General features: G+C 59.0%; 56 protein-coding genes (2 of these 56 running past the window's edge). 5 read left to right on the top strand and 51 right to left on the bottom strand.

Annotation, left to right across the window (positions count from 1 at the left end):
• A protein-coding gene (locus RIN49_RS11465; protein WP_309120302.1) for a FadR/GntR family transcriptional regulator crosses the window boundary here: on the top strand, positions 1–264 show its final stretch. Its footprint begins 411 nt before the window's first position; 264 of the gene's 675 nt are visible here — the last part of the coding sequence; its start codon lies off the left edge, out of view; its stop codon occupies positions 262–264.
• Here RIN49_RS11465 and RIN49_RS11460 read toward each other — a convergent pair.
• From RIN49_RS11460 to RIN49_RS11320, 29 genes are all read right to left on the bottom strand, one after another.
• Positions 236–1036 (bottom strand): SDR family NAD(P)-dependent oxidoreductase, encoded by an 801-nt coding sequence (locus RIN49_RS11460; RefSeq protein ID WP_309120301.1) that lies wholly within the window; start codon positions 1034–1036, stop codon positions 236–238. The genes RIN49_RS11465 and RIN49_RS11460 overlap by 29 nt on opposite strands.
• A complete protein-coding gene (locus RIN49_RS11455) occupies positions 1002–1523 on the bottom strand; it encodes a NanQ anomerase/TabA/YiaL family protein (RefSeq protein WP_309120300.1) in 522 nt (173 codons plus the stop codon). Before RIN49_RS11455 ends, RIN49_RS11460 begins: the two co-directional genes overlap by 35 nt.
• Positions 1524–1559: 36 nt before the next feature.
• A complete protein-coding gene (locus RIN49_RS11450) occupies positions 1560–2375 on the bottom strand; it encodes a carbohydrate ABC transporter permease (protein WP_309120323.1) in 816 nt (271 codons plus the stop codon).
• A 19-nt stretch (positions 2376–2394) separates the two neighbouring features.
• Positions 2395–3267 (bottom strand): carbohydrate ABC transporter permease, encoded by an 873-nt coding sequence (locus RIN49_RS11445; protein ID WP_309120299.1) that lies wholly within the window; start codon positions 3265–3267, stop codon positions 2395–2397.
• Positions 3268–3341: 74 nt separating this feature from the next.
• On the bottom strand, positions 3342–4697 hold the full coding sequence (locus tag RIN49_RS11440; RefSeq protein ID WP_309120298.1) for an ABC transporter substrate-binding protein: 1356 nt from the start codon (positions 4695–4697) through the stop codon (positions 3342–3344).
• Between the two features lie 304 nt (positions 4698–5001).
• Positions 5002–6075: a Gfo/Idh/MocA family protein gene (locus RIN49_RS11435; RefSeq protein ID WP_309120322.1), complete on the bottom strand. Its 1074-nt coding sequence runs from the start codon at positions 6073–6075 to the stop codon at positions 5002–5004.
• A 42-nt stretch (positions 6076–6117) separates the two neighbouring features.
• Entirely contained in the window at positions 6118–7053 is a 936-nt protein-coding gene (locus tag RIN49_RS11430; protein WP_309120321.1) for an aldo/keto reductase, read from the bottom strand.
• Between the two features lie 47 nt (positions 7054–7100).
• The gene (locus RIN49_RS11425; RefSeq protein WP_309120297.1) at positions 7101–7730 is read right to left on the bottom strand and encodes an SGNH/GDSL hydrolase family protein; all 630 of its coding nucleotides are present in this window, start codon (positions 7728–7730) and stop codon (positions 7101–7103) included.
• A gap of 13 nt (positions 7731–7743) precedes the next feature.
• Positions 7744–9054, bottom strand: coding sequence for an aspartate aminotransferase family protein (locus tag RIN49_RS11420; RefSeq protein ID WP_309120296.1), 1311 nt, complete (start codon positions 9052–9054; stop codon positions 7744–7746).
• Between the two features lie 14 nt (positions 9055–9068).
• Positions 9069–10526, bottom strand: a complete 1458-nt coding sequence (locus RIN49_RS11415; protein WP_309120295.1) for a M81 family metallopeptidase — start codon at positions 10524–10526, stop codon at positions 9069–9071.
• Between the two features lie 26 nt (positions 10527–10552).
• A complete protein-coding gene (locus tag RIN49_RS11410; protein WP_309120294.1) occupies positions 10553–10945 on the bottom strand; it encodes a RidA family protein in 393 nt (130 codons plus the stop codon).
• Positions 10946–11192: 247 nt separating this feature from the next.
• Complete coding sequence (locus RIN49_RS11405; RefSeq protein ID WP_309120293.1) at positions 11193–12644, bottom strand: glycoside hydrolase family 88 protein; 1452 nt, start codon at positions 12642–12644, stop codon at positions 11193–11195.
• 12 nt (positions 12645–12656) lie between these two features.
• On the bottom strand, positions 12657–14966 hold the full coding sequence (locus RIN49_RS11400; RefSeq protein ID WP_309120292.1) for a helix-turn-helix domain-containing protein: 2310 nt from the start codon (positions 14964–14966) through the stop codon (positions 12657–12659).
• A 29-nt stretch (positions 14967–14995) separates the two neighbouring features.
• The gene (locus RIN49_RS11395) at positions 14996–16501 is read right to left on the bottom strand and encodes a type 2 periplasmic-binding domain-containing protein (protein ID WP_309120291.1); all 1506 of its coding nucleotides are present in this window, start codon (positions 16499–16501) and stop codon (positions 14996–14998) included.
• Between the two features lie 42 nt (positions 16502–16543).
• Positions 16544–16936: a Rieske (2Fe-2S) protein gene (locus RIN49_RS11390; protein ID WP_309120290.1), complete on the bottom strand. Its 393-nt coding sequence runs from the start codon at positions 16934–16936 to the stop codon at positions 16544–16546.
• Positions 16937–16956: 20 nt separating this feature from the next.
• Complete coding sequence (locus RIN49_RS11385) at positions 16957–17832, bottom strand: carbohydrate ABC transporter permease (protein WP_309120289.1); 876 nt, start codon at positions 17830–17832, stop codon at positions 16957–16959.
• The gene (locus RIN49_RS11380) at positions 17832–18749 is read right to left on the bottom strand and encodes an ABC transporter permease (RefSeq protein ID WP_309120288.1); all 918 of its coding nucleotides are present in this window, start codon (positions 18747–18749) and stop codon (positions 17832–17834) included. The genes RIN49_RS11385 and RIN49_RS11380 overlap by 1 nt, the downstream gene beginning before the upstream one ends.
• The gene (locus tag RIN49_RS11375) at positions 18750–19862 is read right to left on the bottom strand and encodes an amidohydrolase family protein (protein ID WP_309120287.1); all 1113 of its coding nucleotides are present in this window, start codon (positions 19860–19862) and stop codon (positions 18750–18752) included. It abuts the gene before it with no gap.
• 243 nt (positions 19863–20105) lie between these two features.
• Positions 20106–20798: an N-acetylmannosamine-6-phosphate 2-epimerase gene (locus RIN49_RS11370; protein ID WP_309120286.1), complete on the bottom strand. Its 693-nt coding sequence runs from the start codon at positions 20796–20798 to the stop codon at positions 20106–20108.
• Between the two features lie 14 nt (positions 20799–20812).
• Positions 20813–21733, bottom strand: a complete 921-nt coding sequence (locus RIN49_RS11365) for a dihydrodipicolinate synthase family protein (RefSeq protein ID WP_309120285.1) — start codon at positions 21731–21733, stop codon at positions 20813–20815.
• 3 nt (positions 21734–21736) lie between these two features.
• Positions 21737–22636 carry an ROK family protein gene (locus RIN49_RS11360; RefSeq protein ID WP_309120284.1) on the bottom strand — a complete coding sequence of 300 codons (900 nt, stop codon included), beginning with the start codon at positions 22634–22636 and terminating at the stop codon, positions 21737–21739.
• A gap of 9 nt (positions 22637–22645) precedes the next feature.
• Positions 22646–23494: a carbohydrate ABC transporter permease gene (locus RIN49_RS11355; RefSeq protein WP_309120283.1), complete on the bottom strand. Its 849-nt coding sequence runs from the start codon at positions 23492–23494 to the stop codon at positions 22646–22648.
• Between the two features lie 10 nt (positions 23495–23504).
• A complete protein-coding gene (locus tag RIN49_RS11350; RefSeq protein ID WP_309120282.1) occupies positions 23505–24359 on the bottom strand; it encodes a carbohydrate ABC transporter permease in 855 nt (284 codons plus the stop codon).
• Between the two features lie 109 nt (positions 24360–24468).
• Positions 24469–25887 (bottom strand): ABC transporter substrate-binding protein, encoded by a 1419-nt coding sequence (locus RIN49_RS11345; RefSeq protein WP_309120281.1) that lies wholly within the window; start codon positions 25885–25887, stop codon positions 24469–24471.
• Positions 25888–25926: 39 nt separating this feature from the next.
• On the bottom strand, positions 25927–26409 hold the full coding sequence (locus RIN49_RS11340) for a NanQ anomerase/TabA/YiaL family protein (protein WP_309120280.1): 483 nt from the start codon (positions 26407–26409) through the stop codon (positions 25927–25929).
• Positions 26410–26581: 172 nt separating this feature from the next.
• Positions 26582–27808, bottom strand: a complete 1227-nt coding sequence (locus RIN49_RS11335) for a response regulator transcription factor (RefSeq protein WP_309120279.1) — start codon at positions 27806–27808, stop codon at positions 26582–26584.
• On the bottom strand, positions 27798–29585 hold the full coding sequence (locus tag RIN49_RS11330; RefSeq protein ID WP_309120278.1) for a sensor histidine kinase: 1788 nt from the start codon (positions 29583–29585) through the stop codon (positions 27798–27800). Before RIN49_RS11330 ends, RIN49_RS11335 begins: the two co-directional genes overlap by 11 nt.
• 260 nt (positions 29586–29845) lie before the next feature.
• Complete coding sequence (locus RIN49_RS11325) at positions 29846–29974, bottom strand: hypothetical protein (protein ID WP_309120277.1); 129 nt, start codon at positions 29972–29974, stop codon at positions 29846–29848.
• A gap of 40 nt (positions 29975–30014) precedes the next feature.
• On the bottom strand, positions 30015–30350 hold the full coding sequence (locus RIN49_RS11320; protein WP_309120276.1) for a hypothetical protein: 336 nt from the start codon (positions 30348–30350) through the stop codon (positions 30015–30017).
• 156 nt (positions 30351–30506) lie between these two features.
• Between RIN49_RS11320 and RIN49_RS11315 the strand changes: the two genes are divergently transcribed.
• The gene (locus tag RIN49_RS11315) at positions 30507–31232 is read left to right on the top strand and encodes a class I SAM-dependent methyltransferase (RefSeq protein ID WP_309120275.1); all 726 of its coding nucleotides are present in this window, start codon (positions 30507–30509) and stop codon (positions 31230–31232) included.
• A 448-nt stretch (positions 31233–31680) separates the two neighbouring features.
• Here RIN49_RS11315 and bglB read toward each other — a convergent pair whose 3' ends face one another.
• The 12 genes from bglB to RIN49_RS11255 all read right to left on the bottom strand — a co-directional run bounded on the left by bglB (position 31681) and on the right by RIN49_RS11255 (position 47446).
• Entirely contained in the window at positions 31681–32763 is a 1083-nt protein-coding gene (gene bglB, locus RIN49_RS11310; protein ID WP_309120274.1) for a beta-galactosidase BglB, read from the bottom strand.
• The gene (locus RIN49_RS11305; RefSeq protein ID WP_309120273.1) at positions 32760–34478 is read right to left on the bottom strand and encodes a hypothetical protein; all 1719 of its coding nucleotides are present in this window, start codon (positions 34476–34478) and stop codon (positions 32760–32762) included. The genes bglB and RIN49_RS11305 overlap by 4 nt, the downstream gene beginning before the upstream one ends.
• Entirely contained in the window at positions 34475–36739 is a 2265-nt protein-coding gene (locus tag RIN49_RS11300) for a hypothetical protein (RefSeq protein ID WP_309120272.1), read from the bottom strand. Before RIN49_RS11300 ends, RIN49_RS11305 begins: the two co-directional genes overlap by 4 nt.
• Before the next feature lies 1 nt (position 36740).
• Entirely contained in the window at positions 36741–38402 is a 1662-nt protein-coding gene (locus tag RIN49_RS11295; RefSeq protein ID WP_309120271.1) for an extracellular solute-binding protein, read from the bottom strand.
• Between the two features lie 35 nt (positions 38403–38437).
• A complete protein-coding gene (locus RIN49_RS11290) occupies positions 38438–39313 on the bottom strand; it encodes a carbohydrate ABC transporter permease (protein ID WP_309120270.1) in 876 nt (291 codons plus the stop codon).
• A gap of 13 nt (positions 39314–39326) precedes the next feature.
• On the bottom strand, positions 39327–40283 hold the full coding sequence (locus RIN49_RS11285; RefSeq protein WP_375295235.1) for an ABC transporter permease: 957 nt from the start codon (positions 40281–40283) through the stop codon (positions 39327–39329).
• A gap of 197 nt (positions 40284–40480) precedes the next feature.
• Positions 40481–42715 carry a helix-turn-helix domain-containing protein gene (locus RIN49_RS11280; protein WP_309120269.1) on the bottom strand — a complete coding sequence of 745 codons (2235 nt, stop codon included), beginning with the start codon at positions 42713–42715 and terminating at the stop codon, positions 40481–40483.
• A gap of 176 nt (positions 42716–42891) precedes the next feature.
• Entirely contained in the window at positions 42892–43080 is a 189-nt protein-coding gene (locus RIN49_RS11275; protein ID WP_309120268.1) for a hypothetical protein, read from the bottom strand.
• A gap of 65 nt (positions 43081–43145) precedes the next feature.
• Entirely contained in the window at positions 43146–43775 is a 630-nt protein-coding gene (locus tag RIN49_RS11270) for a phytanoyl-CoA dioxygenase family protein (protein WP_309120267.1), read from the bottom strand.
• Positions 43776–43859: 84 nt separating this feature from the next.
• The gene (locus RIN49_RS11265; RefSeq protein WP_309120266.1) at positions 43860–44663 is read right to left on the bottom strand and encodes a helix-turn-helix domain-containing protein; all 804 of its coding nucleotides are present in this window, start codon (positions 44661–44663) and stop codon (positions 43860–43862) included.
• A 26-nt stretch (positions 44664–44689) separates the two neighbouring features.
• Positions 44690–46162: an ATP-binding protein gene (locus RIN49_RS11260; RefSeq protein ID WP_309120265.1), complete on the bottom strand. Its 1473-nt coding sequence runs from the start codon at positions 46160–46162 to the stop codon at positions 44690–44692.
• A 333-nt stretch (positions 46163–46495) separates the two neighbouring features.
• Positions 46496–47446, bottom strand: coding sequence for a helix-turn-helix transcriptional regulator (locus RIN49_RS11255; RefSeq protein WP_309120264.1), 951 nt, complete (start codon positions 47444–47446; stop codon positions 46496–46498).
• A gap of 152 nt (positions 47447–47598) precedes the next feature.
• Here RIN49_RS11255 and RIN49_RS11250 point away from each other — a divergent pair, with 152 nt between their 5' ends.
• Complete coding sequence (locus RIN49_RS11250; RefSeq protein WP_309120263.1) at positions 47599–48213, top strand: DUF3990 domain-containing protein; 615 nt, start codon at positions 47599–47601, stop codon at positions 48211–48213.
• Positions 48185–48484, top strand: a complete 300-nt coding sequence (locus RIN49_RS11245; RefSeq protein ID WP_309120262.1) for a hypothetical protein — start codon at positions 48185–48187, stop codon at positions 48482–48484. The genes RIN49_RS11250 and RIN49_RS11245 overlap by 29 nt, the downstream gene beginning before the upstream one ends.
• A gap of 60 nt (positions 48485–48544) precedes the next feature.
• On the opposite strand, the gene RIN49_RS11240 is transcribed toward RIN49_RS11245, so the two are convergent.
• The 3 genes from RIN49_RS11240 to RIN49_RS11230 form a co-directional block, all read right to left on the bottom strand.
• Positions 48545–48772, bottom strand: a complete 228-nt coding sequence (locus RIN49_RS11240) for a hypothetical protein (protein WP_309120261.1) — start codon at positions 48770–48772, stop codon at positions 48545–48547.
• 41 nt (positions 48773–48813) lie between these two features.
• On the bottom strand, positions 48814–49485 hold the full coding sequence (locus tag RIN49_RS11235) for an oxidoreductase (RefSeq protein ID WP_309120260.1): 672 nt from the start codon (positions 49483–49485) through the stop codon (positions 48814–48816).
• A gap of 94 nt (positions 49486–49579) precedes the next feature.
• Positions 49580–50596, bottom strand: a complete 1017-nt coding sequence (locus tag RIN49_RS11230) for a Gfo/Idh/MocA family protein (protein WP_309120259.1) — start codon at positions 50594–50596, stop codon at positions 49580–49582.
• Positions 50597–50830: 234 nt separating this feature from the next.
• Here RIN49_RS11230 and RIN49_RS11225 point away from each other — a divergent pair, with 234 nt between their 5' ends.
• Positions 50831–51646, top strand: a complete 816-nt coding sequence (locus RIN49_RS11225; protein WP_309120258.1) for a hypothetical protein — start codon at positions 50831–50833, stop codon at positions 51644–51646.
• On the opposite strand, the gene RIN49_RS11220 is transcribed toward RIN49_RS11225, so the two are convergent.
• The 7 genes from RIN49_RS11220 to RIN49_RS11190 all read right to left on the bottom strand — a co-directional run.
• The gene (locus RIN49_RS11220; protein WP_309120257.1) at positions 51639–52106 is read right to left on the bottom strand and encodes a VOC family protein; all 468 of its coding nucleotides are present in this window, start codon (positions 52104–52106) and stop codon (positions 51639–51641) included. The two genes, RIN49_RS11225 and RIN49_RS11220, sit on opposite strands and share 8 nt — an antisense overlap.
• Positions 52103–52654 carry an NADPH-dependent FMN reductase gene (locus RIN49_RS11215; RefSeq protein ID WP_309120256.1) on the bottom strand — a complete coding sequence of 184 codons (552 nt, stop codon included), beginning with the start codon at positions 52652–52654 and terminating at the stop codon, positions 52103–52105. Before RIN49_RS11215 ends, RIN49_RS11220 begins: the two co-directional genes overlap by 4 nt.
• Positions 52655–52767: 113 nt before the next feature.
• Positions 52768–53484, bottom strand: a complete 717-nt coding sequence (locus tag RIN49_RS11210) for a response regulator (RefSeq protein ID WP_309120255.1) — start codon at positions 53482–53484, stop codon at positions 52768–52770.
• Between the two features lie 2 nt (positions 53485–53486).
• Complete coding sequence (locus RIN49_RS11205; RefSeq protein ID WP_309120254.1) at positions 53487–55136, bottom strand: GAF domain-containing sensor histidine kinase; 1650 nt, start codon at positions 55134–55136, stop codon at positions 53487–53489.
• Positions 55137–55180: 44 nt separating this feature from the next.
• A complete protein-coding gene (locus RIN49_RS11200) occupies positions 55181–55336 on the bottom strand; it encodes a hypothetical protein (RefSeq protein WP_309120253.1) in 156 nt (51 codons plus the stop codon).
• 165 nt (positions 55337–55501) lie between these two features.
• A complete protein-coding gene (locus RIN49_RS11195; protein WP_309120252.1) occupies positions 55502–56902 on the bottom strand; it encodes an extracellular solute-binding protein in 1401 nt (466 codons plus the stop codon).
• 69 nt (positions 56903–56971) lie between these two features.
• Positions 56972–57671, bottom strand: the final stretch of a protein-coding gene (locus RIN49_RS11190; protein ID WP_309120251.1) for a dockerin type I domain-containing protein. It continues 2483 nt past the right edge of the window; 700 of the gene's 3183 nt are visible here — the last part of the coding sequence; its start codon lies beyond the right edge, outside the window — the gene reads right to left on this strand; it ends in the stop codon at positions 56972–56974.

Raw genomic sequence — 57671 nt, 5'->3', positions numbered from 1 at the left:
GCGCTAGATCTGGAAGAGCGTGCAGCTATAGACGCCCGATTCCACTTAGCTGTCATCGGTTCCTTACAAAATCAAACGCTTCTCTATTTAGCAAAACCTTTCGTCCAGCAGCTGTCAGTTCGACTGCTCACGGAAGCCGATATACAAAAAAGCGCAGAGGAGCATACTTCTTACCTGAATGCGATTCGTACCGGTGATATGGCCCTGGCCAAAACAATACTTCAGGAGCACTTGTCTACCAAGAACTCCAACCGCCATCGATAACCAGATTATGGCCGGTTACATATTTGGACGCCCGGGAGGCCAAGTATACAATGGCTCCCTTAATGTCGTCCTCATCGGCCATCCGTCCAAGAGGAGTCCGATCTTGATAGTTACGCAAGAATTCCTCGGACATGATTTCCATATCGCTTCCTACAGGATTGTAACCCCCGGGACTAATACTGTTCACGCGCACGTTATACTTGCCGTAATAATTCGCAAGCCACTTCGTCATGCCGACCATGCCCCATTTCGCATAGGTGTACTCAATGCCGCTTGTCATCCCGCTGTCTCCGTACACCGGAAAATGTGGACCTAGAATTCCCTGTATCGATGCGATATTAATGATGCTTCCCTCGCGTTGCTCCCGCATCGTCTTCACCACCGCTTTCGACAGGAGCATGACGCCCAGGCCATTCACCTGCTGCGCTTTCGACCAACCTTCCGCAGTTGTTTGTTCAATGTCGGCTAATCCTTCGCGAGAAACAGAATTGTTCACAAGAATATCAATGCGGCCAAACCTGGCTACGACATCGGACGTAAAGGCTTCGATGCTCGCCTCGTCCCCTAGATCCAGCGGCATCGCCACCGATTGGCAGCCTTGTTGGATTAACGCTTCAGCCTGCTCCTCGCATTTGCGGACGTTGCGCGATGCAACGACGACAAGAGCCCCCGCTTGCCCCAACGCCTCAGAAATATGAGCGCCGTAAAGCCCCGATCCTCCTGTTACAATCGCAATCTTATGATCCAATCTGAATTGATCCAGCACGCTCATCGTTTTCCACCTGTTTCTCCATGAAACGGTTGTGAATTTTGACTACCACTTTACGGAACATCGACGGATGCTCTAAGCACAAGCAAGTCCGGTGAATTTCTCCTGGTGCGAGCACCATGTACATGCCGGGCAAAAGCTCAATAACGCTTTCATTCGGCACGTTTCTGTAAAGATACGCATCAGCGGTTTCCATGATATCCTCAGCGATCACCGTCTCGTCCGTAGGATAAGCGATGCCTATATGCTCGCTGCCCTCAACCAAATAATGAATGTCGGTATAGCTGCCATGCGATTCTGCCATCGTTTCGTGAATGGGACGTGTAATCCCCTCGGAAACGATCGCGAACATATCGTCGCCGGCGATATCGATACGCCCTTCCTGCAGCCTATGACTATCAACGTTACCCAAGAAGTCCATAGCGGTTCGAAGCGGTTCCGCATACCATTGCCGCTGCCGTTTCCATTGATTCAACTGCCCCAGTATCATACTGTCCCCCTAACCGCTTTCAGGCAAGTTATCTTCTCAGCCCTTCACGCTGCCAACCGTAATCCCTTTAACAAAGTAACGTTGAAACGCGATAAAAATAATAAGGATAGGAACGAATCCAAGCGTAGCAGAAGCCATCTGTGCCCCATAATTGGCGCTAAATTCGCTGATTAACGTAGAGATCCCAACGTTGATCGTCATTTTCCTGCTGTCGCTCAGCATAATCAATTGCCATAAATAATCGTTCCACGCGAATGAAAAAACGAAGATGGCAAGCGCGCCGATCCCCGGTTTCACAACCGGCAGAAATATTCTTGCAAACAATCCGACCTCGCTGCAGCCGTCAATTTTAGCCGCCTCGAGCAATTCATGCGGAATGGTCTGGCTGAATTGCTTCATAAGAAATACCCCGAACGGCAATGCCAATATCGGCAGGATTACACTGGATAGATGGTTGACCAGATCCAGGTCTCTCATCAAGGTAAACATGGGGACCAGACCCAACTGTCTAGGAATCATCATGGTTACAATAACTGCCCCGAATATGATCGTTTGGCCTGTGAATTTATGTTTTGTCAGTGCATATCCCGCCATGGTTGCGATCAGGCAGGCCAATAATGTAGAAATTCCCGCAACGACAACGCTGTTCAATAACCAGTTGTAAATAAAGCTATCCTCTGTCAAACGGACATAATTCGCCAGTGTCGGTTGAAGCGGAAACAGATCCGGAGGGATCTTGATCGTCGTCGATTGATCCTTGAATGAACCCGTTATCATCCAGTAAAGCGGAAACAAGAAGAAGAAGGCACTAGCATATAACAATAAATCGGCGCTCCGTTTAAGCAATTTCATGATCACCGCACGCGCCTCCTTAATACTCGACATCCGTTTTAAATATTTTGAATTGAATAACGGAGAAAATGGAAATGAGTACCGCCAGCACAACCCCCATGGCAGACGCCAGACCCAAATTGCCATACTTAAACGCCGTCTCGTATAGCAAATACATGATTGTCGTCGTCGAATAACTCGGTCCGCCGCCTGTGAGAAGCTGGACGACTACAAACGTCTGGAAGGCGCCGATAGTCGAGGTTACAATGACATACAATGTCGTCGGCTTGAGCAACGGCAGCGTAATACTCCAAAACTTCCTCCATCCGGAAGCCCCGTCAATCGAAGCCGCTTCATAATAATCGGAAGGAATACTTCCCATTGCGGCCAAATATAAGATGATGGGTTGGCCTACACTCCATGTTATAACCACGATGATTACGGCGATCAAGCTTACGCTTGTATCGGATAACCACATAATCGGCTTGATCCCCAACAACGACAGCGAGTAATTCCCAATCCCGCTTACCGGGTTGTAGATCCACAACCACGTTACCGACAAGATGACCTGCGAGGTGACGATCGGCAAATAAAAGCTAGCCCGGAAAAAGGATGCGACGCCCGACGATTTTCCTATAATCAGGCTAGCCGTTATAATGGAGAAGATGATTGTGACCGGCACGACGCCAAGAACCAGCAGGAATGTGTTCAAAATCGATCTGAGAAACACATCGTCCGTCAGCAGACTTGCATAGTTCCCGAACCCGATCCATTCCTTCCTTCCTATCCCGTAATCGAATAAGCTTAAATAGATCGCGTCAAGAAATGGGTATATTTCGAAAGCAAAAAAGACGATCAGAAACGGCGCGATGAAAAACAGTCCCCAAAACTCCCTGTATCCTCTTGAAGCCATACGCATTCCTCAGCTTTCTTGATGAACTAACCGGAGGTTCGAGATTTCCTAACCTCCGGTTTGCCGCCCTTGCCCTACTTTGAATTTTGTTCGATAATACGGTTCGCTTTCGCTACAAACTCATCAAGCGCTTGTTGTGCTGTTTTGCTCTTCATAATGGCGGCTTGAAGTTCCGGGAAGAAGGCGTTTCTTGTTTCCGCATATCCTGGGATCGCCAAACCGATATCGCCCGCGTACTTGGCCAATTGGATCGTCTTCCCTTGAATGGAATCCGGCTCGTAAGTAGCGTTAAGCGATTTGCGCGTAACGATCACGGACGGCACGCTCGCCATCTTTGTCATGCTTTCCTTACTGTTAATGAATTTGACCAATTCCTTGGACCACTTTATCCTTGTTTCATCCTTTGTATTCCATGCCCACGTCCCGTATCCGAAAAGAACGGAGTTCGATGTTGTACCATCCTTCGACGGGAACGGTACGATATCGTATTCGAATGCTTTGGCCGTACCGTCGGCAAAGGCTTTGTCGAAGGCACTGATATTGCCCAAACTTCCGAATGTCATGCCGATCTTTCCTTGCAGGAACATCTCGTTGATTACGGCGCCGGCTTTAAGGCCTACTACTCCAGGAGGCGTGATGCCTTCTTCGTTAATGATGTTGACCAGATATTCCAGACCTTCGACGCCCTCCGGAGAGTTGAGGATTGCTTTCGTCTTGTCGTCCGACCATGTTTTCGCCCCGAACCCCCAGAGGAACATATGATGGCCCTGATCTCCGCCTATATCTCCCGCATAAGTGCCGAATCCATAGATTCCTTGATCGGGGTCGTTCACTGCCTTGGCTGCCTCGACAAATTGGTCGTAAGTCCAAGTTTCCATATTTTGCGGAAGCAGATCTAAGGCATTCTTAGCCGTGAACAATTCTCTGTTTACCAACATGCCGGGAGCGGTAAGGCTATTCGGTAATATGTAGAGCTTATTATCTACAGATAAAGAGTTCAATGGACCCTGGTCGTAATCCTCCTTTTCCACCACATCATCCAAAGGAACCAGCAGGTCTTTCTTGGCGTAGGTCAGCGGCCAACCGATGGAACCCTGCTGTACGTCCGGCAGCTCTTCCGTGTTAATGGCGATGCTGATCCGCTCAGCGATTTTATCGTCAGGAGTTTGGACCAGGTTGATTGTGACATTCGGATTCGCCGTTTCAAAGTCGTTTTTTATCGTTTCATACGTATCTTGAATGTCTGCCCGCGAATCCACCCACCAGGTCAGTTCCACTTTTTCTTCCGCAGCGGAAGGCTCTGCGTTCTCCGGTGCAGCATTGGTGTTGGAACTCGTGTCGGTTTCTCCGTTTCCGTTCCCGCTGGAGCAACCGACCAACAAACTTATGGATAATAACAGCGCGCTAATCGAAGTTATAGATTTCTTCACCCTTCATTCCCCCTAAATATTATGAATGAGATCATTCCGCAACCGTAAATCCATACTAAACTGATCCAAGCGTTTGCGCATCCCCCTTGTACAAATAGTATGGTCTTACCACTTATGCGAAAAAAATATGTAGAGTATGGTTGGACCAGATTATAGCTTATCATTAGCTTACTTGCCTCGCAAATTCTTGTCAACACATTTTTATAAATTTTGGGCAGTTTGTGTCATATTACTTAACATATCATCTGAAATGTAAGGGCATACATCTATAATGTATCATACTTGCTACGCAGTGATAGAAGGATCATGTGAGGATTGTTTGTAGATGGTTTCTAGAATCCATTGCAGCGGCAGCCGTTCGAACGGAAAGAATGGCAGCGCTTCCATCAAGCAGCATTCCCTTATCCGCCTCAACCTGAACTCCGTTAACCGCATCGCAGAAAGTTTGCATTTCCCGCTTCATCGGCGTACGCAAAAAAGCAGGCGGTCGAAGCTGCGGGTTCCCATAAATCACTCCGCCGTCCATCATTTGATACGTTTGACGCCGCTCTTGGTCCTCCGCTTCGTCGCCGTGCAGTCCGATGGTTGTCATCGTCATGCCCTGTTTGCGAAGCTCGACGATCGAATTCCTAAAATCAATCTTGATTGCTCCTTCGGTACCGTTGATTTTCATATAGTGTTCTGCCCATTGGAAAGCGGAACCATACTGCAGTGTACCATACCCCCCCTCGGAAAACTTCAATGTGATAAGCAGCACATCGTCCTCGTCTCCACAACCGCTGCCTTGATGGGCCACATTATCAGCCATCATTGTGACGGCAGTCGCGGGACCCATAAGCGATTGCGCCAAATCCAACTCATGGATGTGGTGAAACAAGTGACCGCCTGATTCCTTTTGCTTCTTTTTCCAGCTTACGGTATCTTTCCTTTTCTCCCAACCCGTTCTTTCCGCATGACATACTAGAGGCCGACCGATCTCCCCGGTTCGAACCCATGCCTTCACCTGTTCAATCCCTCGAAAGAAATGAAGAATATGGCCTACCATGAAATGTACATGGCCGAGTCGGCAAGCTTCTACCATTTCTAGCGTATCCTCTAGGTTTAATGCGACAGGCTTCTCGCAAAAAACATGCTTGCCATGCTTTGCTGCAGCCAAAACTGCTTCCCGATGCAAATGATTCGGACTGGCCACTATAATGGCATCTATATCGCTACGACCGACCAAACCGTCAAGCTCTTTCTCCATTTCACAGCCGATTTCATTTGCGATCGCCCGTGTACTTGCGTTGCTGCCGCCGTAGACCGCAACGACCTCCGCTCCTTCCATGCTCTGCAGAATCCGGGCAAATTCCCCGCCAAAAAAGCCGCAACCGACAATTCCAAACCTGATTCGTTTGATTATAAGCGCTCCTCTCTTTTGCTAGGATTTCCACATGAAAGGGGTGATGTATATCCGGGGGATATCGGCAAAGGTTCGATCGATCCGCATTCTTGTTCGCTCGGAAAGCGGCGGGCAACTCATTAACTCGAGATTGACTTTGATCTGCTCCGGACTTTCCGCCCCTATGACTAGGCAATGCACGCCTTGCAAATCGCGGACATAAGCCAAAGCAAGCTCCGCAATTGTCATCTCCTCGGACACAGCCAACCCCTGAAGCTTTTCGAGAAGTTCGGCCCCCTCAGGCAGAAGCTTCTCGGGCAGTGATTGCCTGTTCATGAAGAACAATCCTTGCAAGAAGACGCTGCGGGCTACTACCCACTTCCCCCTGTCTGCAAAATCCTGTAAGGCTCCGCATTGAATAAGCCTCCGATCGAACAGATTCACGGGCATCTGCACCATCTCATAAATGTCATCCTGGAGAAGTGCAGCACTATAATTGTATTGATCGACCGGATCGGCTCCGAAAGAAATTCCCCCGCGCTCAATCATTCCATCGCGCTTCATTCTGCTTAATATCCTACCTACAGATGGACCATACACTTGTAATGTTACAGGATCATGGATCATCAAGGCGGGTATCGCGCTCAATTGTAGACGACTTATAATCTGCTCTGCTTTGCTCACCATCTGACGTTCGAGCTCAACCTCTGAGGTTAGCTGCAGGTCGACCTTCAGCTTCGAAACAATGAAAGGGGATTGTTTCCCCTTGAAGAATTGCCCCAATTTCACCTCGGCATCTCCATACTCAAGAGCAGTGTCATAGCAATTAATACCGGCTCGCTCGCAATACTCTAATAATTCCTTGTCATTGACGGATCCCAACCGGTTATTCACTCCATAATTGTCCATCCCTAACTGCGCTGTACCCAACATGAATCGGGACAGGGTCAATCCATTTCGCTCGATATAAGGCATGCTCACCTTGGCGATCCTCCTTCCGATGCTACAAATAAACCAGCGCGTTAGATACCCAAGGACCGGAATACGACATCCGCAATCACCCGGTGCCCAAGTTCATTGGGATGGAGAAAATCATTCATAAGCGTGCTATGAGTTCCAGGGTCGACCAGCGTCCCCCATGCTTCATAAATATCGCACAGAGGTACCTGTAGATTCCGTGAAACTTCCCGGATCTCAGTGATGTACTGACGATAGGTCGTATATTTTGAGGCGACATCCGAGTCTTCCTTCATCAGCGGATGCGGGGTCATGAGCAGCACTTCCGCCCCTTGGCCGCGAATCGAGCGAATCAGACGTTCAAGATCCGCGGCATATTCTTCGAGCGGCACAGCCGCTCCACAATCGTTTATACCAATCATGATGGTCACCAGGTCAGGCGTGAATCGTAATACGTCCCTTTCGAGCCTATTGATCAAATTTTGAGCGGTATTGCCGCTTACCCCGGCATTGACCGCAAGAAGGTGTCGTCCGAACTTTTCCAGCAGTCGTTCGTGCAGCAAACCGGCATAATTCATATGACCGTGCACATGATAATTCGGCTCCGTTATGGAGTCCCCCAGCATTACGATCACTGCATGCTCGCCACGCGCCATTTTCTCCATTGTTTGTAATGCGATCGTCGCCGTCTTCATTTCGCAGCTCCGTTTATTTTAATTTCCCGAGCGTTCGATCGATTGCATGAAGCGTGGCTTCGATGTCCGGTTGCTCATGGACGGTTGAAATATACCAAAGCCCATTCGGTCGGAGGAGGACTCCTTCCTCCAACATGAGCTTGGCAAATTCGGTATACTTCCCGGCGTCTCTTAGCATAAAAGTATCAAAGTCGGTTACTTCCGTTTTGTCGATAAACATCATATGGAACACTGGGCCGATCTGATTGACGACACCCCTAATACCGTGTTTGTCAAGCAACCGACGAATGCCGGAGGATAATCGGACAAATAAATTTTCCATAGCTGTAAACGCAGCTCCGTCATTTGCCGCAAGCTCCCTAATCGTTGTAAGCGCCGCAGCTGTGGCTACACTGTTGCCGTTCAGTGTACCGAGATGGCTGACTGCCGCCGTATCGATATGCTTCATGAGATCCGCCTTTCCCGCTACAGCGCTAATGGCGATACCTCCTCCCATCGCTTTACCGATCGTAACCAGATCCGGGTTGATGCCGAACCGTCCATGCGCTCCTCCCAATCCAAGCCGAAAGCCTGTGATCACCTCATCCAAAATAAGCACAATGCCGAGCTCTTCCGTAAGTCGGCGAAGCGCCTCCAAATAGCCGGGCTTCGGCATAATGCACCCGGAATTGCACATCACAGGTTCGGAGATGACCGCGGCGATATCCTCCGCCTGAGTTCGCAAGGCAACCTCAAGCGCGTCCGCATCGTTCCAGGGAAGCAGGATCAGATCCTCCAAGCTGTTTTCACTCTGGCCCGACGTTCCAGGGGGTATTCTGTTCGAGCGCCCTCCGGTATCGGTCTGTTGCAGTCCTGCCCCGGGGAAAGAGGTGAAGATGGAATCCGACCATCCATGATAATGGCCGATAAAACGGACCACTTTCCGTTTTCCCGTATGCGCCCGCGCCAAACGCAGCGCCAACATTACAGCTTCCGTACCGGACCCGCTTAGGGCGACCTTCTCCGCGCAGGGAAGGATGTCCACCAATACGTCGGCGAGTTGAATCTCGCCATCGTGCTGCAAACCGTAGGTGTAGCCGTTACGCATAGCGGCAAGGATGGAATCCGTGAGCTTATCATGTGCGTGACCAAGAATGAGCGGCCCGTAGGCAAGTAAGTAATCGATATATTCGTTGCCGTCGACATCGCGGAGACGCGCGCCCTTGGCGGATCTGACATAAAGCGGAGTCGGTTTCATGGAAGCGCGCAAGGAGCTTGCGACGCCTCCGGCAAGATGCCGCTTCGCTTCCGTGTATTTGGCTAATGACTGATCTATGCTTAACATATCCATGCTCCTCCCTATTGGCGATCGATCGGATAAATGGGACGCCTAAGCTGTTTGTATTGAAAACGGGTAAGGTTAGAACTGCAGCATCCGGGTGTATCCACGGGCACAACTCCTCTATATATCGAACCGAACGCAGTTTTCCAGGCGATCGCGGACTTCGCAACAATGACATGAAAATCTTCCGCACGCAGTCCGACGGAACTGACATGCCCCGGGTCCCACGGAGCCGCTCTTTTCTCCGTTACAATAACCGTTAATAATCCAGCTTCAATAACCGCCGTCTTCCCCATGTCCGCCCATTGTCCTGTCATATACGGCCCGACGTGCGCATATTTCCCATCGAACAAAGTCATTATCGTGCCGGTAATATACACGGGATTCCCATGTAACTTATCGCTTTTCCCGCCGATTTCCCCTTCAAACCTTGCACCTAAACCAAGTTGGTGAGCCCGAAGGGATGCGAGTGCGTCATGAATGATAACTAAACTTCTTTTCGGCGGATTCGTCAAATGGCAAAGTAGGTGGGTCGCATCCGCCGGAGCTCCTCCGCCCACGTTATCCGATCCCTCGACCAGAATCACCGGGCCGTCGGACATCTCCATCGCCTTGTATACAGCTTCCTCAGCCGGAATGGCCGAATACAAGAACCGCTCTCTGCGATTCCAGGCCATACGCTTCAATTCATCCGCATAGTTCTCTGCGAGCGAAAGATTGCCGTCCGTCGTCACGACGAAGGCTACTCCGGCATCAGGCACATCACTGTAGGGAAAGCCTCCTAGAACGGTGACATTCAAAACCGAAGGTTCGCGCTCCATGTCGAAAGCTCGATTCAACAACTCCTTCATTGGTCCTTCCTCGTCCGTCAGCATAACCTGGGGGACGATTAACATTCCGGCTTGCGCGAAAGCAAGCACCGGACTGATTTCTCCTCGAATCGTGCGAACGAGCAGGTTTACCGCATCAACCGCTCTTTCATAAGCATCGATATGCGGATATGTATCGTATCCTACAATAATATTTGCGTTGCGAACCATCTCTCCGCTAATGTTGGCATGCAGATCCAGTGTTGCGGCAATCGGTACGGACCGCCCCACCCTCTCCCGTACGCGGCGCAGGATTTCCCCTTCTACATCGGGTATGCCTTGGGCTGCCATCGCTCCATGAAGAATGACCGCTACACCGTCTGCCGTGCAGTCCAACGAATCGATAACCGCTTCCAGCAAAGCATCGGCAGCTTCGCCGGTAACCATACCGCTCGGAATAGCAGATGCATACAAGCCAAAGATCGGGTTCACACCTTCTTCCTGCAAGGCGTCGATGATTCCTCCCATGGAAGTACGAGTGCCGGAATATCGCTGTAGGAAGGCATCGTTGCCCTGTACCCACTCGGATTGAAAGCAAGCCAAATCCGTAATCCCCGGAGCAAAGGTATTCGTTTCATGATATATACCGACAACTGCGATTTTCATTTTCTACTCCTCATTTGCAATAAGGATTAGTTGCGCACCCGTTTGGAAGGCGCGTAAGCTATCGCATCAATTTCTACCAAATAAGCTCCCATATCGACAGGGGCAGTAGTCCTGGCCGGGTACGGCTCCTTAAATACCTCCGAATAGGTCTTGTTATAGCCGGGAAAGTCTTTGGTGAGGCTGACAAAAGCATTGGTCTTAATTACATGGTCTAATGTTAGCCCTTCCGCCTCCAAGATGATTTCAATATTGCGTAAGCACTGGCGCGTCTGTTCTTCAATCGTCGGTCCGACGATCTCTCGACTTTCCGGTTCGACACCTACTTGTCCCGAGACGTAAACATAATCTCCTGCACGAACTGCGTGCGAGAACGGCAACGGAAACTGTGGCGCCTTGGGCACGTGGATGGCTTTTGACATTGTTCATTCTCCTCTCCTTTAGACCACAAAATCATTTATATTATGGTTAGACCATAGTACTCATACTAATCTGAACTTGCTTTTCCTGTCAATCCCCTTGCTTTTAAAAACAACAGAGCCTCAAAATACATTCAAATCCGGCATAGAAATCTACTAGCAATCCTCCTCGAACAGAGGAAATCACCTTAGAAAAGGCCGTCAAATAGCAAAGGGGGCCGCCGTCACCGGCAGGCCCCCATACTAATTTTTATGCTCCCCGCACCGCCGCGTACAATTGCCCCAGCAGGCCGAGGCCCATCTGCGACAGCACGCGGTAGCCGCCGCGCTGCAGCTCGACCCCGCCGGCGTTGTGCTGGGCGACGCCGCCGAGGAAGCCGTCCGGCGTCACGTACGCCGCCAGCGCGGTCAAGCTCTCCTCCGCAACGCGGAGATAGCGCTCCTCCAGCACGCCGTGGCGCGCGCCCAAGGCCAAGGCGGCGGCGATGCCGGCCGAGCCGGACGCGTCGACGGCGACGGCGGGATCGTCGAGGAAGTTGGACCAGAGGCCGGAACGCTGCCTCCACGACAAGGCGACCTCGGCCACGCGGGCGAGCTCCCGCTCCAGCTCGGCGACCCCGGGCAAATCCGCGAACGCCGAGGCTCGCAACGTCGACGCGGTCCGCGCGATCCCGAGCATATACCAAGCGTAGGCGCGGGCCCAATTGCGGAAGCTATGCGAATCCGAGTTCCGATGGTACCGCAAGAAGACGTCGCGGTCCCGCGCCAGAACGTCGCGGCGAAGCAGCGCTTGCTCCAACGCCCGCCGCGCCAGATCGCTCCGGTCATGCTTCGCCGCGACGACGGCGAGCGGGTAAGCGACGGTGTATGCGCCTTCCGCCGAGACGGTGTCGCCGTCGATGACGGCTCCGCCGCCGTTCGCGCCGCGCGAGTCCCAGAACGCGATCGCCCGCTTCACGACGTTGTGCTCGGGCTGGTACTTCGCGATGACGGCGAGCGGCAGCGTCGCTTCGATCGTCGTGAACGTATCGTCCGCCCCGCGGCCATGAAGGTCCTCGTACAACAAGCGTCCCTCGTCGTCCATATACTGTGCGAGATGCGCGTCGAGCGCGGCATCGATCCGCTCCGCGCCGAGCGTCGGACGAAGCGCGTACAGTCCGTCCAGCACGCAGCCCTCCATCCAGCCGAACGGCTGCAGCGACGCGAACGACGCGAGCCGCCCCATGGCGGCGTCGAGCCGCGCCTCCGCGCCGTCGGCTCCTTCGCCCAGCAGCAGATGCGGCGCGAACGATCGCCGGTCCTTCTCCCCGTCCAGCTCGTCGAACATCCAAAGCGGCTGTTCACCGCCGTCCAGCCGCAGCGAGACGCCTTCGCGAAGCGCCGCCGCGGCCTGTTCCGCGTTCAGCGCGAGCTCGAACGGCTGAAACGCGTACGCGTACCGGATGTCGAAGCGTCCCAGCAGCGCGCCCGAGCCCGGCAGCCGCGCCTCCACGAACCGCGCGTCGCGGTAATCCAACGCTACGGTGATGCGCAGCCGCCCGCCGTTCCCGACGGCGGCGCCCTCCCAAGCCGGCCACCGAAGATGTACGCTCGTCTCCTCTTCGCGGCCGATCTCCAGCGCCGACCACCCGCGAGGCAGCCGCTTGCCGTCCGGCAGCCGCGTCGGCGGCCGCGTAACGACCCGGGCCGAAACCAACTCCATGCTTGTCGCCCCCTATTTCGCTTGTTCTCGATATTGACTCGGCGTAATCTTGACGATTCGCTTGAAGTTCCGATTGAAGTTCGAGGCGGTGCTGTACCGAAGCCGCTCCGCGATCTCGGCGATCTTCATGTCCGTCTCTCGCAGCCACCGCTTCGACACTTCGATCCGATACTCGGACAAGTACTCCGTGAAGGTGACGCCTGTGTCTTTCTTAAACACACGGCTAATGTAGCTCGGGTGATAATTCAAGCGGCTCGCGAACATATCGACGCTGAGGTCTTGGTCGTAATTGCGTTCGATCTCCTCGATGATTTCCTTGGAAATGTTCACCTCTTGCTTCCGAGCCCGCTCCTCCATCCAGTCGATCAGCGGCAGGAGCACCTCATGCTCGAACCACTGCAAAATCTGTTCCGGCGCGTGCATGCGCTGCAGGATGTCCGACGTAAACAGCGTCTTGCGGAACACCTCCTGCACCGACCCGCCGGCATCCTGCACGACGCCGGTGACGTTCGTGAACAGTCTGCCTACGTATGCTTGGTAATCGTAATGGTTGACCTCGTTTTCGAAAAACCGCTCCACGAACGTCCGCAGCCCTTCGATCGCCTGCGGGCGATCCAGCCGCCTGACCGCTTCCAGAATTCGCGCCTCCAGCTCCTTCGGATAGCGGAAGCGAAGCTTCGGGTCCGGCTGCGCCTCGTCGATGAACAGAATCGATTCCTGTCCCAATCGGGTGCGGTACGCCAGCGCGTCCAGACTTTCTTCGTACGCATGCGGCGCGTGGATGAAGTCGGCGTAGCTCCGGCTGATGCCGATGCTGACCTTCAGCTTCAGGTACTCCTTCACATGCTGCCGAACGCTGTCCGTCTGTTGGAACACCTGCACCCGGAACGGGATGTCGCGGTCCATCGGCGCGCCGAGGAATACCAGCAGCGTCCGGTTATGGATGACCGGAGACAGCCGATCGCCGGGCGGGATCATCTCCTCGAAGATATTGTATGCGGCATAAAGCAAGAGATCGATATCCTTCTCCTCGTAACGGGTTCCTTCCAAGGTGTCGATCCGCAGCGCCGCTAGGCACCATTGATTCCAGTCCGCGGGGTAACCGTACTTTTCGAAATCCTCTTCGAGTTCTTCCGGCTTGATCGACCCGAGCAACAGCTTATATACGTAAAATTCCCTCGCCTGCCGGTTCAGCCGCTCCACCTGACCGGTCAATCGGGTCTCCGACTGCGCCAGCTGGAACATCCGATCGCCGATGACCGTCAGTTCGTTCTCGCTTCCGTTCGGCTGCGGCGCGCCGGGCTTCATGAACCGGTAGATGCGCCGGATCGGCGAATACATGCGCAGCGAGGCGATCAGCGACGTCGCGACGACGAGCGCGATCAGGATCGCGACGGAAAACATGGTGTACATCTTGATCCGATCCGATTCGACGGTCAAGCTCTCCAACGGCGTTAACGCGAAGTACGTCCATCCGTTGTACGTCGATCGATTGAAGATGACCGCGTAGTCCTCCCCGCCGATGCGGCCGGTGAACTGGCCGTCGGACTCGGGCCGGCTTACCGCGTTCCCGTAATACGATTCCTCGTCCGCCATCGCGCCGATCTTCGTCTTGTCCGGATGCGACAGGATCATGCCGCGTTCGTCCGCGACGACGACCGTGCCGAGCTGCCCGCCCCCGGTGAGCCGTTTGGCAAGTTCGCTGACGGGGACGTTCACGGACACCAAGCCGTACGGATCGGACGAGTTGAGCGGGATATGCTTGATCAGCTTCAGGACGAAGCCCCGCTCCCGTTCCTCCGTCAGCTTCCAGTAAGAACGCTTGGCGACGTCGCGGTAGGAGGTCAGCCGCTCCTTCACTTGAAGCAAATATTCGTCATGGGCGTAGGTGCTGCGATCCTCCATCGGGTAGACGGCGCCGCCTTCGACGATCCAATTTTTCCGAAAGCTGATCAGATGCACGTCGCGGATGCCGAGCTCGAATACTTGGATTTGGACGAGCTTATAGATCAAGCTGTCGAACAGCTTCTTATGCTCGTACGCATAGGACAGGTCGAGCACTGTCGGGACGGATACCGCGTTCGTCGTGACCGGTCCCCCGATCATCTGCGTCGCGAGTGTATCGATCGTCCGCAGATGCGACTCGACCTGTTCCTTATTTTGCTGCAGGATGAGACGGTTGCCGGCGGTGACCTCTTCCTGGACGATGCTGGCGGACTTATTGTAGGATAAGTACCCGAGCAGCAGCACCGGGATAATCCCGATGACGCTGCTGATCAGGACCAGACTCTTCAAAAAACTGGAGGTCCACAATCGTCTCAAGTCGATCCACCGCCTTCATGAACGAAATGTTATTTGTTCGCGTACAGCTCGGCGAGCTCTTCCGCGACTTTGGCCCCGCCCGCCTTCTTCCACTCCTCGACGGCGGCGTCCAGCCCGCCCTCGTCGATCTGCCCGAGCACGAACTGAATTTTCGCATCGGCCAGAATCGTCTTTAACTGTTCGCTCTTCTCGGTTTCCGTCGGGGAGATCAAGCCATTGGACGGATCCGCCACGCCGACGGCGGCATGCTCTTCCATTCTCGACTTCAACATGACGTTCAGCTCGGAATCCCCCGGAGGATAAATCGCCGCGTTGTTCACGATCAAGTTCTTCAGATCGTCGATGTTGAACTTCTCTTCGCTCGGCTTCGCCTCGTTCTCGTTCGCCAGCTTCGCGAACGCTTCGGACGCCTCCGGGCTGTTTTGCGTATCGAAATAGCGCAGCACCTGCTTGAGCTCCTCCTCCGACTTCACGCTCGTCTTCGGAATCAAGGCGCCGCCGTAATGTCCTGGGGTCGAGAAGGCTTTCCCCTCGATCGGTCCGCCGGCGGTCAAGTCGAAGAAGTTCTTCGTCTCTTCCATCTGGAAGTAATAGTAGGGGACGACCGCGTCGAGCGCCTCGATGCTCGCGCCGACTTTGTTGTTGTACAAGTTTTTCCGCGCCTCGTTCCGCACGACGACCGGGAAATCCTCGTTCACTAATTGTTCCTCGTACAGCTTCCTTACGAACTTCAAGCCTTCCCGATACTCGGCCGTCTCCAGATCCTTAATGAACGTCCCGTTCTCCGCTTTCCAGTTGTTCGGGGCGCCGTGCCAAGCGAAGATGTCCGCCGGAATCGTTCCCTCGTAGAACATGATGCCGTACGTGTCGGCGGTCCCGTTGCCGTCCGGGTCTTGGTCGCGGAACGCCACGAGCATGTTATAGAACTCGTCGATCGTCTTCGGCACCTCGAGGTTCAGCTTCTTCAGCCAATCCTCCCGGACGATCAACCCGTTGCGGACGAACGGGCGCGGGCGGGGAACCAGGTACATCTTCCCGTCGATCGCCAGATTGTTCAGGACGGCCTCGTCGAAGCGCTTCAGGTTCGGGAATTCGTCCACGTACGGGGTCAGCTCCCAAAACATGCCGGAGTGAATGCCGTTCAAAATGGACGTCGTGAACGGATTGTCGACCATGATCACTTGCGGCATCTCGCCAGACGTCATCGTGACGTTGAGCTTCTCGTTATATACGTTGAACGGCACCCACGTAATGTCCAATTCGGCATTGGAGATGCGTTCCGTCTCCGCGACGACGGCGCCATCCTCCTTCGGAGCGGTGTTGGAAAAGTACGCGTTCAAGATCGACACCTTCACGGGGCCGGCCGGCGCTTCGGACTGCGCTTCGGCCGCCGGGGCCGCAGAGTCTCCTGTCGGGTCCGCCGCGGGTTCGCTCCCCTCCGATGCCGATCCGCTGCATGCCGACAAGACGACGGACAACGCCAGCGTCGCGCAGTGCGCAGCCACCCAATTTCTGTAACCGGTTGCACGTTCCAATGCAATTCCTCCTCGTATTCATGGTTTATTGTAACAGAAGCATTACAACCAGAGATATAAATCCTCGGCGGTCGATTCGAGCTTGCCCTTCGTCAGACGCTCGCTCCCCTCCTCGTCCGTCAGCCGCCCGCGCCGGAGCTTCACGTCCGGGTCGACCAGATGCTCGCCTGTGACGAGGTCGAACTCCCAGCCGTGCCAAGGGCAGCGGACGATTTCATTTTCCCGGCCCATTCGGTATTCGTACACCTGGGAGGGCAGCCGCGTCCCCGTCACATGCCCTTGGCATACCGGCGCGCCATAGTGAGGGCAGGCGTTCCTCCAAGCGTAGAACTCGCCCTGCACCTTGTAGATGCCGAACTCGATCCCCTTGACGCGGACGAGCTTGCACGCTCCTTCGACGATCTCTTCCTTCTTCGCGACCCAAATTTTCTCCATGTTCATCCCCTTCTTCCCCATCAGCCTTTGATCGAACCGAGCAAGACGCCCTTCGCGAAATGCTTCTGCAAGAACGGATATACCAACAGAATCGGGAACGTCGCCACCGTAATGACGGCCATCTTGACCGTGTCCGGCGGGATCGATTGCTCCCCCTCCACGACGCCTTGTTCGACGAAGCCCGCTTGGGACACCATGACGATCTGCCGCAGCAGCACCTGGATCGGCCACTTCTCGGTATCGTTGATGTACAGAATGGCGTGCATGTACGTGTTCCACTGGAACACCGCGTAAAACAACGTGAGCGAAGCCAAGGCGGGCATCGACAGCGGAATCATGATGCGCAGCAGCAGCCGCAAGTCGCCGCAGCCGTCCATCTTGGCCGATTCCTCGATCTCGTCCGGAAGATGCTTGAAGAAGTTGATCAGGATGATGAGATAGAACGGAATGATCGCCCTCGGCAGCATCAACGACCAGTAGGAGTTCAGCATCCCGAGCTCTTTGACGACGAGATAGTCGGGAATGAGGCCGCCCTGGAAGATGATCGTGAATACGATCAGGAACATCAGGGGTTTGCGAAAATGCATCCGCCGCCGCGACAACGGATACGCGGTCAATGCGGTGAGCGCCAAGCAGATGAGCGTCCCGACAACGGTGATGAATACCGTGATGGCTAAGCTCTTCGGCAGCGCATTCGTCGTGAAAATGTATTCGTACGCCTTCAGCGAAAACTCCGTCGGAAACAGGAGGAAGTCCGTCCGGTTATATTCCGCGGCCGACGCGAAGGAGCTGGCGATGACGTGCACGAACGGCACGATCGTCACGAGCGCGAACAGGACGAGCAGGGTGCCGTTGACGGCGTCGAACGCCCGGCTGCTAAAGCTCTTGTCTACCATCAAAAAATACCCTCCTCTCCGAATCTCTTCGCGAGGCCGTTCGCGATCGTCACCAGCGCGAGCCCGACCGCTCCCTTGAACAGGCCGACCGCCGTCGCATAGCTAAGCTGCCCGTTAATGAGGCCGACCCGGTAGACGTAGGTATCGAACACTTCGCCGACGTCGCGATTGAGCGCGTTGAGCAGCACGTAGACGTGCTCGAAGCTGAGGTCCAATACGTCGCTGAGCCGCAGCAGCAGCAGGATGATGATCGTCCCGCGAATTCCTGGCAGCGTAATATGCCAGATCTGCCGCATGCGGCTCGCGCCGTCCATGCGGGCGGCTTCGTACAGCTCCGGCCCGATGCCGGCCAGCGCCGCCAGGTAGATGATCGTGCCCCATCCGGTGTCACGCCAGATGACCTGCAAGATGTACATCGGGCGGAACCAGCCGTCGTCCATCATGAACGTAAACTTATCGAAGCCCCAAGCGGCGATCAGGTTCTGGAACGCGCCGTCCTGCGATTCGAAGATGACGAAGAACATCGACACGACGACGACCCACGACATGAAGTGCGGCACGTAGATGAGCGTCTGGATCGACCGCTTGAACCATTGCCGCCGCAGCTCGTTGAGCATGAGCGCCAGCAGGATGGGAGCCGGGAAGCCGAGCGCGATATTGTACAGCGAGAGCAGCAGCGTGTTGCGCAGCAGCATCATGAAGTCGGGATCCCCGAACAAGCGAACGAAGTGCTTTAGGCCCGTCCAAGGGCTTCCGACGAATCCCGTGAACGGATGATAATCCTGGAAGGCGATGACCACGCCGCCCATCGGCAAGTACTTGAACAGGACGAAAAAGGCGAGACCCGGCAAGGCGATGACATACAACCATCGATCCCGTACGACGTCCGTTACGATCTTCCTTAGGCTCGCGTTCACTTACGCCCCTCCCCGCGCGGGCTTGACCGTCAACCCGTACAGCTTGGCTGCGTTCGCCGCCTGCAGCTTCCCGCGAATGTCCTTCGGGAACGCAGCGAGCGCGAGCTTCGGCGGATCGAAGTCCCAGTGCGGGTAGTCGCTCGAGTACATGACCATATCCTCGGCGCCGCACATGCGGTAAATCTGGACGAGATGCTCGGGATGCTCCGGCTCCTCGATCGGCTGCGTCGTGAGCAGCACGTGCTCCCGGATATATTCCGACGGCAGCTTTCGGAGCCACGGCGTCGTGTCGCGGAGCGCCTTGAAGTTCTTGTCCATCCGCCACATCAGGTGGGGCAGCCAGGCGATGCCGCCTTCGATCGCGACGAACTTCAGCGTTGGGAACTTCTCGAACACGCCTTCGCACACCAGGCTGTTGATATGCGCCATGTAGTTGGTCGGCAGCGCGTTATGCCATTCCATGTACCGCGACGGGTATCCCGACGGCGTCGGCGGTCCGGATATGCCGCGCCCCTCCGTACCGGGATGGAACGCCACCGGCAGGCCGTTGCGTTCCGCCGCTTCGTAGATCGGGTGGTAAAATCGCTGACCGAACGGCATGCGCGCGGCGCTGGACATCACCACTTGCACGATGTCGGGCCGGCCGCCGAGCCGGTCGATCTCCGCCGCCGCGGCTTGCGGGTCGGAGTGGTTGACGACGAGCGACCCTCGGAACCGCGGGCTGACCGGCAGCCATTGATCGAGCAAGTAGTCGTTGTAGGCAGAACAGACAGCGTTCCCGTAATCCATGTCCGGGTTGAGCGACATCTCCAGCGTGTTCGAGCCGGTCAAGATCCCGTAGTCGATATCGTAGCGGTCCAGGTGGTCCTTGACCACGTACGCCGGATCGCTGCCGGGAGGGCCGCCGTCGTCCGGGACGGCGTCTCTGCGCAAGACGCCGACGGTCGAATAATAGGGCGTGCCTACGCCCGTGCCGGTCGCGAGCCACTGCTTATGCCACGGCTTCGCAAGATACGGAAGCAAGTCCCTCGGATCCTTCATCACATTATGGATGTCCGCGTCGATCAGCGCCGGCGGCTCGACCGGAGGCAAAACGTCGGTTTCGGATGTCATCGTGGATAGCACCTCTCCTTAGGTCTGAGTTTGCGATGCGGTTTCGCCTGCTTCCTCATCGTAAGAGACGGCCGCGATGACGGACTATAATCAATTCGTGATTGTTCGCGCGCCGCCGCAGGGCGCGGGATTCGCCGGGGCGGCTAATCCTTATCGACACAACGCCAATCCGTACGTGACTCGTCCTCTTCCTGCAAGGGGGCAAAAAAAAGCGGAACCGGCAATTCGCCGGCTCCGCCCGTACTATTGTTTTGTTGTAGAGGATGCGGCTTGCACGAAGCGTGCCGTAATTTCCTTCGGCCGCGTAATCGCGCCGCCGACGACGACGGAAGCCGCCCCAAGCTCCAAACATCGGCGATACATCTCCGGCGTCAGCACGTTGCCTTCGGCGATCACAGGCACTTTCACCGCTTCGAGCACCGCCTTCAGAAACGCGAAGTCGTCCTCGTAAAGCTTGGTATGCGCCGTATCCGGCGTATAGCCGTGCAGCGTCGTAGAGACGCAGTCGAAGCCCAGCAGCTCCGCCGCGACCGCTTCCTCGACGGTCGAGATATCCGCCATCAGCTGCACGCCCGGGTTCTTCCCGCGGCAATAGGCGACCAACGACTCGACCGTCTCGTCGCCGGGGCGCCCGCGAAGCGTCGCGTCCATCGCGATCATCTCGCAGCCGCTCTCCAGCAGCTCGTCGATTTCCTTGCGCGTCGCGGTAATGAGTACTTCGCTGCCTTCGTAATCGCGCTTCACGATCCCGATGACGGGAAGATCCGCTTCCCGCTTGATCGCGATAATATCCGCTTTGGAGTTCGCCCGAATGCCGAGCGCTCCGCCTTCCTTCGCCGCAAGCGCCATCCTGCTCATGATAAACGAGCTATGCAGCGGCTCCTGTTCCAGCGCCTGGCACGATACGACCAAGCCGCCCTCCATCGCGTCCAACATCGTCGATCGTCTCCTTACCGGTCGCCGTCGCCGGATTGCGCGACGAGCGCAAGGATCTCGTCGTTCAACGCGGCCAGCGATTCATAATCCTCTTCGCGCACCGGCAGCAACGGCAATCGCGGTTGTCCCGTTTCCACGCCGCGGAGCGACAGGATGTGCTTGGCGGCGCCGTACAGCGACGGATACGAGAGCAACTTTATAATGACGGCGTTGATCTGATATTGAAGCTCCTGCGCATCCGCCAAGCGGCGTTCCGCATACAGCTCGTTCAGCTTGCAGAACAATTCCGGCATGACGCCGTACGTGCCGCCGATCCCGCCGTCCGCGCCCATGATTCTCCCCGCGAGGAATTGCTCGTCCGGTCCGTTAAAGACGAGGAAGTCGTCGCCGCCCGCGACTTTGTACTGCTGCAGCTCGAACGCGCTCTCGCCGGACATCTTCACGCCGATCACCTTCGGCTGCGCGGCCAGCTTCGCAAGCAGCTTCGGCGACAGCCGGAAGCCGGTCGTCTGCGGAATGTTATAAATAACAAACGGAAGCTCGCTGCTGTCGATCATGTGCTGCCAATGGCGTTCGACCGCTTCGTCGGACAGTCGATAATAGATGGCCGGCACCGCGGAAATCGCGTCCGCGCCATGAAGCTCGGCGTGCCTCGACAGCTCCGCGCTCTCGCGGGTCGAGTTCGCCCCCACATGCACGATTACCTTCAACTCGCCGCGAATTTCCTCCATGACCGCTTCCAGCACCCGCTTGCGCTCCTCGGCCGTCTGGAGGATGCCTTCGCCCGAGCTGCCGCCGACGTACAAACCTTTGATTCCCTTCCCGACATAATATCTCGCCAGCTTCTTCACGCGCTCCGCGTCCACTTCGCCCTTGTCGTCGTAAGCGGAATACATCGCTACATAAATCCCTTCGAACGTTTCGATCATGTTCATCGGTTATCGCTCCATCTCTTCTTTGAAGTAGGGGTATACCGCCCCATACAGCGCGGCTTTGTTGCCGAGCTTCGCGACCGTCAGCTCCGACCGGGAGAAGCCCGGAGGCACATAATCCGACACGCGAAGTTTGATGTTATCCAACAAGTACTCTCCCTGTTCCGATACGCCTCCGCCGATGACGATCAGCGCCGGGTCGGCCAGGACGATGATGCCGGCGATGCCTCTGGCGATCTCTTCCGTCCATCCGTCGATAACGGCCGCGTACGGCGCATTGCCGGCCTTCGCTTCTTCGAACAACGTAAACCCGCTGCCGTCGAAGCCCGGCAGTTCGCGGGCCGCCCGCTTCAGCAGCGCGGACATGGACGCCCTCTGCTCGTAAGTCGTGCCGCTGTCCTTGTCATACAAGGAATGTCCGATTTCCCCGGCGCGGGAATGGGCGCCGGTCACCAGACGGCCGCCGCAGAACAACGCGCCGCCGATGCCCGTGCCGAGCGTCAGGCAAAAAAAATCGTCGACGCCCGCGGTCGCCCCTCTCCACCGCTCGCCGACCGCCGCCGCGTTCACGTCGTTCGCGACCGTCGTTCCGAGCCCGAACCGCTCTTCCACGGTCCGCTTCAGATTGGTTCCTTTGTATTCCGGAAGGGTGCCGCCCGCAAACAGAATTTCGCCGCTCTCCGCGTCGACGACGCCCGCCGTGCTGATGCCGGCGCCCTGCATCGGACCGTACCGATCCGTCGTCTCTTGCACGATCGCGATAACGGCCTCCGGGATGCCGACGTCGGCCGAGCCCGCCGGCGTCTTCCGCTTCCCGTGAAAGACGATATTCCCGTCCTCCGCGAAGACGGCGAACTTGATCTCCGTGCCTCCGACATCCACGCCAACCCAATGCTTCCCCGACATAAGCCGCCTCTACTCTTTCACCGCGCCGATCGAGATGCCGCGCGTGAAATATTGCTGGAATAGAACGAAGATGAGCAGCATCGGGATGGCCGCGACCGTCGCTCCCGCCATCTTGTAGGCGAAGTTCGGATTCAAATCCTGCATGAGCGTCGCGATGCCGACCATCAGCGTTTTCATTTCCTTCTCCTGACCGATGACCAATTGCCACATATAGTCGTTCCAGACTTGCACGAAATTCAGAATAAACAACGCGCCGATTCCGGGCTTCACGATCGGCAGCATAATTTGCAGGAACGTTCGCACCTCGCCCGCGCCGTCGATTCTGGCCGCTTCGCGCAGCGCGTCGGGAGCGGAGTCGAAAAATCCTTTTAGCAGAAATACGCCGAAAGCGGTGGCCACGTTCGGCCAGATCATGCCGTGCAAGTCGTTCACGAGTCCCAGATCCTGCGCGATGCGGAATAAAGGCACGATCATGACTTCCTTCGGGACCATCAAGCTGGAAATGAACAGAACGAAGATGACGTTTTTCCCCTTGAAGCGCAGCTTCGAGAAGGCATAAGCCGCCATGGAGCTGGTGACGACCAGCAATACGGTGGACAACCCCGCCACATAGAGACTGTTGAACGTCCAGCGCAGCGCCGGCTGACTCTCGAACACTTCGACATAATTGGAAAACGTAAACGTCTTCGGCCACCAGTCCGGAGGCATCTTCACGACGTCGGAGCTGTTTTTCATCGAGCTGGTGAACAGCCAATACAGCGGAAACAGATTCAATACCGCGAAAAAGAGGACGATGCCATTGGAGACGACGTCGTAGGTTTCCTTTTGTCTTTTGGACTTCGATTTCGAATGCAGCATGGTTGATCCCTCACTTATCCTTGAACAACGCCCGGAGCTGAGGCACCGAGAGCAGCATCGTGATGACGAACATGATAACCCCTACCGCGGACGCGACGCCGAGCTGATTGAACTTGAACGCGTTGTTATAGAGATAGTACATCATCGTAACGGATGCGTTATTGGGTCCTCCGCCGGTCAGAAGCTGGATGACGACGAATATTTTCAGGACGGCGATGATGTTGATGATCGTAATGTAGATCGTCGTCGGCTGAACGAGCGGAATCAGAATTCGGAAGATCACCTGCAAGCGGCTTGCCCCGTCCACTTCCGCGGCTTCGAACAGATCCTTCGGCACGCCGATCATGGACGCGATATATAAAATAATGGCCTGACCCACATTCGTGGCGAACGTGACGAAGATGATGACGGGCAGCACCGTGTTTTTATTCCCGAGCAAATTGACGACGCTCCAGTCCATCTCGCGGGCCGCATACGAGATGAGTCCGTTGGCCGGGCTGAGCAGGAAGCTCCATACCATGCTCATGACGACCATCGATACCATGACCGGAATATAATAGCTTCCGCGGATGAAGGACACGTACTTGGCCTTCTTATCGAATACGGCGGACGCGACGAATATGGAGAACACGACCGTCAGCAGCACGATAAAGATGACGAAGACGACTGTATTTACGATGGATTTGAAAAATACCGGGTCGTTGAACAGCGTAACGTAGTTATCGAAGCCTACGAAGGTTTCCTGTCGGTACTGCACCTTGTACAAGCTAAGCCGGATTCCTTCGATAATGGGATAGACGATAAACAGCAGAAACAGCAGGAGTTGCGGCAAGATGAACAGATAGCCGGTTATGTTTTCTCTCAAGGAATGGTTTCTCATATTCATGGTTATCCGTTACCTTTCTTTCCGATGCCGCGGCTTCTCGCGCGCCGCGAGCATCGGAAACGAATTTTGCTTCTCTCGTAAAGGCTGGTTATTTCGCGAGCGTGGAGTTTTCCTTCGCCTTCGCGATCACGGCGTTGCCGTTCGTCTGATAGCTGCTTACCGCTTCGGCGGCCGTCTTCTCGCCGATATACAGCGCCTGAAGCTCTGGGAACAGCACTTGTCTCAACTCGCTGTACCCCGGAACGTTGCCCGTGAACGCGAACATGTACGCCGCGTTCTTGTCGTAAGCCGCGAAGAACGGATACTGATCCTTGTATTCGTTCGCGACGGAAGAACGGACCGGCACGCTGTTCTTGGAAGATTTCACAAGCTCCGGATCCGTGGAGAAAAACTTGATGAAGTCTTTCGCCGTTTCCTCGCGCTTGGCGTCCCCCGTCTTGAACGCGCTGGCGCCTACCACGTAGGTGAACGTGAGCGGGTCGCCGCCTTCGGACGGGATGTTCGCCAGCCGAATGTCGAACTTCGGCGCTTTGCCGGACTCCATATCCGCCTTCGCGTTGTTGAACAGAACGGCGTTCGTAAAGCTGATCGCCAGCTGCTGGTTTTGGAACATCGCATTGGCGTCGTTGGAGGATACGGATTCGGCGCCTGGATTCGTATAGCCGTTGTCGTACATCTTCTTCATCCATTCCGCGGCTTTCACGCCGCGCTCGTCATTCAGCACGATATTGCCGTTCTCGTCGAAGAACGGATTGCCGAACATTCTCAGGTACGCCAAATTCCAGGTGTCGCCCTGATTGTTCAGCGCGTAGAGCGCCATCGGGTACGCATTCGAGTATCGATCCTTCGGCAGGTTGTTTTTAAGGCCGTCCAAAATTTGCTCGTACTCGGCAAGCGTCCATGTTTTAATTTCCGTCTCGCCGCCGATGAAGCTCTCGAGTCCGGCGGCTTTGAACATGTCGGCATTGTAGGCGAAGGTGCCGGGGTTATGGGAGAACGGGTAGAAGTAGACATCGTCGCCGAACGTGACGTTATCCCAGTAGCCCTTCGCGATATCGCTTCGCGCCGCGTCGTCGACGAGATCCGTAAGCGGAAGCAAGGCGCCGCGATGCGCGTAATCGCCCATGGCGAACACGCTTTCGAAGAAGATATCCGGAGGCGTGCCGCCGCTTAAGTTCACGTTCAGCAGTTCGTCCCGCTGATCGCCGGCTACGACCTGCACGTTGATTTTCGCATTGTATTTGTCGTACTGTTCGGTAAACTTTTCCGCCGCAACCTTGAAGAAGCTGTCGTAATCCGCTCCTTCTTCCGTCGCTTCGAGAACGCCCTTCCATTGCGGCGTAAGCCAAACGGAAATTTCCACGTTTTCTTTGGAAACGGCATCGCCGCTTCCGCTATTGGATGCGCCCGCTGGTTCGTTGTCGCCCGCATTGCCCGAACAGCCGGTTGCTAGCGCGAGACTCAGCGCGAGTACGATACTGGCCTGCCATGTACGTTTTTTCTGCATGTCGGTAAAGCCCCCTTATTGATTGTGAGATTACAGCGCTTACATTTTCAGCAGTGCATGGCGAATTTTCACGACGACCTTGCGAATGGTCGACGGGCCCGCATCCGCTTCCGACAATCCCGGCCGGTGCAGGTCCTCGGGGAATAACACGACGAACATGCCGGGCTGCAGCAACAAGTACGATTCGTTCCTCAATTCGTCGTATAACGCGAAGTCGCGCTCCGCATCGTAAGCCTGCGACGGCATCTCGCTCCCGTCTTCCAACCGCCAGCCGATGACCTCCGAACCTTCCAGCAGGAGATGGATGTCGAGGTACGTTTCGTGCTTCTCCGCCGGCTGCTCCGAAGGCGGCTTCGACGAAATCGTCATGACCGATGCATACATCTCGTCTCCTTGAATCCGGTACTTGCCGTCTTCCAGCTGATTGAAGTCCGTCTCCGCCAAATAACCGATCGCTTGCCGCAAGACAGGATGCGCGAATCGGCGTTCGTCCGGCCATAACGCGAGCGATCCTGCGATCATGGGAATGCTCACCCCCTCCGTAAAGTGCGAAACCTTCTCGAAGAGAAGGCTTCTGTGCCCATTATAGGCTCTGCTTTAGGAGGGGAGACAGGAACTCGTTTTCGCAATTTCTTCACTATTTTTAACCTTCGATCGGAATGTTCATAAAATTTAGACGCTGCGTTGAAAACGTTCACAATTTTTCGACGGACGCTTTGCCTTGCGCGTATAAAGTCCGGTACTTCTGCGGGCCGACGCCCTTGATTTTTTTGAAAATGCGCCCGAAATAGTTACTGTTCTCATAGCCTACCCGCTCCGAGATCAAATAACTCGGCAAATCCGTCTCGACGAGAAGCGACGCGGCTTTTTCGATGCGAAGCAGATTCAGCCAATCGGAGAAATTCGTTCCGGTTTCTTTCTTGAAGACCGTGCTCAAATAAGATTCGCTCATATTGACCATCCCCGCCGCGGTCCGAAGCGATAGATTTTCGGCGTAATGCTCGTTCATATAACGCAGCAGCCTCTTAATATCGTCCCGGGAGGTTTCCTTCGCCCGAACGGCGTTTTCCTTTTCTTCGACGATCTTCTTCAGCTCGGCGAATCGCTCGCCCGCTTCCCGCCACGAGCCGACGGGGCCGCTCATATATCCGCTTAAGGAGATGCCCAGCAAACTGCCCGACGCGTTCGCAAGATCGTCGATCCGCGGTTGCAGCTTCTCTCGATCGCCGTCCGGCAATCGCAGCGTCGCCGCCAGCTCGCGCTCGTCCGTCTGCACCGGTCCGGCGTGCAGCATCCCTTCCAGCTCGGCCTCGACCAGATGTTTCAGCAGCTGAGCGGCGGAGTGATGCGGTACCCCTTCGCGGATGCCTCTGACGTATAAAAGAAGAAGATAGGTTTGGTCGGGCATCGCGACGCTTGGATGCGCGGGCTCGCCGCCTCCCTCGTTCGACAGCGCCGATTCCAGCAGCCGGGTCGGCGAATCCGGGTTCGCATCCGAAGCCCCGGCGAACCTTACTTGTTCCGCACGCTTCTCTTGATTCCGCCGGACTTTGCCGCTTGCTTCGATGAGCAATTGCAGCAGCTCCGCAGGCTTTAGGGACGTCTTTAATAAATAATCTTCCACGCCCAGCTTCATCGCCTTGCGCACGTAATCGAATTCGTTATGGCTGCTAAGCACGATGATCAGCGTGTTCGGATAACGCGCCTTCACCTGTTCGATCAGTTCGAGACCGTTCATATTCGGCATGACGATATCGGTAAGCAGAATGTCGGGCGGCCCGTCCGCCATCAGTTCCAGCGCTTTCGCCCCATCCGGGGCGTCCCCCATGAACTGAAACCCGTGTTCCTCCCATGGAATGAGCGACTTCACGCCGAGACGAACCAGCATCTCGTCGTCCACAAGCATCACTTTATACGTCATCGTTCATTCTCCTCTCCGCTTTACGCGCCGGCAGCGCGAACGCAACCGTCGTTCCGGTCCCCGGACCGCCGGATATCGAAATGCCGTAAGCGTCGCCGTACTGCATCCGAATCCGGTCATGCACGTTTTTTAATCCGATTCGCTCGGGCGGCGGCCCCTCCAAGCCGGACGTCAGCCATCTGTCGAGCTCGCGCAGCCGTTCGGGGGCGATGCCCGGTCCGTTGTCGGACACGGTCAGCACGAACCGCTCCTCGTCTCTTACGGCACTAATGACGATCCGCCCGGGGCCGTCGAGCTTTTCAATCCCGTGAATCAAGCTGTTTTCGATGACGGGCTGCAGCATAATGCGCACGACCTCTTGATCCATCAACGCTTCGGGGATCTCGATCTTCAGCGACAGCTTATCGTGATATTTCAGCTTCATCAGCCCGATATAATTTTCGATATAGTCGACTTCTTCCCGTAACGGAACCAGGCTGCCGCCTCTGCCGATGCTGCCTTCCAGGATGCCGCCCAGGTTGGAGAGCATGTCCCCGACGTCGCCGTTGCCCCGAATATAAGCCATCCACTTGATATTGTTGAGCGTATTTAATATGAAATGAGGGTTGATTTGGGCTTGCAGCGCCCGAAATCTCATTTCTTCTTTTTGCTCGTATTCATCCTTTACCTGCGCCAGCAATCCGCGAATCTCTCTAACCATCTTATTGTAGGTCTTGATCAGCGACGATATTTCCTCGGGTCCGGTAATGGCGATAGCCGAGTAAAACTGCTTGTCCTCCAGCTCTTGCATCCGCTTACGGATCAGCTTGAGCGGCTTTGAAATATTGTAGGATATCGATAAGGTCACCACGGTGAACACGAGAAAAATGATTGCGATGATTTCGACGTTCGTTCGACGGATGTCGAAAATTTCTTTAAACACGGTATCGTAAGAAACGACCTGCACGATCTTCCAGCCGTTCAGCCGCACGGTGTCGTGATTGACGATCCATTTGCCGCCTTTCGTCTCTAATATATTTTGACCGTTCGGCTCCGACATCAACGGCTTAAGGTCGATCTCTTCGGGAAGCCGCTCCCCGACCATGTCCTTGGACGGACTGGAGACGACTACGCCTTCCCGGTTTACGAGATAGACGCTGCCCTCGAGTCCGGTCAAGTACGGCCGGATATCTTCCTCCGCGACGCTGAACGCGATCACCCCGATATTCCGAGACGTCTGCAGGTCGGTGACCGTTCTCGCGAGCGTAAGGATCGGTTCGCGATCGGAGTACAGCATCGTTTCGTCGTTGAACATCCATCGAGACTGATACGGCTTATCGATCATGTCGCGATACCATTCCGACTCCGTGTATTGCTTATATAAGGTCTGAAAGATATAACTCGTGCTTAGCCAGTTGCCCTTCCGATCGAATACGGTGACGTATGAATTGGTAAAATAAGAACTGAACGGCCGATACAGCACTTCATCGTTAAGCCTTAGCTTCTCGTAGGGGGTCAGCGCATCCGGATCCTTCAACAGCTCGATCATCTCCGGGTTGATCGTAATATCGACGGAGGATCGCAGCATGTCTTTCAGAAACAGCTCGACGTTCAAATTGACCAGGAAGAGCGCTTCCTGCGCGGAACTGCCGATTTTGCGTTCGATGACGCGCTCCAGCGGCTTGTCCAACAGATAGAAGGTCAGCAGCACCGGGATGATCAGAAAGAGAAGAATGGAGAAAAAGATGCGGTTCTGTATGGAATTCCATCGGCCCAACCTATTGCTGATCGGTTTCATGACGTCCCCCTTTCGTTCCTTGAAGACAGCGATTGCCGGCTTGCCCAATAAAAATAAAGATCGCGAACGTCGCGATCAAGGGAATGCTTCTTAGCGTGAACTTTATAAATTATACAGTAGTCGTTCCGCGATGTTAAACGGGGAAATAAGCCAGTGTTACGCGGGACCGGCCGTAGAAATCTAGTCAAAAACAGGAAAAGCCTGCAGCTCCGTTCCTCGCGGAACGCGAACCGCAGGCTCCTGCCCGCCTCATTCGAACATTACGCCGCCCAAGCCCGGGCGATGATCACGAGCAAAATGAAGAGAACCAAGATCGCTCCCGTGCTCGTGAATCCGCCGTAACCTCCGCCATAACCGCCGCAGCCGACGCCTGCGTTTACGTATGCCATGTCCCTCACCTCCCCGCTTCCATTGTCCGTTCCCGTTGCCCTAGTAGAACAAGAACGGCAGCAAGAATAGCAGGGCGATCGCCGCCCATTCGAATCCGAAGCCATACCCGTAGCCGGGGTAGCCGTAGCCCGGATAGCCGTAGCCGAACGCTTTCGTATTCGCCTTGGACGCCATGCGCTGCAGCTGCTTCTTCGCCACGGGAGCGCGCGTGGACAGCACGGAAGCGCCCGACCGGCTGCCGTTGATTTCGATGCCGTTCGCGGTGACGCGGCTGATCGTGCCGACGACTTGCGTTCCGTCATGCAGTACTGCGCATACCGTCTTGCCGACATAAGGACTGCACGTTTCAGGAGTGATGGGGTGAAGTCGTTTCAAAGGAGACCTCCTCCTTTCCGCAGTACTTCCCTTATGTATATCGATGCGTAGCGCGGATTGACAAGGTATCCGCCCGGCCGCGCGAGAAATCAGCGGACGCCCGGGCGTTCGGGGCGCCCGCCGCGCATATGCTGTGGCAGGAAGGAGTCGGTTGCCATGGAGTATCATGAAATCATCGCCGCGACAGGCGCGGGGGCGGCTCACCCCGGAGGGTTCGGCGGCACGCTGGACTTCCTTGCCGACGCCGAGGTCGCGCCGGGGCTGCGCGTGTTAGAAGTCGGCTGCGGAACGGGGCGTACGTCCTGCGTGCTGGCCGCGATGGGCTGCGCCGTGACGGCGGTCGACCGGAGCGAGGCGATGTTGGAAAAGGCGAAGCGGCGGGCGGCGATGCTCGGCGCGACCGTCGACTTCGTGCAAGGCGATCTTCTCGCGCTGCCGTTCGAGACGGCCTCGTTCGATGTCGTCTTCGCGGAATCGGTGACGGCGTTCGCTCCGCCGGCGGAGGCGTACCGCGAGTACGCGCGGGTGCTTCGATCGGGCGGGCGCGTCTGGGACAGGGAGCTGTACAAGATCGAAGCCGACGCTCCGGAGCTCGACGCGGAGATGCGCGCGTTGTACGGCTCGGCCCCGCTGCCGACGAAGGAAGGTTGGTTCGAGTCGCTCGAATCCGCGGGGTTCGTGCGCGTGCGCGTCTGGGCGCCGCGGGACACACGGCCGTTCGTCGTCGGAAGCGCGGAGCTGGAGGCGGACCCGCTCCAGTTCATCGACCTCGACCGAGTGCTTCGCCCCGACGTCGCGGCGTTCTCGGCGCGCAACGCCGCCTTCCTCCGGCGATTCGGGGAGGGGCTGTCGTACGGCGTATTCATCGGGGAGAAGCCGTGAGGGAAGGTGGCTGGGGGCAGGCGTTCCCCGACAAGAACGAAATAAGGGGAGGATTCGCCGTTCGGCGAACCCTCCCCCGTATTACCTTAGTCGTCACTTCTCGCGTATCTTATGAAGTTCCATGTCATGCTTAGAAACCTGGTTACGTAAATAATCGACGTCCGCGTTCGCGTTCCGGAGCTGCCCCATGACCTCGAGATGTCTCAGCCGGTTAGCCTCGCTCTCCGATGCAACCCGCTGCACCAATCCGTCGAAGCGCTGCTCCAATCCTTGTACAGCCGTATTATTCTGAGCAACCATCTGGATCAATTGAACGAGCGGTTCTCGATACGTTCCAACCGCTCTTCGCTCATCCGAATGCCTCCCGGCTCGTAATAAGGTTAGTATACCATCGGATCTATACGGGAACAACCGTTTGTATTTTGCAAAGAAAATCTCCCTGGCTTTCTTACGACCGATGCTTCAAGCATTCGACGAGCATCAGCAGCGTCATCGACTGGCCGTACGGCATCGGGCAAACCGGAATGCCGCGGTAATAGTCTAGGTCGCGCCCGAGGCCGGTGCCGTAGGAGACGCCGTGAACGGTGCCGTTCTCGTCGATGTTGCCCATGACGCCTTGCGCCGCCTTCCAGCCGACGGCGGCATACGTCTCCGGCAAGTAGCCGAGCCGCACCGCCTTCAGGATCCCGTACGCGAAGGCGGCCGTCGCGGACGTCTCCTCGTACGTGGTCGGGTCCGTCAGCAGCGTATGCCACAGCCCGCTGTCCGCTTGAAGCGCCGACAGCGTCTTCGCCTGCCGCTCGAGCGAGCCGAGCAGGAACTGCTTGACGCCGAACGGCAGATCGACGATATCGAGGTAATCGACCAAGCCCGCCGTGTACCAGGCGTTGCCGCGGCCCCAGAGCGCTCCGGCGTAGTAGCTCTTGTCCACGAACGACCAGCCGTGGAAGAACAGCCCCGTCACGGGATCGGTCAAGTATTTCAGATGGACGAGAAATTGACGGACGCTCTCCTGCACGCAATCGCCGCGGCCGAGCAGCACCCCCATCCGCGCCGTGAACAGCACGGTCATATACAGCGTGTCGTCCCACAGCTCGCCTTCGTTCGTCCGCCCCGAGACGATATGCTGGAAGCCGCCTTCCTCCGTGCGCGGCAGCTCGTTCATGGCGTAGTCGAGCCATTCCAGGCAGAGCTCCCGGTAATTCTCCCGCCCCGTCTCCTCGACGAGAAAGCTTAGGGTCAGCATCGGACACATCGTATTGATGTTCTTCTCCGGCACCGTCCCGGCCGCCAGATGACGATCGAACCAGGAGGTCAAGAAGTCGAGCAGCTCGGGCTTGCCGCTTTCTTTGTAGTACAAGTATAGGGAGAACAGGGCGACCCCCTGCGGCCACTCCCAGTTCTCCATGGAGATGATGCCGATCGGGATCCCGTCTTCGTTCCGGTCCGACTTTAGATGTTGCAGCTGATGGACGATCTTGTCGATCCGCTCTTGTATGTCCGCGGCTTGGAGCTGCAAGGGCGCGCTCATGGCGTCACCTCCGTCTGCTTCGTCGATGCGACGCTTCGTTCCGTCAGCTCGCGAATCGGCGCGGGACGGACCGGCGCGGCGATGCGCATGCCGTCCGCCTCGAGCGTGCACGTCTCGCCGTCCGTCGCGGCGACGTACGGCGCCGTCGATGCGCCGAGCGCGAACTGACCGGCGACGATCGCCCGCTCGAGCGCCGCAAGACGAATGTCCGACGCCTCCCCTTCGTAAAGAATCACGTCGACGCCGATCGTGCCGTTGTCCCGCGCGACTTCGTACCGAATCGCATGCTCTCCGAAGACGGCCGCTCCCAGGTCGATCGTAAGCGGCAGCTCGCCGATCCGGCCGACGCATCGCGGAAGCGCCCCGTCCCGAGGGAGCCAATCCGCCTCGACCGCCTCGATCGCGCCGCCGATCTCGAAGCGCAGCCGCAGATCCTTCGCGCGAATCGTCCCGTCCTGAATGAGATGCAGGTTCGGATGCCGGTCGCCGCCGTCGGTGGCGAAGTGCACCCCGAACAGCGCGCGACCGTCCCGCTGGGCGGCGAGCAACCAGGCCCCTGTGTAGTCGTAGCCGTCATGCAGCGCGCGCAGATGCACGTAGACGGGGCCGGACGGCGTCGCGGCGTACGCCAAGAGGCTCCGGCGCTGGTTCCACAGATCGCCGTGACTGACCGTCGCGAGGCTGTAGTCCTCGGTCGCGTACGTAACGGCGTACCGCTGCTTGCCCCCCGCGTCCGCGAGCAGCGGCTGCACCAAGCTCGAGATACGCGGTTCGACGAAGCTAGAGACGAACTTCGCCGGACAGCGAATCCGGTTCCCGTACCACATCGTGTGGTAGTGGAACGCTTCTTCGGGCAGCCACGTCACCCGTCCGCCTAGCGCATGCTGCAGGAACGACAGCACGTGCGGCTGCAGCAGCTCCGAATACGCGCGCGCGTGCGGGCCGGACCACTGTCCGGTCCTTGGGTGGAACCGCTCGGCGCACATGCTCCACGCGACGTCGAGCAGCTCCTCCGCCAGCCGCCGCGCGACGGGACTCCGGGTTTCCGTGAGGATGCTCGACAGCTCCTCGATCGCAACCGTCGTGTAGGTCGGGCTGTTGAACTCTTGGAACGTCCCGCTCTCCATCGTGTAGTCGTAGAAGCGCTGAAGCCGCGCGAGCCCGTACGCTTCCACGTCGGCGTCGCCGAGCCACTCGCCGGCGCACAGCGTCACGAAGGCGCCCATGATGGCGATGTTCGTATAGTGCGGGCCGACGTTGCGCCGGATGATCGCTTGGCAAGCGTTGCGTACCGCTTGCTCGACCGAAGCGCGAAGCGGCTCCGGCAGCGTGCCGCTATGGCGCTTCAGCGTTAACAACAACGGCTTGCCGATGAAGTCCGCCCAGTTCCAATCCGGCGGCGCCATCTGCGTCAGCGGCTCTTCGTAAAACCAAGACCAGATGCCGAACGTCTTGCTCTCGGGGTTCGTATCCTGCGTTTCCACGAGCCGCGCCAATACCTCGTACGCGCGCTCCCGATGCCGCGTGAGGCCGCCGTCCAGCAACGCGAGGGCATAATACGCCGCCGTCCGCGTTCGATGGACGTCGCCGATGTCCTCTGTAAGCGTCGTATGGTAGCCCGGGCTGGAAAACGGCTCCGTCACCGCCCGCATCGCGGCGTTATAAGCCGCCTCTTGTCGCTCCAGCTCCCGTAGCAGCAGATCGCGTTCGTTCATTCGTCGTCCCCTCCGTCGGTTTCTAAGATTCGGAACAAGCGCGCATCCCCCGCCTCGACCTGTATCCGTCTTCCGTCCGCTTCCCGATGCGCCTCCGTCCCGAGCTCCGACAACAACCCGCTCCCGTACGGGAGCGACAGCTCCGTCTCGACCGCCACGTCCGTAACGTTCCAGACGAACAAGTACCCCGCGCCGTCCGCGCCGCGGACCGCGACCGCCCGCAGCGCGGCGGCGCCGCACCGAACCGCGACCGCCCCGCCGCCCGCGGCGAACGCCCGCGTGACGTCATGCGTCTCGCTAGATCGAACGACCGCGCCGACGTCGAAGTACGGCTCGCCGGCTTCCCGCCGCGCCAAGCCCAACTCCGCGTCGATGCAGAGCGCGTCCGCGTACAGCGTGCCGAGCCCGTCGTCATGCCCCCGATCGGCGTACCGCTTCGGGGCGATGGTGCGCCGGCCCGGACGGTACAGCCGCAGCTCGCCGCCGTAGACGGCGACGACGCCGATCGCGTCCTCGACGTTCGCCCACGCCGAATCGAGCGACAGCGTCTCCTCCCGGGGATGCCCGGCCCCCTCTATGACCCATGATCCGCTCTCCGCGTGCAGCGACCGACGCCCGCCGTTGAACAGGTCGTTCGGAATTTGGAGATGCAGGCTCATCACCGCTTCGGCGTAGCTGCGCACCGGCGAGACGGCATGCTGCAGTACGATCATCGTCGTATCGTCCGGCAGCGCGGCGACCGCGGTTCGCTGCGCCGCGAGCCGCTCGCGCGGCATCCCTTCGCCGAGCAGCTTCTCCGTGAACACATGGTGTACGCCGCAGGAGAGAAACCCGCCGGGAAACTCGCGTTCCCGATGAGCGGCCACCTCGTGCACGGGATGATTGCCCAGCCCTTGAATCCGCCCCGCCAAATTCCAGCGCCACTCCGCGAGGCTGCTGTCGTCCGGCGGCAGACACAGCCCCTGCGGCTTCTCCGCCGCCTGCCACACCCAAGACGCGATCCGCTTCGGACTGCGATGGAACACCGCGCCGTGGAACGCGTCCGACCAAGCGAAGCGCTCCTCGGCAGCGACGGCTTGAGCCGCAGCGGCCGAAGCAGAAACAGAAGCCGTCGCCTCCCGGCCCCAATACGCGCCCATCGACAGCGTCACCGCCCGGTCCGACTCCAGCCGCGTATAGTAGTAAGGCGACCGCCGGGCCAGCGTGCGGCAGCGCTGCGACAAGTACGAGCCGTCGCCGTTCGCCGCCTGCTCCCGCTCCACGAGCGAGAGCCAGCCGGACATCCAGCCGTCGCACCGCTCGCCCCATAGATTCTCCGCGAGCAGCCACGTCGGGATCAAGTAATCTTGGCAATACGTATACGGCACGCGCGTATCGCCGCCGATCCGGAGCAGCCGCCCGTCGGGGAACAACAACCGCTTCACCAGCTCCCACAGCTCTCGGGCCCGGTGGTACAGCGCCTCCGGCGGCTGCAAGCCCCGGCGCTTGAAGTCGAAATGCAGCATCGCCACGTTCGACAAGCAGACGACCATATATCCGACGTTCAAATAGCCGTGATGATGGAGCGCGTACGACGGGAAGAAGTTGTCTCCGACGAACCGGTCCATCACGCGCTTCCCGTCGACGACCGCTTCGTTCGACGCGTCCGCCGCGACGGAAACCGAGTTGATCAACAGCCGCGAGCCCTGCTCCCGATACGCCTCCGCCTGCGGCAGGTCCGGATATAAACTCGCGACGCGATGCAGCAGCGCGCCGTTCCACAGATTGCTCTCCGGCTTGTTCTTCCCGCTCGCGTTATCCGGATGGCCGACGACCGGATACGACGAGAGCACCCAGTCCGCCTCCGAGACGAGCACGCGCCGAAGCAGCGCGCGGTCGTCGTCCGTCATCCGGTCAGCGATCGCCTCGACGCCGTGCATCATGCGTTCGATGCCGAGCGCGCTGATCCACGTATGCCCCCACTTCGCGCCGTCCGTACAATGGAAATCCCCTTCGAGATGGGAGGCTAACGAAAACCGGAGCGTCCCGAGCGCCAACGCGTACAGCCGCTCCCGATCAAGCCCGCCCTCGACCTCCGGCAGCTCGGGCGCCGCGGCTAACGCCGCGAACGCCCCGAACGCCTTCTGGTTCGTCTGCACGCCCCAGCTGCCGAACCCGGTGCCGTAGCACGCTAGATCCTCCCGTCCCGGCAGACGAGACATGTCGTGCCGGACCGCCGAAGCGGCCCAGCGCGCGAGCGACGCGACATACCGTTCCGTCATGCTACTCGATCTTGAACTCATAGATGTCCTTCGTCAAAATCCAATCCTCGGCATGGTTCGCATACCAGTCGACGTACCAGTCGTCGACCTGCTTGCCGCCGGCCTTCTCCCAGAACGCTTGGGAATCCGCCGCCGCTTGCTCGACCGTCACCTTGTTGCCGCCGATCAAGGCCTGCTGCATGAAGCTCTTCATCTGCTCCGCCGTGTTCGTCACGATCAGCTGCAGGTCCTTCGGCAGCGTCGGCATCTGCTCGACGTGCGTCAGATCCGCCATCGGCGTCTCCGGATTCAGGTAAGCCGCATCCGCTTGTTTAATGATTTCAAGGTATTCCGCGTCGACCGGATTATCCGGGTTCAGCTGATTTTTGAAATGCGCGCACTCGCCGAACAACGCGGCGGACACCAGCATCCGATAGTCGGCCGTCCAGCTATGCTCCTTCTTGTTCTTCTCCGTGTCGATCGGCTTCGGACAGCCGTTGTCGCCCGCCTCGTAATGCTCGCCTTCGATGCCGTATTGCAGGGTCGTCATCGTCGATTCGCGGACGAGGAAGTCGACGTACTTCATAACCGCGACCGGATCCTTCGCGTTCGCGTTGATCGCCGCCGTCGCTTGCACCGGGTTGCCGATGACCGGACTGAATCGGCCGAATTCGCTCGCCGGCAGCGGGATCGCCATCACCTTCGCGTCCGGGAAATTCGCCTTGAGCGCCGTGAACGTCGCGTACGCCTCGCCGCCGTTCGCCCCGTAGAAGCCAAGCTTTCCGTTGATGAAGTCCTGCTTCGCCTTCTCGCTGTTCTTATCCGTGAGGAAATCCTTATCGATGAGGCCGTCGTCGTACAGCTTCTTTACGAAGTTATGTTTCGCGATGTTGTTTTCCGTCGTCTTGACCAAGCCTCCGTCTACCACCTTATGGCCGACGTTCTGGAATATTTCGTTGAGGATCGCGTCGCCGACCGCCGTGACGCCCATCGCGAGCGTATCCGCCTGGCCGTTGCCGTCCGGATCCTGCTTCACGAACGCTTCCGCCGCCGCGTACAGCTCCTCCGTCGTTTGCGGAATGCCGAGCCCGAGCTTGTCGAGCCAATCTTTGCGCACGAAGAAGATATGGTTCGTCACCAGCCCGTTCAGCCGCCCGAATTCGTACATGTTGCCGTCTTCGCGCGTCGCGACTTTCCTAAGGAGCGGATACTTCTCGAGCAGCGCCTTGTACTCGACGCTGTGCTCTTCGATCAGGTCGTTGAGCGGCATGAGCTGCTTCTGGCTGATCAATTCGTTCCGGTACGCCGTATCGTATTCGAAGATAAGGTCCGGCGCGGAGCCGGAAGCGAACATGACGTTGAATTTCTCCTTGGATTCCCAGCGCGGGACGGGGACGAATTTCACGTCCGCCGGACCGTTCTCGACCAGCCACTTCGTCCAACGGTTGTTGTCCGCCGTGCCTTCCTCCGGCGGAATCGATCCTCTGTCGTAGATCGACACCGTAATGCTGCCGCGCGCCTCCGGCGCCGCGTCGCCCGTCTTGCCTTCGCCGGCCGTCGACGTTCCGCCGCTCTCCTTCGGGGGAGCCGCCTCCCCGCCGCCCCCGTTGGAGCAGCCCGCGGCGAGCAAAGACGCCGTCAGTACGAGCGTTGATGCCGTGACCCAATTCGAACGTGTTTTCATGGAAATCCCCCTCGTTCTTAATTAATACGTACTCTTTATCCTTTGATCGCGCCGATCATGACGCCCTTGACGAAGTATTTCTGCAGGAACGGATAGATGACCAGCATCGGCGCGAGCATGACGATGACGCCCGCGGATTTGAGCGTCTCCGGCGTCATGTTCATGATGTCCTCCGGCTGTAGGTTCGCCAGCTCTTGCATCATGGACTGGCTTCGGATCATCTGCTGCACCATGACGGTCAAGTTGTACTTCGCCGGATCGTTCATGAACAACAGCACGTTCATGAACTGGTTCCAGAAGCCGACCGCGTAAAACAACGTCAGCGCGGCGAGCACCGGCAACGACAGCGGCAGCACGATCCGCAGCAGCAGGCGCCATTCGTTACAGCCGTCGATGCGGGCCGCCTCCTCCATCTCGAGCGGCATGCTCTCGAAGTACGTTTTCAAGACTAGCATATTGAATACGCTTACCAATCCCGGAAGCCAAATCGCGCCGTACGAGTTCAGCAGGCCGAGCGACTTGATGACGAGATAATGCGGAATGATGCCGCCCGAGAACAGCATCGTGAAGACGATCGCCAAGGTGAAGAAGCGTCTGCCGTACATATCCCTGCGCGACAGCGGATACGCGGCGATCACCGTACACGCCATACTCAGCGCCGTACCGACGACGGTAAGGATGACGTTGTTCTTGAAGGCGTTCACGACATCGGTGCCGACGATGAGATTGCGGTACGACTCGATCGTGACGTTGACCGGCCAAAACACGACCCGCCCGGACACTACGGCCTGCGCGTCGCTGAGCGACAACGCCAAAATATGGATCATCGGCAGGATGCAGCTGAGCCCGACCAAGGTTAGGATCGCGTAGTTAACGCCGTAGAACACCTTTTCTCCGAATGTAGCTTTCATGTTGCCTCCCCTCCTACCATAAGCCCTGCCCGAACCGGCGAGCTACGGCGTTCGTCATGAGCACCAGGATGAGGCCGATGATCGATTCGAAGAAGCCCATCGCCGCGGTCAAGCTGAATTGCAAGCGCTGCAAGCCGATTTTGTACGTGTACGTACTGATGACTTCGGACATCGAAAAGACGGCCGAGTTTTGCAGCGTATACACCTGATCGAACCCGACCTCCATGACGTTGCCCACCGACAGAATGAAGACGATGACGATCGTCGGCGCGAGGCCCGGCAGCGTAATGTGGGCGATCTGCCGGAACTTGTTCGCTCCGTCGATGCTCGCGGATTCGTACAGACTCGGGTCGATCGACGACAGCGCCGCGAGATAGATGATCGCGCCCCAGCCGGCTCCCTTCCAGATGCCCGATCCGATGAAGATCGTCAGCCACGAGCCCTGCTCGTACAAGAAGGCGATCGGTTCGCCCAGCCACGGGGCCAGGAGGTCGTTAACGACGCCCTCGGTCGCGAAGATCGTGATCACCATGCCGGAGACGATGACCCAAGATAAGAAATGCGGCAAATACACGAACGTCTGAATCCATCGCTTGAACCACATCCGCCGCGCTTCGTTCAGGAGAATGGCCAGGATAATCGGGAACGGGAAGCCGATCAGCAAACTTAACACGCTGAGCACGAACGTATTGCGGATGATTTGCAACGTCTGCGGATTGCTGAACAGCGTCTCGAATTGCCCGAACCCGACCCATGGACTGCCGAACACGCCGTCCGCGAAGTTGTAGTCCTTGAACGCGATGACGAGGCCTCCCATCGGCGCGTATTTGAATACGGCGAAATACGCGATGACGGGGAGGAACATGAGGAAATAAGGAATGTTCTGTTTGAGCCGTTTCCGGTCGACCTTACGCTCTAGCTGCAGTGGGGTGCGACGTCCAGCGGTCTCCTCGGCCGTATCCAAGCGCATGTCACCTCTCTTTGGAAAGTTGGAATGTCGATCGATCTGGTTCCCACTATAGCCCCAGGTTCCGGCGACCGGCAATCCGCATCTTTCTCGGCGGTTGCACAATATTCGGATCGCTCGCGCGACCGCGCGGCGCTTGGCATTCGGCCCGGCGTGCGGCGCGGGATGCACCATATTCCTATGCTGCGCACTTTTCGGCTTTAGGATGGCGGCGCCGCCTGCTTCCGATAATCTCCCGGCGTGAGGCCGACGATCTTCTTAAACATGCGAATGAACGAAAAGGAATGCGTATACCCGACTCGCAGCGCGATCTCCTGAATGGACAGCGTCGTCGACGCGAGCAGCTCCTTCGCTCGCTCCATGCGGACGCCCGCCAAGTACTCGACGAACTTCTCTCCGAATTCTTCCTTAAATAAATGGCTTACGTATTTGGGGTTCAAATCGAACGCGTCGCTTAGGTGGTTGAGCGACAAGTCCGGATTGCTGAAGTTGTCCGCGATGTACCGCCGAACCTCCTTCATCGTCGAAGAGTACGTGCGCTCCTCCCGCAGCGCGGCCATCCGGCGCTGCGCCTCGGTCAAGATGCCGCCAAGCCCCGTTCGCAGCTCCTCGAACGTGTCGAAATGCTTCAGCAGCCGATGGATCCGCGGCGCCGCCTCCTCCGACCAGATGCGCTGGTAATCGGCGTTCAGCTCCGACAGCTCGCGGGACAGCTGATACACCAAGTAGTTGACCTGATGCAGCAGCTCCTCCTTCGGCGACGCGCCGGTGCGCAGCTCTTCGACGAATCGCTCGTAATGCGCCTCCCACTCCGGCTCCCCGAGCTTATACGATTGGGTCAGCCCGCGGAAGTCCGCCATGCCGCCGCGGCTCGCGGCGTCCGACGGATCGGGCACCTCCCAATGGCCGATGACCCGGCTGTTGCCGAGCGTCATCTTATACTGCAGCGCATGGAGCGCTTGCTCGTAAGACGCGCTGATGTCCTCCGCGCGGGCGACGACGTCCCCGAGCCCGATCGTCACCTGGAAATCTACGTTGCTCTGAATCCACGTCACGATGCCCTGCGCGAGCACCGCCACGTCCTCCGCCGTCTGCCCTTCCTTCAGCTGCAGGAACGCGCTCCATTTGTTCGCCGTCAGCCATTCGCCGAAAATATGCGCCCCTTGCTGCAGCGCAATTTCGTGCGCGACGTTGCCGAGCAGAAATTTCAGCAGCGATTGGTCCCGCTTCGTGTATCGCTCGCAAAATTCCATATATCGATCGATCTCGACGACGAGGACGGCCGCCCTGACGCGGGGCGCGTGCCAGCCGTACCGCTCGGACTTCTCCGGCCACGCCCGCTCCGACACCGTGTCGTAGTCGCCTTCGAGCGTATCCTTCACCCACTGCCGCTTGCTGACCTGCAGATGCTCTTCCCGTTGGCCGAGCAGCTCGTCGGATTGCTCGATCATCTGATCGAGCGCCGTCTCGATGAACGCGAACTCGTCCTTCCCGCCGTTCCTTAGCAGCTGTTCCGCCTTCAGCTGCGCGTAGCCGTGCACCCGTTCGGTCAGCGAAGCGAGCGGGCGGTAATTGCGCTTGGAAATATAGGTAATGTAGAAGACGGCCGCGATAATCGCCGCGAGACCGCTTAAGAGAAGCACATTGTTAAAGGAAGTCGCGAATCGGTAAAACGCGCCGCCCCGAATCTGGCTCTTCATGATCCACCCGGTGTAATCGGACTTCGCCTCGGTGAACGTTCGCCCCGCCGGCAGCGGCTCGAGTCCGGTCGTGAACAGCGTATCGCCGTCCCGGTCCACGAGCAGCGCCTGCAAGAACCCGGAGTCGAACATCTCCTGCACGAGCTGCCGCACCGACTGCCCCCGCACGTTGACGACGAGCACGCCTTGGTCGCCAGCCGGCACCGGGTACGGCTTCACGAGCGTAACGACGTCGGTCGCGTTCTGATTCGTTAACTCTTTGTAGGGACGGAGGCTCGTCCATCGCGAGCCGTCGCCCGTCTCGAGATACGACTCGACGAACGCCCGATCCTCGAAGCGCGAGAGCGGCAGCGCCGCGTCGACGCTCAGCACCGTCTCGTCTTCCCAGCGCACCATGTATATGGAGTGAATCATGGGGAATTGAGTGACGATGTCCCGCAGCTTGTCGGACGGACGAACCATGCGGTGGAACGGCTCGTCCCAGAGCGTCTCGTTATAGAAATTCTGTATGCCGTCGGTCGTCATCAATTCCTTGATCATCATCTGTTCGATCGACCGCAGCGAGTGGTCTACGACCTCGAGCGTATGCGCCGCCGCTCCGCGGTTCACCGTCACCGCCGCCTCGCGGGTAATCTCGCCCACGCTGAAGAAGAACACCGCGATGAGGAAGGAGATGACGATGAAGAACACCGGCAGATAGGAGAACAACAGCTTGTAGAACCACGATTTTCGCATTCCGATTCCTCCGTCGAGCGATAGTCCCCCAAGTGTACCATGGGAGAAGCTGGATGCCATCCGCCCGGGCATCCACACTTTTCCGAAGCATGCACATCATTCCGATGAACATGTCGGAACGAACGAAGGATCCGCCTCTCGGCGGATCCTCTGTTCGTTCCTCCCCTATCATCGCTTCATACGCCCCATTCCTTCCGGGCAACGCTTAGCGGCTTGGGCGGCGTCTTCCCCCACGCGTAATGCGCCTTCGGCTTCCGGCCGACCCACCGCTCGTCCACGGGCTCGGAAGCGCGCTGATACCGCGTGTCGCTGCTGATCCGGTACCGGTTCGTCTCGTTGTTGAACGACGCGTGCATCAGAAACATGCCGAAGATGAGCGCGTCCCCCGCGCGGAACGACGTCGACGCCCAGGCGCCTCCGAACTTCTCGATTAACTCGACCGGATCCTCCGTAAAGCCACATTGTCCCGATCGACGTCCATCCGGCCGTAGCTTCGTTTGACGGCTTCGAAATGCTGCGAGCCGAGCAGCAGCGCCAACGTCCCTTGCTCGGGCGGAATGTCGCCGAACGGCGTCCACATCGTGTAGACGTCCTTCGTGCCTCTGCCCATGTAGACGATATCGTAATGCGCGCCCGTATTGGCGCCGTTCGCGATGGCCCGCGGCCACTTGTAGTCGTACGTCAGCGCCTTCTCCCCGAACAGCTCGTCGAAAAACCGCATCGTCCGCTCGCCGCTCACGACGTCGATGAACGCAGGAAAGCGTTCGACAAGCTCCTCCGCGCCGCCGCCCCACATCCCGCTCTTATTGTCCGGGTGAATGACCCCTTCTTCGACGGGGGCTTGCGGGTCCAGCCGCCCCATCGTCTGCAGCGCCGCAAGAAACTCTCCCCTAGCCTTCAGCACCCGTTCCCGATCATGGAAGTTCCGAACGAGCAAATACCCGTCTTCCCGCAGCCTCGCTCGCAGCGCTTCGACATCGCCGAGAACGTCGTTCGATTCCTTCAGCTCTACGACGTCGCTCCCCCACGTCAATTCGACCTGACCCATCTTCGATTTCATCGCCGCACCCCTTCGCGTGTTCATACCTCTCCTCTATCATAAGCGCATGGGGAAGAGACGTCTTTGCGAGAAAGTCGATATCTTTTATTCGAAAATGGACCGGTCCGCCCCGCCCGACCGGTTCAGCGTCAGCGTCGCCTTCCATTCCGTCGGCGCCAGGCCGGTCTCCTTCTTGAACCAGGCGGAGAAGGCGTGAACGGTCGTGTAGCCCACGGCCTCGCCGACCTCCTGCACGCTGTGGCTCGTCGAGCTGAGCATCCATTTCGCCTCCGAAACTCTGCATTGCTGTTGGAACTGCTTCGGCGTCATGCCGTACGCCCGATAGAATTGCTTGCGGAAGCCGTCTTCGCTCAGGCCGCACAGGCTCGCCAGCATCCCTACGGACAGCCGGTCGCGGAAGCGCTGCCGAATCGAATCGGCAGCCCGCGCGACCGACAGCACCTCCGGTCCGGCGCCTCCGTCGCTTTCGGACAAGAACACCAAGAACAGCTGCAGCCATGTCGAGTACACCGCCTCGGGGTCTTTCGCCGGAGCCGACAAGACGCGGAGCCACAGACGAAACAACGCTTCGTACCGCTCCCGATGCGCGGGCGACAGCCGGATGTCGGCGTACGACTTCCCCGCGAGCAGCGCTTCGAACATCGCCGACGGGACGCCTTCGACCCCCTCTGTCAAGATGACGCCGAAGCGGATCGGCGTGACGGCATGGAAGGAATGCAGCGTGCCGGGCCGGATGCACACGACCTGTCCGCCTTCGACGGGGATCTCCTCGGCCTCCGTGCGAAACCGGCCGCTCCCTTCCATAATGAGCGTGATTTCCAGGCTGTCGTGACGGTACATGCGATCGTCCTGCCACCGCTCGTCATGCGTGCCTATGAAACTCTTCATCCGAATCGGCACCTCGCTTCTCCCCTTCAAGCCGTCGCCGCCGGGAACGACAGCGTCGCCGCGGTCCCCTGCGGGCTCGACTCGATCCGAATGTCTCCGTTCATATCCTGCACGATCTGCTTGCAGATGAACAGTCCGAGTCCATTGCCCGTCGGCTTCGTCGTCAGGAAGGGCGTAAACAGCTGCTCCTGCAGCTCGGCCGGGATTCCGGAACCCGTATCGCGGATTCCGATGAACACCTTGCCGCCGGCCGACCAGGAGGAGAGATGCAGGCTGCCGCCCTCGTTCATCGCCTCGATCCCGTTCTTGCATAGATTCAAGACGACTTGCTTCAGCAGATCGCTCTTGGCCATCATGTCGGGAACGTCTTCCATGTGCAGCAGCACTTGAATCGACTTGATGTTCGCCTCTACATGCAGGAGCGGTACCATCTCCTGCAGCAGCTTCGGGACGGAGACGAGCTCGTAACGGATTTCCTTCGGCTTCCGCAGCCATAACATCTCGGTGACGAGCCCGTTCACGCGCGACAGCTCCGTCATCGCCATGTCGATGTATTCGCGGCCCTTGGCGTTGCCGCTCCGATCGAACAGCTCGCCCGCGAGCTGAACGAAGCCCTTGATCGCCGTCAGCGGATTCCGGATTTCGTGCGCGGCGCCCGCGGCGAGCTGGCCTAGAACCGAGCTCATCTCGGAACGTTGGAGCAGCGTCTCCAGCTTCCGCTTCTCGGTGATGTCGATGGCGGCGCCGACGACGCCTTTGATGCGGTCGTTTTCGTAATAGGGAGACATAAGCTTGTGGAGGACGGCGCCGCCGACCTCGATTTCGAACTCGGTATGCTCTCCGTTCAGCGCCTTCCGGATATGCGGCTCCGCGACGGCGTAAATCTCGGGAGGGAACAGCTCCGGTACGGCTCGCCCATAGATCGCTTCCGTCGTCAGTCCCATCGCTTCGGCGATCTTGCCCTCGGACAACGTATAGACGAGCTTCCCGTTCTCGTCCTTCTCGAGGCGGAAGACGAGATTCGGCAGCGACTTGAGCGCTTGCCGCAGATCGTCCAGCAGCTCTTTATGAAGCGACTCCTTCATCCGAACGCGATCTTTGGTAATGTCTCTGGCGACGGTTAAGATGCACTGCACGCCGAGGATCTCGACGCACTGCAGATTCAGCAGCGCGTGATGGATATTGCCGGCTTCGTCCAAGAAGTCGGATTCGAAATTTCTGACTGTGCCCCGCTCCTTTAACATGAGGACCAGTTCCTTCCGATCGGAAGGGTTCACCCATAGATCGAACGTCCGGCCGATAATATCTTCCCTGCGAAAGCCGACGACTTCGAAGAACGCATCGTTCGCATAAAGGCAGAGGCCCTCTTCGAACGTGGTGATGCTGATAATTTCCGAACTCGATGTGAATATCCGGTGCAACAAAGACTCAAACAAAGCGGGATGTTTGGTGACGCGAAACTCCAGCTCGAATGATCGCAGTAAGCTTGCTTGATCCATTGCTTCATCCCCGCAGTCTGTCTGATATGCGATTTTCCTTATGACCTCTTCTACCCCATCGAAAAGGATTCCTGCCCGGCGGCAAAAAAGCGCAGCATCCCATTGCGAGACGCTGCGCTTAGCTGCGGAAATGCAGGTATTTTCAAGATAATTGAACCCAAATCTCCAGTTAACTGCGGAAATGCAGGTAATTCAATGCCTTCGAGGCTGGAAGGGACAAAATACATGCACGAATGCAGGTATTTAACGACCGCCGCCAATCCAGAGGCCCAATAACTGCACTTTTGCAGGCTGGGCCGGCATTCGCCGACCGCGGCGACCGCTCTCCATGCCCTACTTATACAACGCCAGCCAGTCCCGCAGCTGATCCCGCATCTTCTCCCGCACCGACTTCGGCTCGAGAATTTCCGCGGACGGGCCGTATTGGAGAATCCAGCGGAGGAACTCCTTTTCGTTATTGACCGTCACTTCGAACGTCATGCTGCCGTCCTTATGATCCTTCATCCGCGGATGGACGAACAGCTCCTCCTCCTTCACGTACCGGGCGATGTCGGCGCTGAACCGCACCTTGAACGTAATGTTCTTGTCGCCCTGCTCGATGGACCATGTGTTCTTCAGATGCTTCTTGATGCTGAAGTCGCCCTTGTCGAACAGCTCCTCGGTCACTTCGACCTTCCGGAAGCGGCTGATTCGGAACGTGCGAATGCCCTGCTTCAAGTGACAATACCCGATCAAGTAAAAGCGCTGATCCCGCGGCACCAAATAATACGGGTCGATCCTGCGCTCCGTCGTCTCGTCGCGGGACATCGTGTGATAGACGGTGTCGATCGTCCGGCGCTCGAGAATGGCCCGGATGATCGGCTGCAGGAAGTTCGGACTCTCCTTCCGGTACGCCGGCGTGCCCATCTGGATAATGTCCGCGATGTCCTCGATGATGTGATGCCGCCGCGACTTCTCCTTGCGGTGCGTCGCCATCACCTTGTCGTATGCGGTCTCGAACCCGGGCGGCAGCTTCTCCTTGTCGAGCAGCGACGGCAGCATCGAGAAGACGAGCGATTCCTGCTCGGTGAAGTTGAGCGGCGTCATCGCGAAGCGGCCCATGAACCGATACCCGGTCCCCTTCCCTTCGTTGGTGACGGGCGCGATCAAGTAGATGAGCTCCATATCCCGGTAGATGGTGCGGACGTCGACTTCGCACTTGAAGGCGAGATCGTTCGCCGAGATGCCCGGATTGGCTTGAATCGCCGTCAGGATGTTGAAGATGCGGATCAGCTTATCGCTCATGCGCGGTCCTCCTTCGCGGAATGGGGTACATGTTCTTAAGGTCCTTAGGAAAATGTATTCGACGCCGCCCCCGCCCCTCCTGCTTGGACTGTCGCTCCCCCTCCCGGCAAGGTATAATGTGGAAAACCTGCATGTGGGACAGGGGGTCTGTGATGAATCGAGTCGGGTTGCCCACGATACTGTATCACGGCACATTAGATTTCTACTTGTCTGCGTTTCAAGAACGACTGTTGGACCGTGCGTTTTGGAAACCGAACCGGGATTTCGGGGAGGGATTCTACACGACGATCTCGATGCAGCAAGCGATGAAGTGGGCCGTCCATGGGGCCAAGCATTACGCCGGGTTGCAGACGCCGACGCCGTGCGTGCTCAAGATCCAGCTGCTGCCCAAGCGCATCGACGTGTTCCCGCGCATCTTCATGGCGCCGGAAGCGGAGTGGGCGGAATTCGTCTTCAAGCACCGGACGAACGACCGCAAGGGCTTCGATCCGTGCCGCAAGCATCCGGATCTCATGATCGGGCCGATGGCGGACAATGACACTGGCATGATCGTGCGGGATGCGGTAAAATTAGGGAAAGACGCCGCTTGGTTCGGCGACCAGATCGTAAGAGATCGCCGGGGACGGAAGCTGGACCCGCTGCGGCTCGGCAATCAGGTCGTATTCGCGAACGAACGGTTGGAAGACAGCTTGCGGCTTGTCGGCTATTATCTCCGTTCGGAAGGCAGGTGGAAGTACCATGACAATCAGCACGTACGAAGAGCTTGATCGATTCGGGCAAGGCATGGCGGAGCATCTTGTCGGGCGTCTTCGGTACGGCCCTGACGACGCCGTCCGCCTCCTGCGCGAGTACGCGCCCGTTCTGGAGCTGCTCGGGAAGCATTACAACTGCGAGGATTACGCGGAGCGGATCCACGAGGCGCATGCGAACGGCTTGACGCCGGAACGGTGGATCGAACGCATCCGGGAGCTGGAGCGGCCCGCCGTGCGCAGTACGAAGAAGACAACCAAGAAGGAGACCCGAGGTTTCCTGCAATAAGCTTTGTAGCCCGCCGGCATGCGTCCGGCGGGCTTTGTTGACTACGACGAATTCCGAATCCTACATCGTCTTGCCGCGTGCGCGACCGGTCTTCGCCGCACGGCGCCTCCGTACCCACCACCAAGCCGCCAGCTCCGCCGCGATCCAGCCGACCGCGAGAATCGCGACCAGGACCGTCCGGTCGAGCTCCGGGAACGCGTAGCCGTACACCAGCATGGCGACGACGGCGAACAACCCGCGAACGAGCTTCGCGACCTGCCGCCCTTCCGCCTTATACGTGCGTGCCAATCCATTCCCCCCTCTCTTTCAGGAATGTCTTCCCGCGCACCTTACGAATTCGGCGCCATCCTATGCAGCTGGTCGTTCTCGTAAATATGCGTCCCCGGCGCGTACATCTGCGCCACGCGCAGCATGACGGCCGCGACGTCGCGCGACTCGATCGGGCGGTATTTGAGCAGCGACCCGCGGAAGACGAAGGCGAGCGGACGCGACAGCAGCGCGGCGACGCGTTCGCCGAACCGGAACTGCCGCCGATCGCCGAGCAGGAGCGACGGCCGGACGATCGACGTCATCGGCAGCTGCAGCGCGCGAATCGCCGCTTCCGTCTCGCCCTTCACCCGGCTGTAGAAAATCTTCGACGCCGGATCCGCCCCCATCGACGAGACGAGCACGTATCGGCGCGCGCCGGCTTCCTTGGCGAGCCGCGCCGCCGCTACCGGGTAGTCGTAGTCGACTTCGCGGAACCGCGCCTGCGATCCCGCCTGCTTGATCGTCGTTCCGAGCGCGCAGAACACGTCCTCCGCGCCGGCGAACGCCGCGCCGGACATCGCCGCGAAGTCGGCGAGCACGACTTGCTTGAGCTTCGCTCGCTCCGGCAACGGCCGGCGCACGATCGCCGTCACCTCGCCGTACGCCGGCGACGCGAGCAGCTTGTCCAGCAGCTGCGCCCCGACGAGGCCGGTGGCGCCGAGAAGCACTGCCTTTTTCAAAGTGGGTTCCATGGTGGGTCGTCCTCCCGCAATTCCGTGTACCCCCATCGTATCGGAAAAAATCGCCAAAAGAAAGAGCCGCCGGCCCCGGCGACTCTCCCGAAAGTTATCGATGCAGCTCTTCGTACGGCACCGGCAGCTCCCGGCCTTCGGCCGCCGACTTCTCCGTCGTCTCGATGACGGCGATGTTGCGCAGCGACTGCTCCGGCGTCACGATCAGCTTCGCTCCGCGATACAGATGATCCGCAACGTTCGCGTAATACGCTTCGCCTCGGCTCTTCGTCGTCGGTACCTTCGTCTCCACCTTCACGCCGGAGAGATCGGTATAGAGCGTCAGCTCCCCGTCGAAAATGTTCCCGTCCACGATCCCGCCCTTCGTCCCGAGCAGCCGGACATGCGGCTTGCCCGCATGCGCGATGCTGGAGATTTGGACGTTGATCGTAGCGCCGTTCTCCATATGGATCGTGCTGTCCACGTGGTCCTCGTTCGTGTACTCGTGCCATACGAGGTTCTGCACGACGCCGCGCACCGAACGGATGCCGCCCGGCACGACGCCGAGCGCATAGTCGATCAGATGCGCGCCCCAATCGTACAACGCCCCGCCGGAGATCGCCTTCACGGAACGCCACCAGTCGTTCGGCTTGCCGTACCCGCCGAACGCCAGCTCGATGTGGAAGACGTCGCCGATGATGCCCTTCTCGATCAGGTCCTTCAGCGTCAAGTACCAGCCGTCCCAGCGACGGTTATGGTACACCGACAGCATCTTGCCCTTCTCGCGGGCGAGCATCGTCATCGCGTAACCGTCCGCCGCCGCGATACACATCGGCTTCTCCAGGATGCAATGCTTCCCGGCTTCTAGAATGCGCATGCCGAGCTCCGCATGCGTATTGTGCGGCGTAATGACCGTAATCAGGTCGATGTCGTCCCGCGCCAGCAGATCGTCGGGATTCGTATACGCATCGATGTCCGGGAAGTCCGCCTTCGCCTGCGCGGCCCGGCCCGCGTCCAGATCGCACGCCGCCGCGAACGCGATCCCGTTCTCCATCATTTGCATCGCATGCTGCTTGCCCATGTTGAATGCGCCGCCGTATCCGATGACCGCTCCTCGAAGCTGCGTTGTCATGGTCGATTGTTCACGCTCCGTTTTTTCGAATGTCGATTTCGTATTGCGTCGTTTCGTTCTCACTGTACCAGAGCGAGACGCGCCGTTCCATGACTAGGATGGCAATGACTTGTACAATCTTGCTACATGTTAGCAAGGAACCGCAAGTCCGAAACTGTAATCGCTCGGTAAGGTAACTGTACGAACGGGACGCATATACTAGCGGAAAGAGGACAATCGAGGAGGCGGTCTCGCGTGCGAGCGAACTTGTGGCGAGGGTGGAATACGGCGGCGTATGGGGCGGTGCTTCTGGCGAACGGGCTGGCGAACGCCATACCGTTCGGGGGAAGGACGACCGGCGAGGTGTCGGCGATGTTTCCGGTTTTGGCGACGCCTGCTTCGTATGCGTTTACAATTTGGGGCGCGATCTACGCGCTGCTCGGCGTCTTCGTGCTGCTGCAATGGCGGCCAGGCTGGCGGGAGCTGTCCGTGTTTCGGCGCATCGGGCCTTGGTTCGTCGTCAGCTGCGCGTTCAACATCGCTTGGCTGCTGTGTTGGCACTTCTTGTACATTCGTTCGAGCGTCTTCCTCATCCTCGGTATGCTGATATCGCTGCTCCCGATCTACCTCGCCACGCGACGCGTGGACGGTTCGCCGCGGGACGACGCGGGGCTGACGTCGAAGCTGTTCGTGCAGCTTCCCTTCAGCCTGTATACGGCTTGGATCGCGGTCGCTTCCGGCGTCAACGGATTGGTCGGGCTCAAGGCGTCCGGCGGGAACGGCTGGGGGCTAGAAGCGTATTGGACGGTGCTGCTGCTCCTGATCGGCGCGGGAGCCGCGTACGCCGCGTTCCGCCGATACCGCGACACCGCCTTCGTCCTGACGGTCGTCTGGGCGTTCGCCGCGGTCGGCATCGAGCAGCAAGGAGCGGCGCCGCTGATCGCCTGGATCGCTTGGCTGCTGGCGGGGCTGCTGCTCTTGCTTGCGCTGCGGATCGTGCCGGCGCGGCGGCGGCGGCGGCAGCGCGCGAAGTCGCCCGGTCCCAGACCGGGCGACTTCTATATTACGTAAGCTCCGGCCAGCCTTCGCTTAGCGGGAGCAGCCGCGCGGGTTCCGTCGGCGCTCCCTCGGGCAAGCTGCACATGAGCTCGAGGTGATTGCCGTCGGGATCGAAGAAATACACCGACGCGTTCTGTTGATGCGGCCGCATGAGCGGCTCGCGGACGTCGACCCCGCCGAAGGCGTCGACGGCGATGCCCCGCTCGGCGAGCCAGCCGACGGCGGCGCGCAAGTCGTCGAAGTCGACGCGGAAGGCGATGTGCCGGCCGTTCGACGGCGCGGTGGACGGCTCCCGGTTCGTGCGGAAATCGTCCTTCGCCCAGAGGCCGAGCCAGCTTGCCCGCTTCTCGATCCAGAGGAACGCGGCGTCGTCGTACCGAACGGCAAGCTCGAGGCCGAGCGATTCGTAAAACGTGATCGAACGCTGCAGGTCCGTCACCGGCAGGTGCGTCTCGTATAAGCCCTTGATCATCGCGCCGTCACCCCTCTCAGCGCCTCCGTCATCGCGACGAGCTGGTCGAGCGCCCGTTCGACCCGCGTCCGCATGCCTTCGTCGGCCGGCGAACCGTCGGCGTTGAACCATTGCCGGCCGCCGATCGACACCCACTCCGGACTGTTGATGCCGTGCAAGCCGCGCACGATGCCCTGCAGGTGCGTCAGCGAGCTGACGCCGACGGCGCCGCCCGACGAGCTGACGGACAACACGGGCTTGCCTCCTACCTCGCCCGAGCCGAGATAATCGAGCGCATTCTTGAGCGCCCCCGAGATCGAGCCGTGATATTCGGGCGTCCCGAGCACGAGGCCGTCGGCGCCCTGCACGGCGGCGACCAGCCGCCTCGCGTTCGGGTGCGCTTCGGCGTCGTCCGGCGAGAAGATCGGCAGCGGCGACTCGTACACGTCGAACAGCGTCGCCTCGACGCCTCGCGCCTTTAACCGTTCTTTCATATATCGGAGCAGCTTCGTGCTCGAAGCGTCCTTCCGGTTGCTGCCTGCCAACAATACCATGTTCATGTTCGTCATGTTCGCTCATTCCTTCGTCAATGGGTTGGATTGAATTTCCTTATCCTCACTATACGAGAGATCGAAGCGAGCCACATCGGCTGGAAGGCGTAGCCGGCGGTCATCCATTGGTCTTAGGACTCTATGAGACCGTGCTTTACGGCGTACAGCGCCGCTTGCGTCCGATCGGCGACGCCGAGCTTGCTCAACAGACTGCTGACGTGCGTCTTTACGGTCTTTTCCGCGATGCCGCAAGCGGCCGCAATTTCTTTATTGCTATAGCCTCGGGCAAGGAAGGACAAAATTTCCGCCTCCCGCGGCGTGAGCGCGTCCGGGGACGCCGGAGCGGTCGGGGCGGCAGGCGCGGCGGACTGGTCCGGCGCGGCGGCGACGTGCGACATGAGCTGCGCGGCGGCGGCCGGGTGCAGCTGCGGCCGGCCGGCATGCGCGCCTCGTATCGCGTTCGCGATGTCGGCGGGGTCCGTATCCTTCAACAAATACCCGTTCGCGCCGGCCTTGATGGCCGACAACACATGATCTTGCTCGGAAAACGACGTCAACACGATAATTTTCGCCTTCGCGTCCAGCGCCCGGATGTCCCGCGTCGCCTCGATCCCGTTTTTCTCCGGCATGAACAGGTCCATTAAGATGACGTCCGGTTTTAGCTCGGCCGCGCGGCTTACCGCTTCGACGCCGTTCGCCGCTTCGCCGACGATGTCAAGGTCGCCCTGCATGCCCAGATAGAAAACAAGCCCCTGCCGCACGATCGCATGATCGTCGACGAGGAGCACGCGGATGGCGGGTTTCGATGCCGCGGCCGCTTCCTTTGCCGTACCGTTCGTTCCGCTCATGACTACTCTCCTCCTCGTTCCGCCGCCGGCAGCGGCAGTCGGACGCGCACGTCCGTGCCGTACCCCGGTCGGCTGTCGACCGACGCCGCGCCGCCGGCCGACTCCGCCCGCTCCCGCATCGTCGTCATGCCGAAGCCGTAGCCGTCCGCGTCGTCGTTCCTGAACCCGTTCCCGCGATCCGACACCGTCATGACGACGGCGCCCGACTCGAACGCGAGCGCGATCGACGCCCGGTCGACGCCGGCATGCTTGACCACGTTGTTGAGCGCCTCCTGCCCGATGCGCCACAGCGCCAGCTCGACGCGTTCCGGCAGCTGCCGCAGCGCGCCCGCGTCGCAGGCGACCGTCACGCCGATCGAGGCTCCGTATCGGGTCAGCCCCGTCAGCAGCCCTTCCTCGAGGCCGGCCGGCCGCAGCTGCCGAATCATGCCGCGCATCTCGGCCAGCGCCTCGCGCGATAGACGGCCGATCTCCGTCGCCGCCCGCCGCACGCCCGCGGGCGATTCCGCCAACGCGGCTTCGAGCCCTTTGGCGTGCAGCTGCAGCGAAAACAGCATCTGCGACACGGAATCGTGCAGGTCCCGGGCGATCCGGTTGCGCTCCTCCCAACGGGCGAGCGTCTTGCCCTGCTCCTGCAGCCGCGCGTTCTCGTAGGTGAGCGCCGCATGCGCCGACAGCGCGGAGAGCACCTCCGCGTCGACGCCGTCGAACGCCGTTTCGGTCGAGCTGCCCGCGACGAGCACGCCGATCGGCCGCCCCTGCAGCAGGAGCGGCACGGCGGCGCCCGCGCGAATCGGCGCGCCGGACGGCAGCAGCCCCGGATCGACCGGCGCCGCGAGCCGTTTCGTCTCCAGCGTCTCGAGCACTTCGTCGAGCAGCGCGCACGAATGGCCGGGCGACCCGCACGAAGGGACGCGCACCTCTCCCGAATCGTACGAGGCATGCAGGAAGAGCCCCTGCGACTCCCGCATCCAGAGCGAGACGTTCGACCAGCCGAACGTCTCGCCCGAGACGCGCACGATGCTGGCCGCGATCCGTTCCGGCTTCGGCTCGACGACCGCGCGCAGCTCGCTCGCGACCGCGCCGAGCCGCTCGAACATCGCGGCGCGCTTGCGTTCCTCCCCGTACAGCCGGATGCGGTGCGACGCCGTGCCGATCTGCAGCGCGACGGATTGCAGCAGGCTCAGCTCCTCGTCGCTGAACGCCGTCTTGCCCGACGCGCCGACGTTCAGAATGCCGAACAAGTCGTCGCCCGACCGGAGCGGTATCGACGCATGATGCGTCAGCCCGCCGGTGTCGCCGCGCTTGTGCAGGATCGCGTCCTCGATGCGCTTGCAGTTCAAAATATTCGCGGCCCGGCGCAATCGTCCGTCGCGGAACCGATCGACGCACCAGCATGTGCCGCCCCGCATCGGCTGCTTGCCGTCCCGCGCGAGCGCCGGGGGCAACCCGACGTCGGCCGCGCAGCGCAGCTCGCCCGTCTTCCGAGGTTCGACGAGGAACACCCATCCCGTCGTCAAGCCCGTCAGTTCAAGCACCTTATCCAGCACGGCGTCCAACATCTGCGTCATATCGTACGTGCCGTTGATCGTCTCCGCGATGTCCCGCAGCAGCTCCGCCTCGCGCACGCGCGCGTCGTCCCGCATTTCCATCCCTCGTTTCAACCTCTCCTATGTTCCTCATACGTGGAACGATGCTACTCTATGCGCGCCTCGCCTCGACGTTCTTGCTCCAAGCACCTCGCGCAAAACGTTCCCCGCGCGCCGAACCACCGCCATGCAAGCGCCGAAATCGCGCGCAGCCGCTCCTCCTTCTGCCGAACCCGAACTTCCGCGACGTAAGCCTCAACCATAGAGCGTTCTCCCCTTCTGTCTTCGTTGCCTTCAGTATGGGGGAAAACCGTTCCCTGCGCGTCGGAAAAAGGACGGAGCCCGCCCTCGGCCTTTGGTCTTACGACCGGCTCGACGGCGGGCGGCTGCTGCAAGCGCGGATCCGCGCCTCGCTCGGCACTCCGCGATCAGCCCGGCTCGCGCCCGAAAGCGGTTCGCAGCCGCTCGATCGCCTGCTCCCGGCTTTCCATGTTGGACCAATACAACTTCAATTCGTTCCGCATCCGCTCCAGCTCCTTGAGCGGCAAGCCCAAATCCGCAATGTGAGCGAACGTCGGCACGATATCCCGATACATGTGGAAATGCGGCGGACGATACATCGCTTCCTTCCCCTGCCACTCGGCGGCCTTCTTATGGCTCGGGATCGTAAGCGTGCCGCGCCGGATGCCGAGCTGGACGTCGTACGAGAGCAAATACCGAACGAGCGCCATCGCCGCGTCCTTCGCCTTCGAGGCTTTGTTCACGGCGAGGCCGATGGAGAGCAACAGCGTCTTCGCGGCGCGATGCGAGGGCAGCGGCGCCAAATCGTAGCGGAAGCCCGCCCCCTTCAGCGAATTCAAGCTGTAATAGGTCGTCATCATCATCGATACCTTCTGCTGGAGGAACAGCGACTCGGTATCCGAGTCGGTCTCCGACAGGAACGCCGGCAGCGTTCCCGGGTCGTAGTGCAGCCGCCGGCCGAGCTCCAGCCCGTCCCACAGCCGGCTGTCGCCGACGTCCAAGCCGGAGGTCGGATCGCCGGGGTCCCGGCGGAACGACGTCCCGCTTTGCAGCAGGAAGATCGGCCATCGATTGCCGGACAACAGATGGAAGTGGAAGCCGTACCGCTCCCGGCCGTCGCGCAGCGCCGCCGAATGCAGCAGCAGGTCGTCCCACGTCCAGCTGCTGTCCGGCTCCGGCACGCCCCGCTCCTCGAAGTGCTCCTTATTGTAGCAGAGCACCACGGGAGAAGCGACGAACGGCTGCACGAGAAGCTCGCCGCCGCTCCGCCGGAAAGCGCGGGTGAGGAAAGGGTACAGCTCCTTGTTTTCTTCCATCGGCTCGAAGATGCGCTCGCGCCCGCCGTCGAGACAATGCTGGTAGTTATAGGTATTGATCGTCACGGCGTCAAGAAGACCATTCTCGAAATATTCGGGAACGGTCTCCAAGAAGCCGCTATAGTAGATCGGCACCATCTGTACGCGGATATGCGGATGCAGCTTATAGAAGCCTTCCAGCATCTCCTGCAAGTTCGTCTCGTGCAGCATCGAAGCGTAATAGCCGAACCGGACGGTGATCGTCCCCGCCTCGTTCGGATCGCGGACGCGGTTGCCGACCCGCGGCACCTTCTCGATCAGCGACTCGCCGACGAGCTGCTCGAGTCCTTGGCGGACGGAGTTTTTGCTTAAGGAGAACTGCTCCGCTAGCGTCAGCTCCGACGGCAAATAATCGCCGGGCGGGCGGCGGCCCGTAATAATGTCTTCGCGCAGCGCCGAGACCATCTCGCCGAGCCGATGCCGGAACGTCTTCCGGCTTACCTTGTTGTCCATTGTCCGAATCTCCAACCTTCTAGTGAGTAAGGCCGCGGAACGTTACTCCGCGGCCTCGATTCCAGTCCCTTACGAATCCAGCAGCGCCGCGGCGACCAACGCCAGATCGGCGATGTCGATGACGCCGTCCCGGTTCACGTCCAGCGAGCGGTGTTCCGCCGCGGGTGCGCCGATGCGGCGCGCGACCGCGACCAGATCGTCCATCGCGACCTTGCCGTCTCCGGTCACGTCTTCCAGCCGCTCCACGACTTCGTATGCGGCAACGACATCCGAACCGAGCGCGAACAACGCGCCGGTCGTCTCCGCGTCGTCCCGCGCGAGCGTCGATTCGCCGCCGAGCAGCGCGAACGAGGACGCCCCGGTCTTGCCCGTCGGGCGGAACGTCAGGCTCGCGACGACGTCGCCGTCGCCGATCTCGCCGTCGCCGACCTTCGTCGCGACGACCGTCGCCTTGCCCCCGTCCTGCTTCCAGGTCAAGTAGCCTCCGCCGTTCGCCAGCGCTTCCCCTTCGACGACCGACTCCAGCGTAAAGGAAGCCGGATCGAAGGCGAGCGAAAGCTTCGCGGCATACAGCCGATCCGTCTCCTCCGCGACGACGTCGAGCGTCACCGGCCGCGTCTTCGTGCCGGCCGAATCGTTCAACGCGAGCGCCAGCTTGCCCGGCGCGCCGTCGGCGTCGCCCAAGTCGTCAGGGGAACGCAGCGTAACGTCGTCGTAATAGGCGGTGATCACATTCCATCGAGAGCTGTACAGCATGATGCGGGCCTGA

This window comes from Paenibacillus sp. (genome assembly GCF_031177825.1).
In the GTDB taxonomy this organism is placed as follows: domain Bacteria; phylum Bacillota; class Bacilli; order Paenibacillales; family YIM-B00363; genus Paenibacillus_AE.
Note: the sequence above shows the minus strand (reverse complement) of the source record. Positions and strands in the feature narration are given on the sequence as shown.

Excerpts from the sequence above, each read along its gene's own strand:
- RIN49_RS11415 (WP_309120295.1), bottom strand. The coding sequence starts at position 10,526 with ATGAAAATCGCAGTTGTCGGTATATATCATGAAACGAATACCTTTGCT.
- RIN49_RS11305 (WP_309120273.1), bottom strand. The coding sequence starts at position 34,478 with ATGAACGAACGCGATCTGCTGCTACGGGAGCTGGAGCGACAAGAGGCG.
- RIN49_RS11455 (WP_309120300.1), bottom strand. The coding sequence starts at position 1,523 with ATGATACTGGGGCAGTTGAATCAATGGAAACGGCAGCGGCAATGGTAT.
- RIN49_RS11410 (WP_309120294.1), bottom strand. The coding sequence starts at position 10,945 with ATGTCAAAAGCCATCCACGTGCCCAAGGCGCCACAGTTTCCGTTGCCG.
- RIN49_RS11425 (WP_309120297.1), bottom strand. The coding sequence starts at position 7,730 with ATGAAGACGGCGACGATCGCATTACAAACAATGGAGAAAATGGCGCGT.
- RIN49_RS11245 (WP_309120262.1), top strand. The coding sequence starts at position 48,185 with ATGACAATCAGCACGTACGAAGAGCTTGATCGATTCGGGCAAGGCATG.
- RIN49_RS11445 (WP_309120299.1), bottom strand. The coding sequence starts at position 3,267 with ATGGCTTCAAGAGGATACAGGGAGTTTTGGGGACTGTTTTTCATCGCG.
- RIN49_RS11200 (WP_309120253.1), bottom strand. The coding sequence starts at position 55,336 with ATGGTTGAGGCTTACGTCGCGGAAGTTCGGGTTCGGCAGAAGGAGGAG.
- RIN49_RS11390 (WP_309120290.1), bottom strand. The coding sequence starts at position 16,936 with ATGGAGAAAATTTGGGTCGCGAAGAAGGAAGAGATCGTCGAAGGAGCG.
- RIN49_RS11405 (WP_309120293.1), bottom strand. The coding sequence starts at position 12,644 with ATGGAGTTGGTTTCGGCCCGGGTCGTTACGCGGCCGCCGACGCGGCTG.
- RIN49_RS11210 (WP_309120255.1), bottom strand. The coding sequence starts at position 53,484 with ATGAGCGGAACGAACGGTACGGCAAAGGAAGCGGCCGCGGCATCGAAA.
- RIN49_RS11270 (WP_309120267.1), bottom strand. The coding sequence starts at position 43,775 with ATGAAATCGAAGATGGGTCAGGTCGAATTGACGTGGGGGAGCGACGTC.
- RIN49_RS11265 (WP_309120266.1), bottom strand. The coding sequence starts at position 44,663 with ATGAAGAGTTTCATAGGCACGCATGACGAGCGGTGGCAGGACGATCGC.
- RIN49_RS11260 (WP_309120265.1), bottom strand. The coding sequence starts at position 46,162 with ATGGATCAAGCAAGCTTACTGCGATCATTCGAGCTGGAGTTTCGCGTC.
- RIN49_RS11215 (WP_309120256.1), bottom strand. The coding sequence starts at position 52,654 with ATGACGAACATGAACATGGTATTGTTGGCAGGCAGCAACCGGAAGGAC.
- RIN49_RS11460 (WP_309120301.1), bottom strand. The coding sequence starts at position 1,036 with ATGAGCGTGCTGGATCAATTCAGATTGGATCATAAGATTGCGATTGTA.
- RIN49_RS11275 (WP_309120268.1), bottom strand. The coding sequence starts at position 43,080 with ATGTTTCTGATGCACGCGTCGTTCAACAACGAGACGAACCGGTACCGG.
- RIN49_RS11250 (WP_309120263.1), top strand. The coding sequence starts at position 47,599 with ATGAATCGAGTCGGGTTGCCCACGATACTGTATCACGGCACATTAGAT.
- RIN49_RS11280 (WP_309120269.1), bottom strand. The coding sequence starts at position 42,715 with ATGCGAAAATCGTGGTTCTACAAGCTGTTGTTCTCCTATCTGCCGGTG.
- RIN49_RS11230 (WP_309120259.1), bottom strand. The coding sequence starts at position 50,596 with ATGACAACGCAGCTTCGAGGAGCGGTCATCGGATACGGCGGCGCATTC.
- RIN49_RS11195 (WP_309120252.1), bottom strand. The coding sequence starts at position 56,902 with ATGGACAACAAGGTAAGCCGGAAGACGTTCCGGCATCGGCTCGGCGAG.
- RIN49_RS11345 (WP_309120281.1), bottom strand. The coding sequence starts at position 25,887 with ATGCAGAAAAAACGTACATGGCAGGCCAGTATCGTACTCGCGCTGAGT.
- RIN49_RS11385 (WP_309120289.1), bottom strand. The coding sequence starts at position 17,832 with ATGGTAGACAAGAGCTTTAGCAGCCGGGCGTTCGACGCCGTCAACGGC.
- RIN49_RS11450 (WP_309120323.1), bottom strand. The coding sequence starts at position 2,375 with ATGAAATTGCTTAAACGGAGCGCCGATTTATTGTTATATGCTAGTGCC.
- RIN49_RS11300 (WP_309120272.1), bottom strand. The coding sequence starts at position 36,739 with ATGACGGAACGGTATGTCGCGTCGCTCGCGCGCTGGGCCGCTTCGGCG.
- RIN49_RS11430 (WP_309120321.1), bottom strand. The coding sequence starts at position 7,053 with ATGCCTTATATCGAGCGAAATGGATTGACCCTGTCCCGATTCATGTTG.
- RIN49_RS11340 (WP_309120280.1), bottom strand. The coding sequence starts at position 26,409 with ATGATCGCAGGATCGCTCGCGTTATGGCCGGACGAACGCCGATTCGCG.
- RIN49_RS11255 (WP_309120264.1), bottom strand. The coding sequence starts at position 47,446 with ATGAGCGATAAGCTGATCCGCATCTTCAACATCCTGACGGCGATTCAA.
- RIN49_RS11335 (WP_309120279.1), bottom strand. The coding sequence starts at position 27,808 with ATGACGTATAAAGTGATGCTTGTGGACGACGAGATGCTGGTTCGTCTC.
- RIN49_RS11290 (WP_309120270.1), bottom strand. The coding sequence starts at position 39,313 with ATGAAAGCTACATTCGGAGAAAAGGTGTTCTACGGCGTTAACTACGCG.
- RIN49_RS11205 (WP_309120254.1), bottom strand. The coding sequence starts at position 55,136 with ATGGAAATGCGGGACGACGCGCGCGTGCGCGAGGCGGAGCTGCTGCGG.
- bglB (WP_309120274.1), bottom strand. The coding sequence starts at position 32,763 with ATGAGCGCGCCCTTGCAGCTCCAAGCCGCGGACATACAAGAGCGGATC.
- RIN49_RS11330 (WP_309120278.1), bottom strand. The coding sequence starts at position 29,585 with ATGAAACCGATCAGCAATAGGTTGGGCCGATGGAATTCCATACAGAAC.
- RIN49_RS11315 (WP_309120275.1), top strand. The coding sequence starts at position 30,507 with ATGGAGTATCATGAAATCATCGCCGCGACAGGCGCGGGGGCGGCTCAC.
- RIN49_RS11365 (WP_309120285.1), bottom strand. The coding sequence starts at position 21,733 with ATGAACATGATCGAAACGTTCGAAGGGATTTATGTAGCGATGTATTCC.
- RIN49_RS11360 (WP_309120284.1), bottom strand. The coding sequence starts at position 22,636 with ATGTCGGGGAAGCATTGGGTTGGCGTGGATGTCGGAGGCACGGAGATC.
- RIN49_RS11355 (WP_309120283.1), bottom strand. The coding sequence starts at position 23,494 with ATGCTGCATTCGAAATCGAAGTCCAAAAGACAAAAGGAAACCTACGAC.
- RIN49_RS11325 (WP_309120277.1), bottom strand. The coding sequence starts at position 29,974 with ATGGCATACGTAAACGCAGGCGTCGGCTGCGGCGGTTATGGCGGAGGT.
- RIN49_RS11220 (WP_309120257.1), bottom strand. The coding sequence starts at position 52,106 with ATGATCAAGGGCTTATACGAGACGCACCTGCCGGTGACGGACCTGCAG.
- RIN49_RS11370 (WP_309120286.1), bottom strand. The coding sequence starts at position 20,798 with ATGTTGGACGCGATGGAGGGCGGCTTGGTCGTATCGTGCCAGGCGCTG.
- RIN49_RS11295 (WP_309120271.1), bottom strand. The coding sequence starts at position 38,402 with ATGAAAACACGTTCGAATTGGGTCACGGCATCAACGCTCGTACTGACG.
- RIN49_RS11420 (WP_309120296.1), bottom strand. The coding sequence starts at position 9,054 with ATGTTAAGCATAGATCAGTCATTAGCCAAATACACGGAAGCGAAGCGG.
- RIN49_RS11375 (WP_309120287.1), bottom strand. The coding sequence starts at position 19,862 with ATGACATCCGAAACCGACGTTTTGCCTCCGGTCGAGCCGCCGGCGCTG.
- RIN49_RS11285 (WP_375295235.1), bottom strand. The coding sequence starts at position 40,283 with ATGCGCTTGGATACGGCCGAGGAGACCGCTGGACGTCGCACCCCACTG.
- RIN49_RS11235 (WP_309120260.1), bottom strand. The coding sequence starts at position 49,485 with ATGGAACCCACTTTGAAAAAGGCAGTGCTTCTCGGCGCCACCGGCCTC.